At 70.8% G+C, this 54,606-nt stretch carries 59 protein-coding genes and 1 riboswitch; of the genes, 26 read left to right on the top strand and 33 right to left on the bottom strand.

Annotation, left to right across the window (positions count from 1 at the left end):
• Positions 1-235: 235 nt before the first annotated feature.
• Genes ACH4OW_RS14265 through ACH4OW_RS14280 form a run of 4 tightly spaced genes read left to right on the top strand, consistent with a single transcriptional unit; the run spans position 236 to position 3,704 of the window.
• Entirely contained in the window at positions 236-1,219 is a 984-nt protein-coding gene (locus ACH4OW_RS14265; RefSeq protein WP_398027677.1) for a hypothetical protein, read from the top strand.
• A 26-nt stretch (positions 1,220-1,245) separates the two neighbouring features.
• Complete coding sequence (locus ACH4OW_RS14270; RefSeq protein ID WP_398027679.1) at positions 1,246-1,677, top strand: hypothetical protein; 432 nt, start codon at positions 1,246-1,248, stop codon at positions 1,675-1,677.
• Positions 1,674-2,726: an ATP-binding protein gene (locus ACH4OW_RS14275; protein ID WP_398027681.1), complete on the top strand. Its 1,053-nt coding sequence runs from the start codon at positions 1,674-1,676 to the stop codon at positions 2,724-2,726. Before ACH4OW_RS14270 ends, ACH4OW_RS14275 begins: the two co-directional genes overlap by 4 nt.
• 3 nt (positions 2,727-2,729) lie before the next feature.
• Positions 2,730-3,704: a hypothetical protein gene (locus tag ACH4OW_RS14280; protein ID WP_398027683.1), complete on the top strand. Its 975-nt coding sequence runs from the start codon at positions 2,730-2,732 to the stop codon at positions 3,702-3,704.
• A gap of 170 nt (positions 3,705-3,874) precedes the next feature.
• Here ACH4OW_RS14280 and ACH4OW_RS14285 read toward each other — a convergent pair whose 3' ends face one another.
• The 4 genes from ACH4OW_RS14285 to ACH4OW_RS14300 form a co-directional block, all read right to left on the bottom strand.
• A complete protein-coding gene (locus ACH4OW_RS14285) occupies positions 3,875-4,807 on the bottom strand; it encodes an NADP-dependent oxidoreductase (RefSeq protein ID WP_398027685.1) in 933 nt (310 codons plus the stop codon).
• Between the two features lie 143 nt (positions 4,808-4,950).
• Positions 4,951-5,808, bottom strand: coding sequence for an RCC1 domain-containing protein (locus ACH4OW_RS14290; RefSeq protein ID WP_398027687.1), 858 nt, complete (start codon positions 5,806-5,808; stop codon positions 4,951-4,953).
• Positions 5,809-5,821: 13 nt separating this feature from the next.
• Positions 5,822-6,931 carry a hypothetical protein gene (locus ACH4OW_RS14295; protein WP_398027689.1) on the bottom strand — a complete coding sequence of 370 codons (1,110 nt, stop codon included), beginning with the start codon at positions 6,929-6,931 and terminating at the stop codon, positions 5,822-5,824.
• Positions 6,932-7,197: 266 nt separating this feature from the next.
• On the bottom strand, positions 7,198-7,620 hold the full coding sequence (locus ACH4OW_RS14300; RefSeq protein ID WP_360125561.1) for a MarR family transcriptional regulator: 423 nt from the start codon (positions 7,618-7,620) through the stop codon (positions 7,198-7,200).
• A 209-nt stretch (positions 7,621-7,829) separates the two neighbouring features.
• Here ACH4OW_RS14300 and eno point away from each other — a divergent pair, with 209 nt between their 5' ends.
• A complete protein-coding gene (eno, locus tag ACH4OW_RS14305) occupies positions 7,830-9,107 on the top strand; it encodes a phosphopyruvate hydratase (RefSeq protein ID WP_398027691.1) in 1,278 nt (425 codons plus the stop codon).
• A 114-nt stretch (positions 9,108-9,221) separates the two neighbouring features.
• On the top strand, positions 9,222-9,821 hold the full coding sequence (locus ACH4OW_RS14310; RefSeq protein WP_398028204.1) for an AAA family ATPase: 600 nt from the start codon (positions 9,222-9,224) through the stop codon (positions 9,819-9,821).
• A gap of 50 nt (positions 9,822-9,871) precedes the next feature.
• Here ACH4OW_RS14310 and ACH4OW_RS14315 read toward each other — a convergent pair whose 3' ends face one another.
• Positions 9,872-10,789, bottom strand: coding sequence for a putative protein N(5)-glutamine methyltransferase (locus ACH4OW_RS14315; RefSeq protein ID WP_398027693.1), 918 nt, complete (start codon positions 10,787-10,789; stop codon positions 9,872-9,874).
• Between the two features lie 356 nt (positions 10,790-11,145).
• On the opposite strand from ACH4OW_RS14315, the gene ACH4OW_RS14320 reads away from it, so the two are divergent.
• Positions 11,146-12,531, top strand: coding sequence for a carotenoid oxygenase family protein (locus ACH4OW_RS14320; RefSeq protein WP_398027695.1), 1,386 nt, complete (start codon positions 11,146-11,148; stop codon positions 12,529-12,531).
• A gap of 140 nt (positions 12,532-12,671) precedes the next feature.
• On the opposite strand, the gene ACH4OW_RS14325 is transcribed toward ACH4OW_RS14320, so the two are convergent.
• On the bottom strand, positions 12,672-13,031 hold the full coding sequence (locus ACH4OW_RS14325) for a winged helix-turn-helix transcriptional regulator (protein WP_398027697.1): 360 nt from the start codon (positions 13,029-13,031) through the stop codon (positions 12,672-12,674).
• A gap of 193 nt (positions 13,032-13,224) precedes the next feature.
• Between ACH4OW_RS14325 and ACH4OW_RS14330 the strand changes: the two genes are divergently transcribed.
• The gene (locus ACH4OW_RS14330) at positions 13,225-14,115 is read left to right on the top strand and encodes an NAD(P)-dependent oxidoreductase (RefSeq protein WP_398027699.1); all 891 of its coding nucleotides are present in this window, start codon (positions 13,225-13,227) and stop codon (positions 14,113-14,115) included.
• Positions 14,116-14,186: 71 nt separating this feature from the next.
• On the opposite strand, the gene ACH4OW_RS14335 is transcribed toward ACH4OW_RS14330, so the two are convergent.
• The 5 genes from ACH4OW_RS14335 to ACH4OW_RS14355 form a co-directional block, all read right to left on the bottom strand.
• Positions 14,187-14,753 (bottom strand): NAD(P)H-dependent oxidoreductase, encoded by a 567-nt coding sequence (locus ACH4OW_RS14335; RefSeq protein ID WP_360125574.1) that lies wholly within the window; start codon positions 14,751-14,753, stop codon positions 14,187-14,189.
• 196 nt (positions 14,754-14,949) lie between these two features.
• The gene (locus ACH4OW_RS14340; protein WP_360125576.1) at positions 14,950-15,381 is read right to left on the bottom strand and encodes an ankyrin repeat domain-containing protein; all 432 of its coding nucleotides are present in this window, start codon (positions 15,379-15,381) and stop codon (positions 14,950-14,952) included.
• 118 nt (positions 15,382-15,499) lie between these two features.
• Positions 15,500-16,741, bottom strand: a complete 1,242-nt coding sequence (locus ACH4OW_RS14345) for a GNAT family N-acetyltransferase (protein WP_398027702.1) — start codon at positions 16,739-16,741, stop codon at positions 15,500-15,502.
• Between the two features lie 74 nt (positions 16,742-16,815).
• Positions 16,816-17,796, bottom strand: coding sequence for an asparaginase (locus ACH4OW_RS14350; RefSeq protein WP_398027704.1), 981 nt, complete (start codon positions 17,794-17,796; stop codon positions 16,816-16,818).
• A gap of 56 nt (positions 17,797-17,852) precedes the next feature.
• The gene (locus ACH4OW_RS14355) at positions 17,853-18,521 is read right to left on the bottom strand and encodes an ABC transporter substrate-binding protein (RefSeq protein ID WP_398027706.1); all 669 of its coding nucleotides are present in this window, start codon (positions 18,519-18,521) and stop codon (positions 17,853-17,855) included.
• A gap of 183 nt (positions 18,522-18,704) precedes the next feature.
• Between ACH4OW_RS14355 and dtd the strand changes: the two genes are divergently transcribed.
• Entirely contained in the window at positions 18,705-19,130 is a 426-nt protein-coding gene (gene dtd / locus ACH4OW_RS14360; protein WP_398027708.1) for a D-aminoacyl-tRNA deacylase, read from the top strand.
• A 16-nt stretch (positions 19,131-19,146) separates the two neighbouring features.
• Here the strand turns inward: dtd and ACH4OW_RS14365 are convergent, their stop codons facing one another.
• The 6 genes from ACH4OW_RS14365 to ACH4OW_RS14390 form a co-directional block, all read right to left on the bottom strand.
• Entirely contained in the window at positions 19,147-20,127 is a 981-nt protein-coding gene (locus tag ACH4OW_RS14365) for a YgfZ/GcvT domain-containing protein (RefSeq protein WP_398027710.1), read from the bottom strand.
• A gap of 19 nt (positions 20,128-20,146) precedes the next feature.
• Positions 20,147-20,662, bottom strand: coding sequence for a Fur family transcriptional regulator (locus ACH4OW_RS14370; protein WP_398027712.1), 516 nt, complete (start codon positions 20,660-20,662; stop codon positions 20,147-20,149).
• Positions 20,663-20,683: 21 nt separating this feature from the next.
• A complete protein-coding gene (locus ACH4OW_RS14375; RefSeq protein ID WP_398027714.1) occupies positions 20,684-21,730 on the bottom strand; it encodes an ABC transporter substrate-binding protein in 1,047 nt (348 codons plus the stop codon).
• 8 nt (positions 21,731-21,738) lie between these two features.
• Complete coding sequence (locus ACH4OW_RS14380; protein WP_360125592.1) at positions 21,739-22,533, bottom strand: ABC transporter ATP-binding protein; 795 nt, start codon at positions 22,531-22,533, stop codon at positions 21,739-21,741.
• Complete coding sequence (locus tag ACH4OW_RS14385) at positions 22,533-23,630, bottom strand: FecCD family ABC transporter permease (protein ID WP_398027716.1); 1,098 nt, start codon at positions 23,628-23,630, stop codon at positions 22,533-22,535. Before ACH4OW_RS14385 ends, ACH4OW_RS14380 begins: the two co-directional genes overlap by 1 nt.
• Before the next feature lie 99 nt (positions 23,631-23,729).
• Positions 23,730-23,870: riboswitch (cobalamin riboswitch) on the bottom strand.
• Positions 23,866-24,429: an FABP family protein gene (locus tag ACH4OW_RS14390; RefSeq protein WP_360125594.1), complete on the bottom strand. Its 564-nt coding sequence runs from the start codon at positions 24,427-24,429 to the stop codon at positions 23,866-23,868. Its footprint overlaps the riboswitch before it by 5 nt.
• A gap of 297 nt (positions 24,430-24,726) precedes the next feature.
• Between ACH4OW_RS14390 and ACH4OW_RS14395 the strand changes: the two genes are divergently transcribed.
• Positions 24,727-25,092 (top strand): DsrE family protein, encoded by a 366-nt coding sequence (locus tag ACH4OW_RS14395; RefSeq protein ID WP_360125596.1) that lies wholly within the window; start codon positions 24,727-24,729, stop codon positions 25,090-25,092.
• 39 nt (positions 25,093-25,131) lie between these two features.
• Here the strand turns inward: ACH4OW_RS14395 and ACH4OW_RS14400 are convergent, their stop codons facing one another.
• The 7 genes from ACH4OW_RS14400 to ACH4OW_RS14430 all read right to left on the bottom strand — a co-directional run bounded on the left by ACH4OW_RS14400 (position 25,132) and on the right by ACH4OW_RS14430 (position 29,874).
• Complete coding sequence (locus tag ACH4OW_RS14400; protein ID WP_360125598.1) at positions 25,132-25,419, bottom strand: DUF3099 domain-containing protein; 288 nt, start codon at positions 25,417-25,419, stop codon at positions 25,132-25,134.
• Positions 25,420-25,541: 122 nt separating this feature from the next.
• Positions 25,542-25,832 (bottom strand): DUF1416 domain-containing protein, encoded by a 291-nt coding sequence (locus ACH4OW_RS14405; RefSeq protein ID WP_360125600.1) that lies wholly within the window; start codon positions 25,830-25,832, stop codon positions 25,542-25,544.
• A 46-nt stretch (positions 25,833-25,878) separates the two neighbouring features.
• Positions 25,879-26,724, bottom strand: a complete 846-nt coding sequence (locus tag ACH4OW_RS14410; protein WP_398027719.1) for a sulfurtransferase — start codon at positions 26,722-26,724, stop codon at positions 25,879-25,881.
• Between the two features lie 134 nt (positions 26,725-26,858).
• Positions 26,859-26,966, bottom strand: a complete 108-nt coding sequence (locus tag ACH4OW_RS14415; RefSeq protein ID WP_360125604.1) for a putative leader peptide — start codon at positions 26,964-26,966, stop codon at positions 26,859-26,861.
• Between the two features lie 247 nt (positions 26,967-27,213).
• A complete protein-coding gene (locus ACH4OW_RS14420) occupies positions 27,214-27,924 on the bottom strand; it encodes a DUF2993 domain-containing protein (protein ID WP_398027722.1) in 711 nt (236 codons plus the stop codon).
• A 223-nt stretch (positions 27,925-28,147) separates the two neighbouring features.
• The gene (locus ACH4OW_RS14425) at positions 28,148-29,602 is read right to left on the bottom strand and encodes a hypothetical protein (RefSeq protein ID WP_398027723.1); all 1,455 of its coding nucleotides are present in this window, start codon (positions 29,600-29,602) and stop codon (positions 28,148-28,150) included.
• Between the two features lie 8 nt (positions 29,603-29,610).
• Entirely contained in the window at positions 29,611-29,874 is a 264-nt protein-coding gene (locus tag ACH4OW_RS14430) for a MoaD/ThiS family protein (protein WP_360125610.1), read from the bottom strand.
• 186 nt (positions 29,875-30,060) lie between these two features.
• On the opposite strand from ACH4OW_RS14430, the gene ACH4OW_RS14435 reads away from it, so the two are divergent.
• On the top strand, positions 30,061-31,794 hold the full coding sequence (locus ACH4OW_RS14435; RefSeq protein ID WP_398027724.1) for an ABC transporter ATP-binding protein: 1,734 nt from the start codon (positions 30,061-30,063) through the stop codon (positions 31,792-31,794).
• 59 nt (positions 31,795-31,853) lie between these two features.
• A complete protein-coding gene (locus tag ACH4OW_RS14440) occupies positions 31,854-33,755 on the top strand; it encodes an ABC transporter ATP-binding protein (RefSeq protein ID WP_398028206.1) in 1,902 nt (633 codons plus the stop codon).
• Positions 33,756-33,819: 64 nt separating this feature from the next.
• Here ACH4OW_RS14440 and ACH4OW_RS14445 read toward each other — a convergent pair whose 3' ends face one another.
• A complete protein-coding gene (locus ACH4OW_RS14445; protein ID WP_398027726.1) occupies positions 33,820-34,650 on the bottom strand; it encodes an alpha/beta hydrolase in 831 nt (276 codons plus the stop codon).
• Positions 34,651-34,909: 259 nt separating this feature from the next.
• On the opposite strand from ACH4OW_RS14445, the gene ACH4OW_RS14450 reads away from it, so the two are divergent.
• From ACH4OW_RS14450 to ACH4OW_RS14475, 6 genes are all read left to right on the top strand, one after another.
• Positions 34,910-35,755, top strand: coding sequence for a response regulator transcription factor (locus ACH4OW_RS14450; RefSeq protein WP_360125613.1), 846 nt, complete (start codon positions 34,910-34,912; stop codon positions 35,753-35,755).
• Between the two features lie 24 nt (positions 35,756-35,779).
• Positions 35,780-36,850 (top strand): LacI family DNA-binding transcriptional regulator, encoded by a 1,071-nt coding sequence (locus tag ACH4OW_RS14455; RefSeq protein ID WP_360125615.1) that lies wholly within the window; start codon positions 35,780-35,782, stop codon positions 36,848-36,850.
• Between the two features lie 88 nt (positions 36,851-36,938).
• Positions 36,939-38,066 (top strand): S1C family serine protease, encoded by a 1,128-nt coding sequence (locus tag ACH4OW_RS14460; RefSeq protein WP_398027729.1) that lies wholly within the window; start codon positions 36,939-36,941, stop codon positions 38,064-38,066.
• Positions 38,067-38,346: 280 nt separating this feature from the next.
• Positions 38,347-38,649: a hypothetical protein gene (locus ACH4OW_RS14465; RefSeq protein WP_360125619.1), complete on the top strand. Its 303-nt coding sequence runs from the start codon at positions 38,347-38,349 to the stop codon at positions 38,647-38,649.
• A 171-nt stretch (positions 38,650-38,820) separates the two neighbouring features.
• The gene (locus tag ACH4OW_RS14470; protein ID WP_360125620.1) at positions 38,821-39,558 is read left to right on the top strand and encodes a response regulator transcription factor; all 738 of its coding nucleotides are present in this window, start codon (positions 38,821-38,823) and stop codon (positions 39,556-39,558) included.
• Positions 39,555-41,072 (top strand): sensor histidine kinase, encoded by a 1,518-nt coding sequence (locus ACH4OW_RS14475; RefSeq protein ID WP_398027731.1) that lies wholly within the window; start codon positions 39,555-39,557, stop codon positions 41,070-41,072. Before ACH4OW_RS14470 ends, ACH4OW_RS14475 begins: the two co-directional genes overlap by 4 nt.
• Positions 41,073-41,125: 53 nt before the next feature.
• Here ACH4OW_RS14475 and ACH4OW_RS14480 read toward each other — a convergent pair whose 3' ends face one another.
• A complete protein-coding gene (locus ACH4OW_RS14480; RefSeq protein WP_398027733.1) occupies positions 41,126-42,499 on the bottom strand; it encodes a DUF2993 domain-containing protein in 1,374 nt (457 codons plus the stop codon).
• 342 nt (positions 42,500-42,841) lie between these two features.
• On the opposite strand from ACH4OW_RS14480, the gene ACH4OW_RS14485 reads away from it, so the two are divergent.
• Positions 42,842-43,696: an SDR family oxidoreductase gene (locus ACH4OW_RS14485; RefSeq protein WP_398027735.1), complete on the top strand. Its 855-nt coding sequence runs from the start codon at positions 42,842-42,844 to the stop codon at positions 43,694-43,696.
• Positions 43,697-44,259: 563 nt separating this feature from the next.
• Here ACH4OW_RS14485 and ACH4OW_RS14490 read toward each other — a convergent pair.
• Complete coding sequence (locus ACH4OW_RS14490; RefSeq protein WP_398027737.1) at positions 44,260-44,730, bottom strand: ATP-binding protein; 471 nt, start codon at positions 44,728-44,730, stop codon at positions 44,260-44,262.
• Positions 44,731-44,868: 138 nt separating this feature from the next.
• Here ACH4OW_RS14490 and ACH4OW_RS14495 point away from each other — a divergent pair, with 138 nt between their 5' ends.
• From ACH4OW_RS14495 to ACH4OW_RS14515, 5 genes are read left to right on the top strand one after another with little or no spacing between them, the layout of a single operon-like run.
• Entirely contained in the window at positions 44,869-45,720 is an 852-nt protein-coding gene (locus ACH4OW_RS14495; RefSeq protein WP_398027739.1) for a helix-turn-helix domain-containing protein, read from the top strand.
• Between the two features lie 9 nt (positions 45,721-45,729).
• Positions 45,730-45,945 (top strand): DUF397 domain-containing protein, encoded by a 216-nt coding sequence (locus ACH4OW_RS14500; protein WP_398027741.1) that lies wholly within the window; start codon positions 45,730-45,732, stop codon positions 45,943-45,945.
• A 52-nt stretch (positions 45,946-45,997) separates the two neighbouring features.
• Positions 45,998-46,315: a Scr1 family TA system antitoxin-like transcriptional regulator gene (locus tag ACH4OW_RS14505; RefSeq protein WP_398027743.1), complete on the top strand. Its 318-nt coding sequence runs from the start codon at positions 45,998-46,000 to the stop codon at positions 46,313-46,315.
• Positions 46,316-46,327: 12 nt separating this feature from the next.
• Positions 46,328-46,525 (top strand): DUF397 domain-containing protein, encoded by a 198-nt coding sequence (locus ACH4OW_RS14510; protein ID WP_398027745.1) that lies wholly within the window; start codon positions 46,328-46,330, stop codon positions 46,523-46,525.
• A 54-nt stretch (positions 46,526-46,579) separates the two neighbouring features.
• The gene (locus ACH4OW_RS14515) at positions 46,580-46,801 is read left to right on the top strand and encodes a DUF4287 domain-containing protein (RefSeq protein ID WP_360125634.1); all 222 of its coding nucleotides are present in this window, start codon (positions 46,580-46,582) and stop codon (positions 46,799-46,801) included.
• A gap of 17 nt (positions 46,802-46,818) precedes the next feature.
• Here the strand turns inward: ACH4OW_RS14515 and ACH4OW_RS14520 are convergent, their stop codons facing one another.
• From ACH4OW_RS14520 to ACH4OW_RS14540, 5 genes are all read right to left on the bottom strand, one after another.
• Positions 46,819-47,535: an NADPH-dependent F420 reductase gene (locus ACH4OW_RS14520; RefSeq protein WP_398027747.1), complete on the bottom strand. Its 717-nt coding sequence runs from the start codon at positions 47,533-47,535 to the stop codon at positions 46,819-46,821.
• 115 nt (positions 47,536-47,650) lie between these two features.
• Positions 47,651-48,082, bottom strand: coding sequence for a hypothetical protein (locus tag ACH4OW_RS14525; protein WP_398027749.1), 432 nt, complete (start codon positions 48,080-48,082; stop codon positions 47,651-47,653).
• 192 nt (positions 48,083-48,274) lie between these two features.
• The gene (locus ACH4OW_RS14530) at positions 48,275-49,384 is read right to left on the bottom strand and encodes a WXG100 family type VII secretion target (protein ID WP_398027751.1); all 1,110 of its coding nucleotides are present in this window, start codon (positions 49,382-49,384) and stop codon (positions 48,275-48,277) included.
• A 2-nt stretch (positions 49,385-49,386) separates the two neighbouring features.
• Positions 49,387-49,701: a WXG100 family type VII secretion target gene (locus tag ACH4OW_RS14535; RefSeq protein WP_398027753.1), complete on the bottom strand. Its 315-nt coding sequence runs from the start codon at positions 49,699-49,701 to the stop codon at positions 49,387-49,389.
• 203 nt (positions 49,702-49,904) lie between these two features.
• Positions 49,905-50,399 carry a DUF3574 domain-containing protein gene (locus ACH4OW_RS14540; RefSeq protein WP_398027755.1) on the bottom strand — a complete coding sequence of 165 codons (495 nt, stop codon included), beginning with the start codon at positions 50,397-50,399 and terminating at the stop codon, positions 49,905-49,907.
• Between the two features lie 266 nt (positions 50,400-50,665).
• Between ACH4OW_RS14540 and ACH4OW_RS14545 the strand changes: the two genes are divergently transcribed.
• A complete protein-coding gene (locus tag ACH4OW_RS14545; RefSeq protein WP_398027757.1) occupies positions 50,666-51,592 on the top strand; it encodes an META domain-containing protein in 927 nt (308 codons plus the stop codon).
• 275 nt (positions 51,593-51,867) lie between these two features.
• Positions 51,868-52,557: an META domain-containing protein gene (locus ACH4OW_RS14550; protein ID WP_398027759.1), complete on the top strand. Its 690-nt coding sequence runs from the start codon at positions 51,868-51,870 to the stop codon at positions 52,555-52,557.
• 48 nt (positions 52,558-52,605) lie between these two features.
• Here ACH4OW_RS14550 and ACH4OW_RS14555 read toward each other — a convergent pair whose 3' ends face one another.
• On the bottom strand, positions 52,606-54,492 hold the full coding sequence (locus ACH4OW_RS14555) for a bifunctional metallophosphatase/5'-nucleotidase (RefSeq protein ID WP_398027761.1): 1,887 nt from the start codon (positions 54,490-54,492) through the stop codon (positions 52,606-52,608).
• Positions 54,493-54,606 lie beyond the last annotated feature (114 nt).

Consider the following 54,606-nt stretch of genomic DNA (forward strand, 5'->3'; position numbering starts at 1 on the left):
AGGAGCCCAAGCCCTTCACCTGGACCAAGACCGCCGACGAGATCCTCGAACGCCTCGCCAGATATCTGAATCGAATTCCCGACTCAGGACACTAGGGGGCCTGGTCGATCACCGTGCGACTCGTCTCTCCTCACCGACGGGACGAGCCGATGACCGGGGGGTTTCCGCCATCACGGAGATCCTGGCCACGACGACGAACGAGTCCACTGGCACCCGCGGCCGGCTGCGCCGGCGGGTGGAGGCGCTGCTGACGGAACGGCACAGGCCGGGCGCAGTGGCGATGCCGTCGAAGTCGGCGTTCTACCGGCTCGTCGAGGTGATGAGTGAAGGCACGCACGCCTTCGGCGAGGCCACATCCCGCAGATCAGCGGCTCGCCGCCCGCTAGGAGCGTTCACGCCTTCCTCAGCCTGCCGCACCGGCGAGATGGTGCAGATCGACACGACACCGCTGGACGTGCTGGTGGTCCTGGAAGACAGGGTGAGCGGACGCCCGGAGTTCACGATCGCCGTCGACGTGGCAACGAGGTCAATCTGCGCCGCGGTACTGCGACCGGCAGGCACCAAAGCCGTGGACGCCGCCCTTCTGCTGGCCAAGATGTTGGTCCCTGAGCCGCTACGGCCCGGCTGGTCGGACGCGCTGGCGATGTCGGCGACGCTGTTTTCGCACCGAAGGCTGCTGAACATCGACGCCCGCCTGGAGCAGGCGGCCGCCAAACCGGTGATCGTGCCGGAAACGATCGGCATCGATCACGGCAAAGTGTTCGTCTCCGACACCTTCCTGACCGCCTGCCGATCGCTGGGCATCTCCGTCCAGCCGTCCCGCCCGGCAACACCGACCGACAAGGGCATCGTCGAGCGGACGTTCTCCTCGATCAACACGCTGTTCTGCCAGCACATCCCTGGATACACCGGTTCGAACACGACCCGCCGTGGCGCCGGGGTCGAGGCCGTCTGGACACTCGCGGAACTCGACGACCTGCTGCAGGAGTGGATCGTGGCCTGCTGGCAGCAGCGGTCACATGAAGGACTGCGCAGCCCGTTCCTACCGGGCCAGCCCATGTCTCCCAACGACGCATATGCCCTGCTGGTGTCCCGCACCGGCTACCTGCCGATGCCGCTGAGCGGCCTTGACTACTTGGAGCTGCTGCCGGCACTTTGGCGTTCGGTCAACGACTACGGCATCCGCATCGACCACCGCACCTACAACTGCCCCGACTGAGCCCGCTACGGCGCCGCTCCTCGGGAGTGACCGACAAAGGCGGGCTCTGGGAAGTCCACTACGACCCCTACGACCTGTCCCGGGTCTGGGTACGCGACGCGCGCACCGGAGAGTGGATCACTGTTCCGTGGACACACCGGCACCTGGTCTCTGCGCCGTTCGCGGACTTCACATGGCGCCGGGCCCGGGACGTGCTCGCGGTGCGAGGGCGGGACGACACCGACCAGGCCTCCGTGGCCGCCGCAGTGGAGCAGTTGCAGACCCGGGCTGAAAGCGGGCCGGACCGCCGTATCGCGGCCCGTACCCGCGCCGCCCTGGAGCCCGCCCGGTCCGTCCCTGCTCTGCCGCAGGCTTCAGCTCCGGACGACTCCGAGGACGAGACCACCGTCCTGGAGCAGCCGTCGAACGTCATCCCCTTCGGCATCTTCGACGCTTTCACTGACGGGAGCCGCCTGTGAGCCAGGCCCCGCCACAGGACATCGCCAATCCGCAGGCGTCGCTGACCACGAAGGAAGGATGGCGGGCTTTCGTCGACGAGAACCCGGAGCCCCCGCCGTCCCTCCCGTCCGGCACTGTCCCGGACAAGGGTGAGCTGGAGTCCTACAGGGAAGTGCGAATCGATTACCACACACGGTCCGTCATCGTGAACACCCCCACAATCCGCAGCGTCGTCGCTACCGGCCGCAAACGCATCGTGCCCAACCGGCACCAGGTCTCCGCTCGGCGCGGCCTGATCGTGTCCGGATCGGCCGGAATCGGCAAGACAGCAGCGATCACCCAGCTGGGCAAGAACGTCGAACAGACCACCAGGCGCCGCAACCCCGCTGCTGTCGGCGGACTGCCGGTCGTCTTCGTCACTGTTCCCCCGGCGGCCACCCCGAAGATGCTCGCAGGCGAGTTCGCCCGGTTCCTCGGCATCCCGCTGGAACACCGCATGAGCCAGGTCCAGATCACCAACGCCGTCTGTGACCTACTCGGCAAGCTCGGCACCACGCTCGTGCTGGTCGACGAGATCCACAGCCTCGACCTGACGACCCGCAACGGAGCCGAGGCGTCCGACCAGCTGAAGTACCTCTCGGAACGGATCGCTGCCACCTTCGTGCTCGCGGGCCTCGACGTCGAAACCAGCAGCCTGTTCCAGGGCACCCGCGGGCAGCAGATCGCCGGCCGCTACACGGTCACCCCCTCCCGGCCCTTCAGCCACAAGTACCGCGCGGACAACAAGCACTGGCAGGCCCTGGTTGTGACCATGGAAGACTCCCTGCGGCTGCGCGCACATCGTCCCGGCACCTTGGTCGCTATGACCGATTACCTCCACGGTCGCACCGGCGGACTGATCGGCAGCCTCTCCCAGCTCATCCGAGAAGCCGCAGTCGGCGCCATCGACACCGGCGCAGAAAAGATCACCAAGCGCATGCTCGACGCGATCGAGCTCGATCACGCCGTCCAACAGCCTCAACCTGATCACCGCCGCGCCAAGGGCGCCGGCAAACCGAAGGCGGCCTGAGCGATGGAGCCCTGTGAAGCCCCGGTCCGGCTCCTGCCACTTCCTCTGCCACCGGTCCACGGAGAAGTCTTCGGCTGGTATCTGCACCGCCTCGCCGCCGCCGACCAAGTGACGGCGAGCCAACTGGCGAAATCTCTGACACCGTTCAAAAACGCGCAGGTCGGCAAGCGGACGGACACACTGTGGCGCTGGACTCCGATGGTTCTGCCACGGCTGGCCATCCTGACGGGGCTTACGCCCGAGACCCTCCGGATGCTGCTACCGGCGATCGCCCGGGTTGAGGCGCGCACCGCAGGTGACGTAGTCCGCTACCGTCGGCGTCTCTACGTCGCCTGCTCACACTGGATGCATCGCCGCGGGATCATCAGGCCCGTTCTCGCCCATCGCCCCGCAGATCTCCAGCTCTACCACCGACACGGCATCTGGCTAGACGGTAACCGCCACTACCGCGTCGGCCACCTCCCAGAGCTCGTTACCGCTGAGCACCGACACCGACGGATCGCTCGCCGTTTGCCCGACACCTTGGAAGCAGCGACGAAGGAGGCGCAGCACCTGGTCCGCCCCTGGCTCCTGAACAAGAACCAGCCTCATCTGCTCTCGCGCTGGAATGACCGCCTCGCCCAGATCCCTCCCAAGGAAGCCATCTACGGGCACATCATCAGGCGACGCGTCGACGAGCGGGAGTACATCGCCACCTACCCAGAGTTAGTCGCGCTGCTGGGCATGGTGGCCGATCTTGCTTGGCGGGCCCTACGTGCGCCTCGCCGATGGGCGAACCTCAGCCGGCACCGGCGCAGCATCACCGCCGTCTACACAGAGGCCGAGCAGCGGCTGAACGTCCCCACGCTTCGCGAGAAGCTCCGATCCCACGCCTTCTCCAACGACGCCTTCTTTCGCTGGACCGACTCCCTGGGACGATCGCTGATGCTGGTGACGACGCCGGACGACTACGACGCTCTACAGGATGAGTCCCAATAAACTTGAAGACTCCAGGTCACAGCCCCACCGTCCGACAGAGCGAACGGGACCACCCCAGCTGTTCCCACAAGCAGGCTCACCACCGTTCAGATCCACTGGGCCGCGCGGCATCGTAACCGTCCCAGCAGAACTGAAAAGACGCAGCTCAGAGACACCTCATCCATTCAGATCTACTGGGAGCGGACAACGAGCTTGCCCCGGAGGTGGCCGCTGTCGAGTTGCCGGTGCGCGTCGGCGATGCGCTCGAACGGGAACGTCTCCTGCACGTGGACCCGGAGCCTGCCCTGTTCGACGAGTTCGACGAGACCTCGCAGGGCGACCGGATCGGGGTCGACCGCGATGCCGCTGAAGCGCAGGCCGGCCGCCTCGTACCGGGCGATGAGCGCCGGATCGTCCTCGGCGACCGCCGTCACCAGGTGGCCGCCGGGGCGGAGTACGCCGAGCGACCGCTCGACGGTGTCGCCGCCGATCGTGTCGAGCACGACGTCGACGTCGCGCACCGCCTCGGCGAAGTCGACCGCCGTGTAGTCGATCACCTCGTCGGCGCCGAACCCCTCGACGAACGCCCGCTTGCTCCCGCCGGCCGTCGTGATCACGTACGCACCGAGCGCCTTCGCTATCTGGATCGCGACGTGGCCGACCCCGCCACCACCGCCGTGGACCAGGACCCGGTCGCCCTCGGACACCCCGGCGAGGTCGACGAGGCCCTGCCACGCCGTCAGCCCGACGACCGGCAGCGCCGCCGCCTCGACGTGCGAGAGCGCCGCCGGCTTGCGTGCCAGGTGCAACGCCGGCGCCGACACGACCTCGGCGTACGCGTTCGCCGCCCGAGGGAACAGCGGCATCCCGAACACCTCGTCGCCGGGCCTGAACCGCCACGTCTGCGGCGTCTGTTCGACCACGCCGCTGATGTCCCAGCCGAGGACGAACGGGGGCCGGCCGATCAGCGGGAACTCGCCGGCGCGCAGGCGCGCCTCCAGAGGGTTCAGCCCGATCGCCTTGACGCGGACGAGAACCTCGGTCGGCAGGGGCCGGGGCTCGGGCGCGTCCACGATGGTGAGCACCTCGGGACCGCCGAACACCTGCTGGGTGACAACTCGCATGACTCTCCTGGCTTCGAAAGGTGGGGAGGAGTGAATCCAGGCTAGGTTTCCGGCAGGAACCCGCAGGTACCCGATCCGCATGCGGACCGAGGGGGCGATGGGGAACAGAGGTTTCCCAGGCGGAGTTGGTGCGGCGCGGAGGGTTAGGCGAGCCCGACTTCGGACCAGGCGTCCACCGCGCACTGTCTGTCGGCGTTGTTGCCCGCGGACACGACTGTGCCATCGGCGCGCAGGCCGAGGGTGTGCGTTGAACCGGCCGTCACGGCGATGATGCCGCGCCAACCGCCGACCTCGCACTGTCCGTGGCTGTTGGCTCCCGTGGCAAGGACCCGTCCGGACGCAGTCACCCCGACGGTGTGATAGCTGCCCGCGTCGAGTGCCACCACTTCTTCCCACGCGTCGACCTCGCACGCCCCGGTCGTCCGGTCTCCGGTCGCCACTGCCCGCCCGTCGGCCCTGAGGCCGACGGTGTGGACGTATCCGGCCGCAATGGAGACGAGGTCACGCCAGCCTTCAACGGCGCACTGACGTCGCCGGTTGTTGCCCGCGGCCAGTGCACCACCGTCCGACCGGACGCCGACCGAGTGCCAGTCACCGCACGAGAGGGCGACCACCTCGCGCCAGGACTGTACGTCGCACTGCCCTTCCGCACTCCGGCCAACTGCCAGTACGCGGCCGTTCTTGAGCAGCCCGAGCGTGCGGCGCCAGCCCGCGGCCACGGCCGTGACCCCACGCCATCCGGCGACGTCACCTTGCCCGTCGCCATTCCACCCCGTTGCCAGCACCGTGCCGTCCGACCGGAGCCCCACGGTATGAGACTTGCCCGTGTTCGTCGCGGTATGGACGTTGCCGGCCGCCACCGCGACGACGTTCGCCCACTCCTCGACGCGACATTCACCGGCTGCGGTGTGGCCCACGGCGAGCACCGTTCCATCCCGGCGGCGCCCGACCGAATGGCGCCTTCCGGCCGCCAGCGCCGACGGATGGGCGAGAGTCCTCATGCTGTTTCCAGTCCTAGAAGAAGAGGTCGGCTGTGGTGCCTTGCGTGAGGTTGTCGAGGATCGCGCGCAGCCACGGGCTGCGCACGGCCGGCAGCCGGACCAAGGTGTGCTGGAACGTTCCCCGGTCGGCCCGGAACAGGTGGTTGGGGCGTATCGGGAGCGGGTCGTCGCGCAGGACGTCTTGGGGCAAGCGGCCCGACGCGGGAACCGGCAGGTGGGGCCGGGGAGAGACCAGCCACAGCCACACCCCCAACGGCAGGGGTACCGGGTACGCCGACGCAGCCGGGCCGGCGGGGGACCATGCCTGTCCCGTCTGGGGATGGACCGGTACGAGGAGGATGTCGACGCCCGCGTCCGGGGAGGGCTGTCCGGGCCCGGCCAGGACGGCGCGCCGCTCCGGGGGGCCTGCGGGCAACAGGACGTCGAGCGCGCGTTGGAAGACGTCAGCGGTCAGACCGCCCGGTACCTTCACCGGCTGCCCTTGGGAGGCGACCAGCAGGTGGGCGAGCGCCTGGCCGGCTGCCGCCTCCCACCGCGGGCTCCAGGACCAGTAGTGATCCGTCCCCAACTGCCCTCCCCACGTGGGAATCGGCTCGAACGGAGGCGTTACCTCCCCCTGCTCTGCCAGCTCCGCCCAGGAGAGGGGCGGAGCGTGGATACCGGCTACGGGGACGCGGTGCACGGCGTCCGGGCTGAGCCGCACTGCCTGCCAGAGCGAGCAGTCGTCGACCCTGGTCGCCACCGGGAGGTCGCACGCCTCGCAGGTCATGTTGGGCCCGTCGGCTCCGTCGAGGCCACAGCAGGCACCGCTGCTTTTCTCGGGAATCAGCCGGGTTCCGCGGCTGTCGCCGGGCGCGATGACACTCGCTCCAGGCGCGCTGTCGGAAAGGGCGTGGACCGGCGCGTAGATGCCGCGTGCCGCCGCCTCGCCCGGATCGATCTCGTCCCACATCCGCCACGGCCCTCCCCAGGGGTCCGGGTCCACGGCAAACGTCCCCGGCTGCATGAGGACCGGAAGCTGGGCCCCGTTCCCGTACTTCTGACGGGCGTGGACCGGGAGTGCGACCTGGGACAGCGGGTTGGTCAATTCGGCGCCGCATCCCGCACAAACGAAAACGAACAAATATCCTCCGTCTGAAAACCAGAGGCATCTTCGCAGCCCGCCCCCGCGCAGCCAACGTATTTCCCGACAGCCTCGCAGTACGTCCCGATCCCCGAAGCCGGAGCCTCACGCAGCCACGACCCGGGCCACCCAGGTTTCGTCCCCGCGCACGGGCCCAGCTGCGCGTCCGCCGAATCGCAGCGGCACGGACGAGCACTCCCCTCGCCGACATGCTGGGACGCGCGGAGCTATAGCGTCCGACTGGTCCGAGGGCACCGGCCGCCCGGCTAGTGGGCCGCCAGTCTCTCCACCAGTTCAACCCCCCGCGCCAGCAATTCCCGCTCCTCGCCCGTGAGTTCCGCTTCGATTGCCCGCGCGAGCCAGTCCGCCCTGCGTCCCCGTTCCTCCTCCAGCAGTGCCTGTCCCGCCGAGGAGAGTTCGACCAGGGTCTTGCGGCCGTCGGTCGGGTGCGCTCGGCGTGTGATCAGCCCCTGCTCCATGAGCAGTCCGACGGCTCGGGCCATGGACTGCGGGCGCACTCGCTGATCGGCCGCCAGTTCGCTGGTCGTCATCGCGCCGCTGCGGTCCAGCGCGCCGAGGACGGCCACCTGGCCGTGCGGCATCTGGTCCTCCAGCTTCACGCGCCGCGTGAGCTTTCCCATCGCGGTGCGCAGTTCGGCGGCGATGGCGGCGGATTCCGGAAGGGGCATACCGAATTTTAACGCGGGGTGACTGGGCGGGGGATGTGAGCAGGGGGCCTGTGCGGCGGGCCTGGGCGGCAAGGCTGCGCAGCATAGCTGTGCAGTACAACTGTGCAGCTAAACTGCACAGCATTGCTGTAGAGTCTCCGGTGTCGGGTCCCGCGTCACCGTCGCCGCAGTCGAGCCCCGGCACGTATGCGACAACGGGAAGGGCTCCCATGACCGCCATCACCTCCGTCACCGGCCGCAGCGTCCTCGACAGCAGGGGCAACCCCACCGTCGAAGTGGACGTGGAACTGGCGGACGGGTCCCTCGGCCGGGCCGCGGTTCCCTCCGGCGCTTCGACCGGTGCCCGCGAGGCCGTCGAACTGCGCGACGGTGATCCGGCCCGCTGGCACGGCAAGGGCGTCGACCAGGCGGTACGCAACGTCAACACCGAACTCGCGGCCGCCGTCACCGGCCGCGAGGCCGAGGACCAGGCGGGCCTGGACGCCGCCCTCGTCGCCGTGGACGGCACCGCCGCCAAGTCCAGGCTCGGCGCCAACGCGATCCTCGGGGTCTCCCTGGCCGCAGCCAAGGCCGCGGCTGCCGCCCACCGCCTGCCGCTCTACCGCTACCTCGGCGGTGCCGGCGCCCGGCTGCTGCCCGTACCGATGATGAACATCGTCAACGGGGGCGCGCACGCCGACAATCCCCTGGACTTCCAGGAGTTCATGATCGCCCCGATCGGCGCGGAGACCTTCGCCGAGGCCGTGCGGATGGGGTCCGAGATCTTCCACACCCTGCGCCGTGACCTCCTCGCCGCCGGGCACTCCACGGGCGTGGGCGACGAGGGCGGCTTCGCGCCGGCGCTGCGTACGGCCGAGGAGGCTCTCGACTTCGTGGTGGCCGCCGTCGAGCGCGCGGGTTACCGGCCGGGCACGGACATCGGCCTGGTCATGGACCCGGCGTCGTCCGAGTTCTTCCGCGACGGCGTCTACGACTACACGGGGGAGGGGGTGCGGCGCACGCCCGCCGAGAACGCCGACTACCTGGTCAAGCTGATCGACGCCTACCCCATCGTGTCGATCGAGGACCCGATGGCCGAGGACGACCTGACGGGCTGGCGGGACCTGACCGCGCGGGTGGGTGCGCGCTGCCAGCTCACCGGCGACGACGTGTTCTGCACGAACGAGGCCATCCTGCGCGAGGGTATAGGCTCCGGCGTCGCCAACTCGATCCTGGTGAAGGTCAACCAGATCGGCACCCTGACGGAAGCCCTGGCCACCGTCGACGCCGCACACCGGGCGGGCTACACCGTCGTCATGTCGCACCGTTCGGGAGAGACGGAGGACACGACGATCGCGGACCTGGCGGTGGCCACGGGCTGCGGGCAGATCAAGACCGGATCGCTGTCCCGCTCCGACCGCACCGCGAAGTACAACCAGCTCATGCGCATCGAGGAGCAGTTGGGGGCCAGCGCCCGGTACGCGGGCGCGGAGGCGCTGCGCCGGTAGGGACCTCGGCCGTGGGGGCGGAGGCGGCGCAGGCCACTCGGCGTGGGTGTTGACGGAATTTATTTTATCCGCCGCTTGGATTGATCTCGGCTCCTTTGGCTACGCTTTTCCGGTATCGCGTGCCGGTCGAGGAGTTCTCAATTGCTGAAGCGAGATGCGGTCAGTGATGCACCATCCGGCGGACTCGTGCTGTTGGGCGGGCCTCCCGGGTCAGGAAAGTCCACCGTTGCCGGGAGGCTGGCCGCGGCGGCTGGACGGCCGACCGTCCATATGCACACCGACACCTTTTACGTCTGGATCCGCTCCGGCTTCCACCCGCCTTACCTTCCGGAAGCCGCGCTCCAGAACGAGGTCGTCCAAAAAGTCATGACCGATGCCGCCTGCGCCTATGCGGGCGGCGGTTACGACGTCATCCTCGACGGCATCCTGGGGCCGTGGATGCTCGACGCGTTCGGCGCTGCCTGCGAGAGGCGTGGCCTTGGCCTGTCGTATGTGATCCTGCGGCCGAGCCTGGAGGTGGTGCTCGCGCGGGCCCGGCAACGCGAGGGGCGGGAATTGAAGGAAGTCGAGCCGATTACCGGTCTGTACGGGGCATTCCGGGAGGTCGGGGCGCTTGAAGGGCATGTGATCAATTCGAGTTTCCAGTCGGTGCAGCAGACCGCGGACGAAATTGCCGCCGGGCTGCGTGCCGGTCGGTTCGCCATCGCGCCGTAGCGTGCCGGCGATCACGATTTCGCCGGTGCCGAGGGTGGAGGTGCACAAGGTCAACACGGCCGGCGCCCGGCGGGGCCGGCCGCGTTCGGCCTGGTGCCTATGGCGACCGTCGCGCAGAGGTCGTCGTCCGTGGCGAGGCGGGGGGCGAGGCCGTGGTGGCGGAAGGCGGCGAGGGTCTGCGGGGCCTGGCGTTCGCTGGTTTCGATGAGGAGGTGGCCGCCGGGGGCGAGCCACTGGTACGCGTCGGCCGCGACCCGGCGCTGCACGTCGAGGCCGTCCGTGCCGCCGTCGAGCGCCACGCGCGGTTCGTGGTCGCGGGCTTCCGAGGGCAGCAGGCCGATCGCGTCGGTCGGTACGTAGGGGGCGTTGACGACGAGGATGTCGACGCGGCCGCGCAGGGCGGTCGGGAGCGGAGCGTAGAGGTCGCCCTCGTAGACCTGGCCGGTGGCGGGCGGGATGTTGCGGCGGGCGCAGCGCACGGCGGCGGGTTCGATGTCGGCCGCGTGGAGTTCGATGCCGTGGCCGGCCTGTGGGGAGTCGGGTTCGCAGGTGGCCGGGTCGCCCGGTTCCGGTGCGAGTGCCGCTGCCAGTGCCGCGCCCACGGCGCCCGTGCCGCAGCACAGGTCGACGACGACCGGGCGCCTGCGGGGTACGGCGCGGGCGAGCGCGGCGGCCTGGTGGACGAGGAATTCGGTGCGGCGGCGGGGTACGAAGACGCCGGGGTCCACGGCCACCCGCCGCCCGCAGAACTCGGCCCACCCCAGGACGTGTTCGAGGGGCTGGCCGGCGACGCGCCGGTCCGCCATGGCGGTGAGGTCGGACGGTGTGCGGGCCGTGGTGAGGAGCAGTTCCGCCTCGTCCTCCGCGAAGACGCAACCCGCGGCGCGGAGCCGGGCGACGAGGGAGGAGACGGCGGGCGCGGGAAGCGCGAAAGGGGCGGAGGAGGGAAGAGAAGAAGGGAGTGACATCGCGGTGGGGCCTTTCGGGGTGTGCCGAAGGGCGCTCTCGCGGTCTTCCTACCTCTGAGGGACCGTGCAGCCGTGGGGTGAGAGCACCCAGCCTGGTACAGCGGTAATGGGTCTCACCTCCTTGGTCGTCCACTGCTTGAGCTGGTCACCCTACCCGAATGCGGGTGCGGGCCGCAGGTGCCGGAGGGCTGGTCGGGTACGCCGGAAGGGGCGCGCACGAAGCCCGCGTACGTCCGCCCGTGCGGCACCGGGTCTCGACGTGGCGGGGTCCCGGCTGGAGGGTGGAAGCGGGGTGCCGCAGCGGGAGGTGGTGGCCGGGGGGTCACCGCGGGCGGCAGCCGGGAAGGTGGGCGGCGATGGCGGGTGCCGTGAATCCGTACATGCGGGGACTGTTCGCTCCGGTGCGGGAGGAGGTCACCGCGTACGACATGGCAGTGACCGGCCGCATTCCGGAGGAGTTGGACGGGCGCTACGTGCGCAACGGGCCGAACCCGCTGGGCGTGGAGGACCCGGCGGCGTACCACTGGTTCAGCGGTGACGGGATGCTGCACGGTGTGCGGCTGCGGGGCGGGCGGGCCGAGTGGTACCGCAACCGCTGGGTGCGGTCCGACGCGATGGCGCTGCGGCTGGGCGAGAAGATCCTGCACGGGCCGCGTCATCTGGACATGGATTTCGCGCCGAACACCCACGTCACCCGTTTCGCCGGGCGCTGTCTGGCGCTGGTCGAGGGCGGGGCGCTGCCGTACGAGCTGGACGGCGAGCTGGACACGGTGGGCCCTTTCGATTTCGCCGGCACGCTGCCGGGCGGGCTGGCCGCGCACACCACGATCGATCCGGACACCGACGAGCTGCACTGCGTCGCGTACTGCTGGGCGTGGCCGTACGTGCAGTACCTGGTTGCCGGGACGGACGGCCGGATACGGCGGCGCGTGAACGTACCCGTGGACGGGCGGCCGATGATGCACGACTTCTCGCTGACCGAACGGCATGTGTTGCTGTACGACCTGCCGGTGGTTTTCAACCCGGGTGCCGTCGGCGTCGGGCCGTCGTTCCCGTACGTGTGGGACGCGCACCGCCCGGCCCGGCTGGGGGTGCTGCCGCGGGAGGGCGGCGCGGCGGACGTGCGGTGGCTGGATGTGGAGCCGTGCTTCGTCTTCCACCCGATGAACGCGTATGAGAGGGAAGACGACGCGGGGCGGATCGTCGTTCATCTCGCGCGCTATGAGCGGCTGTTCGCGAAGGGGCGTACGGGCCGTGACGGGTCGCCGCCCGTGCTGGAGCGCTGGACCGTCGACCTGCGGGCGGGCCGGGTGCGGCGCGAGCAGGTGGACGACCGCCCCGTGGAGTTGCCGCGGGTGGATCCGCGGCGGCTGACGCTGCGGCACCGGTACGGCTACGCGGTGCTGGAGTCGGACCGCGCGGACGAGGGGGCCGTGCGGCTTCCGGGGATCGAGCGGACGGGGGTGGGGCTGGTCAAGTACGACCTGGAGCGGGGGAGCAGCGAGCTGCGCCGGTTCGCGCCGCAGGGCGGTGTCGGCGAGGCGGTGTTCGTGCCGGCGGGGCCGGATGCCGAGGAGGACGAGGGCTGGCTGATGGCGTACGTGTTCAACCCGGACCGCGGCGCCACGGACCTCGTCATCCTCGCGGCCCAGGACTTCACGGGCGAGCCGGTCGCGCGCGTGCACCTGCCGGTCCGGGTGCCGGTCGGGTTCCACGGGAACTGGATACCCGACCGGGAGTGAGCGGAGTCGGAGGCGTGGATTCCGGTTGCCGCGACTTTTCCGATGCGGTCGCATTGGTGCGGTGAGTGCGACGGAAGGGGACGGCATGGCTGCGAACGACGAGCGGGGCAGGCGGGGCTGCGGGCGGCCGTTCCGCCTGGTCAGCCGGCCTGCGGGTGGCGGGCTTCGTACGTCTCCTCGATCTCCCGCATATGTACGAGGCCCCAGGCGCCGAGCGGCTCCAGTGCGGTGTTGAGCGAGGTGCCGAGCGCGGTGAGGGAGTACTCCACCTTGGGCGGGACCTGGTGGTAGACCTCGCGGTGCACGATGCGGTCGGTCTCCATCTCGCGCAGCTGCTGGATCAGCACCTTCTCGCTGATGTCCGGCAGCGACCGCTTCAGCTCGCCGAAGCGCTGCGGCCCCTGGGCCAGCGCCCACAGCAGCAGGACCTTCCACTTCCCGCCGATGACGTCCACGGCGGCGTCCAGGCCGCAGTCGTACGGGCCGTTGCGCCTGCTCATGAACCGCGTCCCCCTCGTCCGGCTTACCAAAAGGTAGGTACCTGACTAAATAGTCGGTACTTGAGGGATCGTATGCCACCGGCAAACATCGGGAGGGCGCGCGCCACAGAGGGATTCGGCAGGTTCGACGGGCCAACGCGGCGGACGGGCAGAGGAGTTCGTCGGTCGTGGCGGCCGGAGGAGATTTGTGATCATGGGTGACAACCGCACTCCGGTGACGGTCATCGGGCTGGGCGACATGGGCGCCGCGCTGGCCGGGGCGTTTCTCGCGGCGGGCCGTCGGGTGACGGTGTGGAACCGTACGGCCGCCAAGGCGGACGGCCTGGTGGCGGCGGGGGCGGTGCGGGCCCGCAGCGTCGCCGAGGCGGTGGCGGCGAGCCCGCTCGTGGTCGTCTGCCTGCTGGACTACGGGGTGCTGGCGGACGTGCTCGGGCCGGTGGGCGGGGCGCTGGGCGGCCGTACGGTCGTCAACCTCACCAACGGCACGCCCGAGCAGGCCCGCAAGGCCGCTGTCTGGGCGGACGAGCACGGGATCGGCTACCTGGACGGCGGGATCATGGCGGTGCCGCCGGCCATCGGCACGCCGGGCGCGTTCGTCCTCTACAGCGGGCCGCGCGAGGTGTTCGACGAGCGGCGGGAGGAGCTGGCGGTGCTCGGCCGGCCCGAGTACGCCGGCGCGGAGCCTGGGGCGGCCGCCCTCCAGGACCTGGCGCTGCTGACCGGCATGTACGGGATGCTGGCGGGCGTCGTGGAGGCGCTGGCCCTGGTCCGCTCGGCGGGGTTCGGGCCGGTGGGCTTCGCTACGGAGAAGCTGGTGCCGTGGCTGGGCGCGATGGCGGCGGCAGTGCCGCACTACGCGGAGCAGATCGAGAGCGGCGACTACGCGCACGGCGTGGTCTCCAACCTCGGTATGCAGGCGGTGGGGCTCGACAACATCTTCCAGGCGTACGAGGACCAGGGCATCAGCGCCGAACTGCTGGCGCCGCTGCGGGCGCTGGTGCGGCGGCGGGTGGCCGAGGGGCACGGCGCGGAGGACTTCCCCGGCGTGACCGAGCTGCTCGGCGGCCCGGTGCCCGCCCGGTAGGTGCCGGGCCGCCCGCCGCGCGGAGCACGGGCCCGACCCCCGTACGGGACCGTGCTCGCGCGGGGCGGGCGTCAGCCCGCGTACGGGCGGGCCTCGCGCGCCTCGCGCAACGCCTGGGCCCACCAGGCCAGCTGGTCCAGCAGTACGGTCGCGGCCCGGTCGGCGTCCGCGGGCTCGCGCAGCCGTCCTTCGCCGTCGAAGAGCCCGCCGGCCATCGCGAAGCTGACTGTTTCGCGCACCGTGGTGGCGTGCAACTCGGCGAACACCAGCCGCAGTTGCTCGACGGCGCGCAGGCCGCCGGAGACCCCGCCGTACGACACGAAGCCGACCGGCTTGGCCTGCCACTGCTCGCGCAGCAGGTCCACGGCGTGCTTGAGGGGGGCGGGGAAGGAGTGGTTGTACTCGGGGGTGATGACGACGAAGGCGTCCGCCGCGCCGACGCGCTTGGCGTAGGAGGCCATCTCCTCGCTGCCGTACCGCAGTTCGTAGGGTCGGATCTCGTCGAGGTCGATGACGTCGACGACGAGGTCGTCGCGCCGGCCCGCGTGCTCGGTGAACCAGTTCGTGACGACGGGCGCGAACCGGCCCTCGCGGGTGCTGCCGACGATGACGGCGAGGGTGAAGGGGCGCTCGGACATGGCGGGGCCTCCTGAAGGCGGTGGGGCGGAGCCGGTGGTCGGCTTCAGGACGAGACGCTAAAACCTCAACCAAAGTTCATGTCAATGCGTGGCCCTGGGCTCACCCCGGCCCGCCGCTCCGGTACGGGTGCGGGCCGCCCTCCCGGACGGCCCGCACCGCGTTCACCGGACCCGCCGCGAGCCCGGTCTCAGCGCGTCACTGGGCCCCGAAGAGCGTGAGGAGATCCGTCTTCTGGAACATCCGGGCCGTGTCGATCGCCGACGGGGTGCCGGCGGCCGGGTCGGCGCCGTGCGCCGTCAGGACCCGTACCACCTCGTCCTCGCCCTTGAAGACGGCGCCGGCCAGGGGCGTCTGGCCCCGGTCGTTCGCCCGGTCCGCGTCGGCGCCGCGCGCCAGCAGGGCCGAGACGGCGGCGGCGTGGCCGTGGTAGGCGGCCAGCATCACCAGGGAGTCGCCCTTGTCGTTGGTGAGGTTGGCGGGCACGCCGGCGTCGACGTACGCGGCGAGCGTGTCCGTGTCGCCGTGCCGGGCCAGGTCGAAGACCTTGGCCGCGAGTTGCAGCACCTCGGGGTCGTGCGCGTGCTCGGTCGTCTCGGGACCCTGCGTCTCGGGGTTCGCGTCACTCATGGTCGCCGGCCTCCTGCTCTGCTGGTGGGGCGGTGTCCTGCAACGCCCGCCTGGACCTTTGCTGTCCCCGCCACCTTATGCAGCACACCACCGGCGGGCCCCCGGCGCGCGGTGCCGGTCAGAAGACGTCGGGGCACCAGGGACGGCGGGCGGTGTGCAGCAGGAGGTCGGAGGTCGTCAGGGCGCCTGGGCGTTCTTCGGTGACGCGGCCCAGGGCGCGCAGTCGTACCGCGGACTCGTCGCCCAGGTAGAGCGCCGCGAAGTCGGCCACGTCGAGGGTGAGTTCGGCGGCTTGGTTCGTGCGGGTGCAGGTGGCGCCCGTCGGGGTGGCTTGCAGGAGGAAGCGGCCGTCGGCCAGGCCCGTCTTGTCCCGGATGTCCAGGACGAGGGAGCCTTCGGTGGGGTAGGTACGGGCCTCCAGCAGGCGGGGAACGTCCAGCGGCCGTATCCACAGGTAGTCGGCGTGCTGTTCGATCCGCGCCGCGCGCGGGTCGCCGAGGTGGTACGGCAGGAGGTCGTCGGGGCCGCGGAAGCCGGTCTTGATGTGCATGACCCAGTCGATCGAGCACAGGAACCGCCACAGAGCCCGTTCGGCGGCCGGAGTGAGCGCGGTCAGGCGGTCGACGGTGACCGTGTTCTGCGGCAGCTTGCGCTCCCACGTGTCGTCCGCCCGGTACGAGACCAGGCCCTCGACCTCGCCGGACGCGTTGCGGTAGAGGGCGTGAAAGCGGTCCTTGGCGGGGTTGTACGGGCGCGGGACGGCGCCGGTCAGCTCGCGCCACCAGTCGTGGGAGAGGTCGATCGCGCCGGGCTGCCGGGCCCGGAACCGGTCGTGGAGGGCGGGTCCTGCCTCGTGGATCTCGGCGGCGTCGGCGAAGTCGATCCGGCCGCCGCAGTCCGGGCCCGCGTGGCGCGGGTCCAGTCCGGCGCGCGCGACGTCGATGTGCCACTCGGTGGCCCAGGTGGCCGGGCCGAAGCCGTACCGCCCGTAGATCGGGAACTCCGCGGCGATCAGCGTGGCGAGGGCGTCCCCGCGCTCCTTGGCGGCCCGCAGGTCGTTCGCCATCATCCGGCTGAGCAGGCCGCGCCGCCGGTGGGTGGGGGAGACCGTCACGTTCGAGACGGCGTCGGCGGGCACCGGCGCCCCGCCGACGACGGTCAGCTCCTGCGCGAAGCTGCGGAACGTGGCGACACAGCGGCCGTCGTCGTACGCACCCTGCGTGCGGGCCGGGTCGTAGCGGGCGCGGCGGTACTCGACCCTCTCCTCGGAGATCTGGGGCGGCTGCAGGAAGCCCACCCCCAGGGCCCGCATCCACTCGGACAGGTCGTCGTCGCCGACCGTACGCACGTCGATGTCCATGCGCGTACGGTAGCCACGGCCCAATACCGCCGTCGCGGCAATTTCGGGTGGACGGGGGCCCGGGGCCCGGCGTCTCAGAACGCCGCGCGTATCGCTCCCACGCGCTCCGCCCCGCCCAGCAGCGGCGCCTCCTCGATGCGCGCCAGCACCGGCGACTCGACGCCCATCCGGCGCAGCGCCCGCCCGAGTATCGGGCCGAGCGTGCGGGTCGCGCCGTCCTCCACCTTGAACGCCAGCGCCCGCCCGTCCGGCAGCGCCACCGCCTGCACCGCCTCGGCGCCCATCTTCGACAGCACGCCGGGCAGCGCCTGCATCAGCCAGGTGTCCGGGCGGCGGGTGCCGGCCACGTACTCCGGGTACGCGCGCATCGCGTCGGCCACGCGCCGCTCCGGCGTGCCCTCGCCGGCCAGCACGAAGTGCCGGAAGGAGCGGGCCAGGCCGGTCAGGGAGATCGCCATCAGCGGCGCTCCGCAGCCGTCCGTGCCGATGTGCTCGACGCGCTCGCCGCTCGCGGAGCGCACCTCTTCCAGGGCCAGCTGCTGGAGCGGGTGGTCAGGGTGGAGGTAGGAGTCCAGCGGCCAGCCGTTGGCGGCGCAGGCGGCGAGCATCGCGGTGTGCTTGCCGGAGCAGTTCATCGTCAGCCGGTCGCGCACCCGCCCGGAGGCCAGGTACGTCTCCGCCTCGGCCGGGTCCAGCGGCAGGTCCGGCGGGGTGCGCACCAGCTCGGCGGAGAGGTGGTGCTCGCTGAGCATCTTCTGCACCAGGTCGAGGTGAAAGCTTTCGCCGGAGTGGCTGGCCGCGGCCAGCGCCAGCCGCTCGCCCGACAGGTCGAGGCCGGCCCGCAGAATGGCGGCGGCCTGCATCGGCTTGTTGGCGGAGCGCGGGAAGACCGGGGAGGTCACATCGCCCAGCGCGGTCTGCACGCTGCCGTCCGCCGCCAGCACCACCAGCGAGCCGCGGTGCCGGCCCTCGACGAACCCCGAACGTACGACCTCGGCGAGGACGGGGGCGGTACCGGCGGGGGCGGACCCGTCGGTAAGGGTGGTGGAGCTCATCGGCGGCCTTCCGGGGAGTGACCCGCGCCCCTCCCCGGAGCCGTGCGGCCGGTGGGTCAGGAGAGCAGGTCGTCTACTTGTGCTTCGCCTTCACGGTACCTGCGGGCGATCTCGGCACTGCAATCGTCGGCCGTCCGCTGGAGGGACTGGCGCGCCCTGGACACCTGCTGCTCGTACCGGACCAGCCGCCCCATCGCGTCGTGCAGCTCCTCGTCCGTACGGGCGGTGAGGTCGGACAGCTCCACCTCGCCGAGCATCTGCTCCGCCAGCTGGCGGTACTCCTCGCCGTGCGGCATGCCGAGCGTCACATGGCGGGCCGAGGAGCGGTGCCGCGACGGCCCGTCCGTCAGGATCTCCGGGAGGCGGTCCAGCAGCGGGGAGTGCGGGGCCGTACGGCGGCTGCTCTCGGCACGCAGGATGTCGATCCGGCCCTGGAGCAGGCGCCGCACATAGCTCAGGTCGGCTTCCTCCTGATGCGCGGAGCGGCGCAGTACGCGCAGGTCGGGCAGGCTCAGCCGGTGCAGGTCGGGCGGCGGGCCGGGGCGGAAGCGGTCGCGTTGCAGCGGGGCCCGGTGCGGTGCCGTGCCGGCCTGGAACATGGGGCCGTCCTCCGTGCGGGCGGGCCCGGGGTGCGCCTGGGCCTGCGTGGTCGTACGGGCCGCCGTCGGCGCCGTACGGGCGGTCGGTACGGGACCGGGTGTCTGCCCGGAACCGGCAGTGCTCATGAGTCGTTCCGTCCCCTCGTCCGGTGCGGTCGCACGGGCAGGTTGTCCGTGAAACGCACCGCGTGCACGCATCGTGCCACTCTGCGCGTGCCGCCCGCAGGGCCAGCCATGGCCATGGCACCCGAACGGCCCCGGCGAGGTACGGCTGTCAGGGTCCCGGGCGCGCCGTGCATCATGGCCTGTATGCGAGCTGTGGTGCAGAGGGTCGACGGCGCACGCGTCGAGGTGGACGGCGAGACGGTCGGTGAGATCGTCGGTGAGGGGCTGTGCGTGCTGGTCGGGGTCACGCACGACGACACCCAGGCGAAGGCGGCGCAGCTCGCCAGGAAGCTGTGGTCGGTGCGCATCCTGGACGGCGAGAAGTCCTGCTCGGACACCGGAGCGGGGCTGCTGGTGATCAGTCAGTTCACTCTCTACGGTGACGCCCGCAAGGGCCGCAGGCCCACCTGGAACGCGGCGGCGCCCGGGCCGGTGGCCGAACCCCTCGTCGACGAGGTCGTCGACCGGCTCCGCGAGCTGGGTGCCGAGGTGCAGACGGGCCGCTTCGGCGCGGACATGAAGGTGTCCCTGACGAACGACGGCCCGTTCACGGTGCTCCTGGAGGTCTGAGCCCCCCAAACAGGCCCTACGGCTCGACCACGACCTCCTGGGCCGCCGCCGTGGTCTCCGCCAGCAGCTCCGCGTCGACGGGCACGTTGCGCTTGACGAGGGCCAGGGCGATGGGGCCGAGTTCGTGGTGGCGGGCCGAGGTGGTCACGAAGCCGAGCTGGCGGCCTTCCGCGCCGTCGGCGGCGAGGCGTACGGGGGCGCCGTGCGGCGGCAGGTGCACCTCGCTGCCGTCCAGGTGCAGGAAGACCAGGCGGCGCGGCGGCTTCCCCAGGTTGTGGACGCGGGCCACGGTCTCCTGGCCGCGGTAGCAGCCCTTCTGGAGGTGCACGGCGGTGCCGAGCCAGCCCAGCTCGTGGGGGATGGTGCGGTGGTCGGTCTCCATGCCCAGCCGCGGCCGGTGCGCCTCGACGCGCAGCGCCTCCAGGGCCAGGGTGCCGGCCGCCGGCCCGTTGGCCGCCGCGAAGGTTTCCAGTTCGCCGCGGGGCAGGAACAGGTCCCGGCCGTGCGGGGTCTCCCGTACGACCGCGTCCTTCGGGGCCTCGGCGATGGAGCCGGCCGGCAGGTGGACGACCGCGTAGTCGTCCGTACGGTCGGCGACCTCGACCCGGTAGAAGAACTTCATGCTCTCCAGGTAGGCGATCAGCGCCTCCTCGGTGCCCGGCTCGGTGTGCAGCCAGGTCGTCTCCCCGTCGTCGACGAGGTAGAGGGCGTGCTCGATGTGGCCGTTGGCGGAGAGGATCAGGGCCTCGGTGGCGTGTCCCGGCGCGAGGTCGCTGACGTGCTGAGTCAGCAGCAGGTGCAGCCAGCTGAGCCGCTCGGGGCCGCTGACGGTGACCACGCCGCGGTGCGAGAGGTCGACCAGGCCGCGGCCGTCCGCGAGGGCGCGTTGCTCGCGGAACAGGTCGCCGTAGTGGGCGGCGACACCTTCGTCGGGGGCCTCGGCCGGAACGGCACCGGGCAGCGACAGCAGCGGACTGGCTTCACGTTGGCGCGGCATACCCCAAGCGTACGACCGGCTAGGAAGCGGGCACCGACCCGCCCTCCGCGTCCGGGCCGCCGTCCGTGCCCGACCCGCCGTCCGTGTCCGACCCGCCGTCCGGCGCCGGCGCGGTGTCCTTCTCGCCGCACGCCGCGCAGCGCCCGAAGATCGCGAAGTGCTTGAGGTCCGTGTCGAAGCCGAACGTTTCCCTGAGCGTCGTCGTGAACGGTTCGGCGATCGACAGGTCGGCCTCGATCACTTCCGTGCAGTCCCGGCACACCAGGTGGATGTGGTGGTGCCGGTCGGCGAGGTGGTACGTGGGGGCACCGTGCCCGAGGTGGGCGTGGCTGACCAGTTTCAGTTCCTCCAGCAGTTCCAGGGTCCGGTAGACCGTGGAGATGTTCACGCCGCCCGCCGTCCTGCGCACCTCGGTGAGGATGTCGTCGGGGGTGGCGTGCTCCAGCTTGTCCACGGCCTCCAGGACGAGCTGGCGCTGCGGGGTCAGCCGGTAGCCGCGCTTGCGGAGGTCACTCTGCCAGTCGGTGGTCACCACGCTCCCAGTGTAGGAGGGCGGTCAGCCGGTGCGTACGCCGCGCAGGTAGCCGGAGAGCGCGGTGACGGCCGCGGGATTGCGCGGGCTCTCCACCAGATCGGCGTAATCCATGACGTAGATGCGGTCGTTTTTGATCGCCGAGACGTTCTTCAATGGCGCGTACGACTTGAGGAACGACTTCTTCTGCTCGGCGGTCGGCGTGCCGTAGTCGTTGATCACGATCACGTCGGGGTTGCGCTCGACCACCGACTCCCACCCGACCGTGACCCAGGAGTCCTTGAGGTCCTTCATGACGTGGTCGCCGCCGGCCTTGGTGATGATGTCGTGCGGCCCGGCGAAGCGGCCCGAGGTCAGCGGCTTGTCCTGGCCGCCGTCGTAGAGGAAGACGGAGGGCCGTTCGCCCTCCTTCGGCGCCTTGGCCTGCGCGTCGGCGACCTGCTTGCGGTACTTGGTGACCAGCGCCTCGGCCCGGTCCTCGACGTCGAAGATCTTCCCGAGGGTCCGCAGGTCGGTGTAGAGCGCGTCCAGCGGCGGCATCACGCCGCGGGCGCGGTCCCGGCCGCCGTCGGTCCCGTTGCGGCAGGACTCGGTGAGCACGTAGCTGCCGATGCCGAGCTTCTTGAGGGAAGCGGGCGTGACGCCGCTGTCCTCGCCGAAGCCGTAGTTCCAGCCCGCGAAGACCAGGTCGGCCCTGGCGTCCAGGGCGATCTCCTTCGTGATCGCCTTCTTGGACAGCCACGGCACCTTGGCGTACGCGTCCTTCCAGGCCACGGCGTCGATGTCGCCCCGGTACTCCGGCGTGACGTACCCGGCCATGTGGTCCTCCAGGCCGAGCGCGAACATGATGTCGGCGATGCCGATGTCGTTGGTGACCACGCGCCGCGGCGCCTTGTCGTACGTCGTCTTCGTACCGCAGTTCTCGACCGTGACCGGGTAGTGCCCTGACCCGGCGCCCGACGCCTTGGCCGAGCCGTCCTTGCCGTCCTCGGCGACCTGCGCGCCGCAGCCGGTGAGCGCGGCGAGCGCGAGGGCGGTGAGCAGGGCGGCGGAGCGGTGGCGGGTGCGCATGGGGGTCCTCACAGGGTGGCCGGCGGGTCGGTACGGGCGGGCAGGCGGTCGAACAGCAGCTGTACGGCGCCGGTCTCGGGGTGCGGCACGCGGTGCGCGCGCACCCCGAACACCTCGGCCAGCAGCTCGGTGCCCAGCACGTCGTGCGGCGCGCCGGAGGCGACGATGCGGCCGCCGGAGATGACGTACAGCTCGTCGCAGTGCCCGGCGGCCAGGTTCAGGTCGTGCAGCGCGGTCAGCACCGTCAGCCCGCTGTCCCGCACCAGCGCCAGCAGCTCCAACTGCTGCGCGATGTCCAGGTGGTTGGTCGGCTCGTCCAGCACCAGCACCTTCGGGTCCTGGGCCAGCGCGCGGGCGATCAGCACCCGCTGCTTCTCGCCGCCGGACAGGCTCAGGAACGAGCGTTCGGCCAGGTGGGCGGCGCCGGACCGCGCGAGGGCCGCCTCGCACACCCGGAGGTCGGCGGCGCTCGGCCGCCCCGAGCCGCGCTGGTGCGGCAGCCGCCCCATCGCGACGACCTCGGCGGCCGTGAAGCCGAACTCGGTCGCCGACTCCTGCGGCAGCGCGGCCAGGTGCCGCGCCCCCTCGCGTACGCCCATGGCGTGCAGGTCGGCGCCGTCCAGCCGCACGGCGCCGGCGGCCGGGCGCAGCGCCCGGTAGGCGCAGCGCAGCAGGGTGGACTTGCCGCTGCCGTTGGGCCCGACCAGCCCGACGACCCGGCCGCTGCCGGCGTGCAGGGTGATGTCGTGCACGAGCCGGGCGCCGGCCACGTCCACGGACACCGCGTCGATGTCGATCCGCATCACGCACCGCCTCCGAAGGAGTAGCCGCGGCGCCGCATCAGCAGGACGAAGCAGGGCACGCCGATGACGGCGGTGAGCACCCCGACGGGCAGTTCCACGGGCGCCAGCAGCACCCGGCTCAGGATGTCCACCCACACCAGCAGCACCGCGCCCAGCAGCGGCGCCACGGCCAGCACCCGCCGGTGCCCGGCGCCCACCAGCATCCGCGTCACGTGCGGCACCATCAGCCCGACGAACCCGATCGCCCCGCTGACCGCGACCACCGCGCCGGTGACACCCGCCGTCACCACGAACAGTTCCCGGCGCAGCCGCCCCGGGTCCACGCCGAGCGCGGCGGCCGACTCGTCGCCCATGGCCAGCGCGTTCAGGCGGCCCGCCGAGGCCATCAGGTACACCAGCGCGGCGGCCACCGCGGCCGCGGCGATCGGCACCGAGCCCCAGCCCGCTCCGCTGAGGCTGCCGAGCAGCCACATCATCGCGGACCGCGCGGCCTCGCCGCGGTCGGCGGCGAACACCATCAGGGTGGCGAGGGCGGAGAAGCCGTAGTACATCGCGGAGCCGGTCAGGACCAGCCGCAGCGGCGTCAGCCCGTGCGCGCTGCGGGCCGCCAGGTACACCAGCGCCATCGCCAGCAGCGCCGAGCCGAAGGCGGCGGTGGACAGCGCCCAGACGCCGAGCGCGGCCAGTGAACCGAAGAGCAGGACGGCGTTGGCGCCGACCGCGGCGCCGGAGGAGACGCCGAGCACGAAGGGGTCGGCGAGCGCGTTGCGGACCAGCGCCTGGACGGCGACGCCGATCGCGGAGAGCCCGGCGCCCACGACGGCGGCCAGCACGGCGCGGGGGAAGCGCAGCTCCCAGACGATGGTGTAGGCGGAGACCTCGCCGGCGGAGATGGTGCCGCCGCTCAGGCCGGCGCCGAGGTAGCGCAGCACGTCGCCCCAGCCGACGCCGGAGGCGCCGAGGCCGACGCCGCACAGCAGCGAGCCGAGCAGGGCGGCGGTGAGCCCGGCGACCAGCGGGCCGGTACGCAGCGGCGCTGCGCGGCGCGGCGCCGTCGCGGGGGCCGGGGGTGCGGCGGTACGGGCGGGGGCGGCCAAGGGACCAGCGCCTTCGGCTCGGGCCGTGTCCGTACGGGAAGGGGCCGTGGTCCGAGGCGCGAGGCCGGCGGCGGCGTCCCCTCGCAGTCCACGGCGAGTTGTCGGAACGGGCGCCCCCGCGGGCGATCGGGCTGGCGGAAACAGGGTTCCGCTCACCGTTGCGGGTCAGCGCCGGACTCTCACCGGACTTTCCCCGCGGGGCGCTCTGCGTCTGTCGTTATGGAGAAGACGGCTGTTACTTGAAGAAGGCGATGCCGTCGTCCGGCAGGTCCTTGAGGTCCTTGGCCCACTCACTGGGGTCGACGACCTTCTTGAGGTGCGCGGACATGTACGGGCGCAGCGGCACCTCGGGGGTGGTCTTCTCGCCGACCCACATCAGGTCGCTGTTCACGTACCCGTACAGGCGCTTGCCGCCGCTGTACGGGCCCGAGGCGGCGGTGCGCGCGACGGCGTCGGTGGCCAGGTCGATCTGCGGCTTCTGGTCGGCCAGCTCGCCGTACCAGACCTCCGCGACGCCACCGTCGCGGATCATCACGACCTCGACCTTGCGGTCCTTGTCGATGCGCCAGTAGCCGGCCTCGGTCTCCAGCGGCGCGACCTTCTTGCCCTCGCCGTCCAGCACCCAGCTGTGCGAGGTGTATTCGAGGAAGTCGCGGCCGTCGTGCGTGAAGGTGACCTCCTGGCCGAAGTTGCACTTCTCGGTACCGGGGAAGTCCGCGACGCCCGCGCCCTCCCAGTTGCCGAGCAGGAAGGCGAGGGGCACGAGGGCCGGGTTCAGGTCGGACGGGATCTCGATCATGAGCTCAGGCGATCTGTATTAGGGGGAAAAGGCAGGGGCGCGCGAAGCGCTCGTATGAAGGGCGGTGGTGGTGACGGGCGGGCGGGTCTCTAGCGCTGGCCCTGGTACAGCTTCTTCCAGGTCAGCCCGGCGAAAGCGACGACGCCGACGGCTACCAGGACGAGCAGGGTGGTGAAGACTGCCTCAAGCACGAGCGCGCTCCTCGGACGGAGTGAGGTATTACGGACCGGGAGCGAGTCTAGTCGGCGTGGCCGAGGGCAGCGCTGTGAGGTCCGCCGCGCGCCCTAGAGTGGCCGTATGGCGAAGAAGCTGGTGATCAAGGTGACAGCGGGGGCCGACGCTCCCGAGCGCTGTTCGCAGGCGTTCACGGTGGCGGCGGTCGCCGTGGCGAGCGGGGTGCAGGTCTCGCTGTGGCTGACCGGGGAGTCGGCGTGGTTCGCGCTGCCGGGCCGGGCCGCGGAGTTCGAGCTGCCGCACGCGGCGCCGCTGCCGGACCTGATCGACTCCATCACGGCGGGCGGCGGCACCATCACCGTGTGCACGCAGTGCGCGGCGCGCCGCGACATCGAGGAGAAGGACCTCATCGAGGGCGCCCGGATCGCCGGGGCGCAGGTGTTCGTCAGCGAGGTCATGCCGGACGGCGTGCAGGCGCTGGTGTACTGACGCAGGTGTACTGACGCTGGTGTACTGACCCGCGGCGGTTCAGCGGCGGCCGGTGCCGGGGCCGTGGTCGTCGATCTCGCGCCACCAGCGGTCGGACTCCGGGTCGCCGGACTCGTCCCACCAGCGTTCGCCCGGCTCCCTGCGGTTGCCGACGATCGCCGCGAACGGCGGGATGACCATGGCGACCACGCACATCGCCACGGCCGCCGGCACGGACCACAGCCGGACCACGCCCCACGCCAGCACGAACAGGGCGATGCAGACGCCCATCAGGGCGAAGTACCGGCGGTGCCGGCGCTGCGCGGGCGGGCGCTGGTGCGCGTACATGACTCCACCGTAGGTCGGGCCGCGGCCGCTGGGAAGCGCGGCGGGCCGCACCCCCAGCCAAGGCGTCCAAACCCCTGGGGTGCGGCCCGGCGGCCGTACGTGCGTACGTATGGGTGTCGCCGTCAGACGGCGATGGCGACCTCCGCGAGACCGCCGTGCTGCGCGACGACGGTGCGGTCCTTCGCGGTCGCGCCCGGAACCAGGGCGCGCAGCGTCCAGGTGCCCTCGGCCGCGTAGAAGCGGAACTGCCCGGTCGCCGAGGTGGGGACCTCGGCGGTGAACTCGCCGGTGCTGTCCAGCAGCCGCACGTAACCGGTGACGGGCTGGCCGTCGCGGGTCACGCTGCCCTGGATGGTGGTCTCGCCCGGCTTGATCGTCGAAGCGTCCGGGCCGCCGGCCTGTGCTCCACACATATGGGTACTTCCTTGGTGGGTTGAGGGGTACGGGGAGGCGGTGCGCTTACTTCGCGGCGCCGAGCTCGATCGGCACGCCGACCAGCGAGCCGTACTCGGTCCAGGAGCCGTCGTAGTTCTTGACGTTGCTCTGGCCGAGCAGCTCGTGCAGCACGAACCAGGTGAGCGCGGAACGCTCGCCGATGCGGCAGTAGGCGATGGTGTCCTTCGCCAGGTCGACTTTCTCGGTCTCGTAGAGGGCCTTGAGCTCGTCGTCCGACTTGAAGGTGCCGTCGTCGTTGGCGTTCTTCGACCACGGGATGTTGCGGGCGCTGGGCACGTGGCCGGGGCGCTGCGACTGCTCCTGCGGGAGGTGTGCGGGGGCGAGCAGCTTGCCGCTGAACTCGTCGGGGGAGCGCACGTCGACCAGGTTCAGGTTGCCGATCGCGGCGACGACGTCGTCACGGAAGGCGCGGATGGAGGTGTCCTGTGCCTTCGCCTTGTACTGGGTCTGCGGGCGGTTCGGCACCTGCGAGCCGTCGACCAGGTCGCGCGAGTCCAGCTCCCACTTCTTGCGGCCGCCGTCGAGCAGCTTGACGCTGCCGTGGCCGTACAGCTTGAAGTACCAGTACGCGTACGAGGCGAACCAGTTGTTGTTGCCGCCGTAGAGGACGACCGTGTCGTCGTTGGCGATGCCCTTCTCGGACAGCAGCTTCTCGAAGCCCGCCTGGTCGACGAAGTCGCGGCGCACCGGGTCCTGGAGGTCCTTCTGCCAGTCGATGCGGACGGCGTTCTTGATGTGGTTCTTGTCGTAGGCCGAGGTGTCCTCGTCGACCTCGACGATGACCACCTTGGGGTCGTCGATGTGGGCCTCGACCCAGTCGGCGTCCACCAGGACGTCGCTACGGCTCATGTTGTTCTCCTCCGGGGCAGTTACGGGGCACGCGTACGCCGGTGCGCGCTGCGGGCGGGGGACGCGGCGCTGCGTGGGGAAGGGCAGGGTGGCCTCAGCGGGCCGGGCGGGGGCGGGGGGGAAGAGGCCGCCCGTCAGGCAGTGCGACAGAGCATGGCGGCGACGCGGCACAGATCGACTGCCCGCCGCTTCGTGAGATTCGCCTGTCCCCGCGAACGGGAACCGCTCAGAGAGCTCTGCATGCGACCGATCGTAGGGAGAGGCGGCGGGACGTGTCACCGGTGTGTCGGATGCTGAGACGCGTTGGTCCGCATCGCGATATGAGGACGGGGCGCGAGAGGCGTGCGGGCCGTGCCGCGGCGGCCCGCACGCCGGTGGGGGACTGGCGTGCGGGACAGGATGTCTCACTGTATGGACGCCCGGGTGGTTTGCGGTGATTCACTCCGATACCGCCGACCGGGGGTGGGGGTGCCCCGGCCGGGCGGCGGATCAGCCGGAAATCTTGACGTCCGTGCCGCTGGCCGAGATCGAGATGCCGTCCCGCGTCGAGACGACCTTGTCCAGCTTCAGGCTGCCGGGCAGCCGGTTCAGCTTCCACTGGTGGTCGGTCTGGCCGCGGACCTGGTTCCGGCAGGCGGACAGCTGCGAGCACAGGTCGGGCAGCTTGTCGGCGCGCAGCTGGACGGTGTCGCCGTTCACTATGCTGACGGTGCCGGTGATCTCCAGCGCGTTGAGCATCGGCAGGTTCGGCAGATTCGGGGAGATCTTCACCTGGCTCTTGCCGTTCTTCTCGCCGCCGTAGCTCACCTTCACGTTCTTGCCCGAGGCGGCGGTCAGGTCCGCGTACGAGATACGCGCCTCGCCGGTGGCGCTGGCCGCACTCTCGATCGAGGTGTAGTCGCTGGTCAGCTTCACGTCGTGGAACTGCGCCGACATCTGCTGGATACGCAGCGTGTGGCCCTCGGCGGTCGCGTTCAAGCCGTCGATCTTGGCATCCACCTGGTCCAGGCTGCGGTTCGCGACCTGGGTCAGGAACGGGAAGCCGGTGATGGACACCTCCGGCGTCCGGTCCAGGTTCTGGCTGCTGCGGATCTTGTCCGCGGCCTTGTCCTCGGCGATGTTCACGGCCACCCGGTCGGCGGCCACGAACAGGCCGCCGAGTATCACGATGATCACCAACAGCACTCGCAGTGCGCGCATCGAACCACTACCCCCAGGCGTGGGGCCGAATTCGGCCCGGTTTTTCCGGTTCAGTCCTTGATGTTGCGCCTGCGAGCCTAACCGGCCCGGAGGGGCCGGTGTTGTTTCGCGGCCTGCGGCCGAGTGTCCTCAAACTCCCCCAGCTACCGCTGGGAGGTGCCCCCAGACGGGCTTGATTTTGGCGGGCCCGGTCTTGCGCCGGGCCCGGGCCCGGCTCTCGCGGTCAGGCCAGGGCGCGCCCCAGTACGTAGACGGCGGGGGAGGCGAGGGCCAGGGGGAGGGCTACGCCTGCGGTCATGTGGACGAAGCGGGAGGGGTAGTCGTAGCTGGCGACGCGGAGGCCGATCAGGGCGCAGCCGGCGGCCACCAGGCCCAGCAGGGCGCCGCCCGCGCCGAGGCCGGTGAGCTGGCCGGCCGCGATGCCCGCGCCGGCGCCGCCGAGCAGTGCGACGACGAGGGAGGCGGCCGGGGGCAGCGGCAGGGCGCGGGCGAGGGTCGCCACGGCCACCGCGATGGCGCCGACCGTGACCGCGTCGGCCGCGGCCGCCAGCTGGCCCGATGCCATGACCGCGAGCGCGGTCGAGGTGAGGCCGGCGGTCAGCGCGTACATGCGTTCGTCGGCGCTGCTGCGGTTGCGCAGTTGCAGGACGAGGACGAACAGGCACCAGACCCCGAGCGTGCCGATGGCGACCATGGGCGCCTGGTCGCGGTCCGTGGCCAGCAGCGCGATGTCGGTGGTCACGCCCGCCAGGAAGGCGAGCGCGATGCCCTGCCGGGCCGGCCACATGCCGTTGAGGCGGAACCAGCCGGCGGCGGTGACGGCCTGGAGGAGTACCACCGGCACCATCAGGCCCACGCGGGGCAGCGGGGCGGCGAGTGCGAGGAGCAGGGCCAGCGCGGCGGTGACCGCGGCGGGCTTGAGGCCGGGCGGGATGATCGGCGAGCGGCCCTCGGCGCGGGCGCGCTGGTTGGGCGCGAGCCGCGACAGGTCGGGGGCTGGCTCGGGTTCCTGCGCGGGCTGGGGTACGGGCTGGGCGCCGGTGTGCGGCTGCGGCTGCGGGTTCCGGGCGGCGGCCGGTGCGGGGCTCTGCTTCGGCAGGTACGAGGTCTCGGCGGCGGACGGGTCGGGCGTTGCCGCGTCCGACGCGTTCACGACGGGGAGCTGGACGCTGGTGTCCCAGGTCGGCGCGGTCCAGATCTGCGTCTGCGGATCGTCCTGGCCGCCGTTGGCCGGGGCGTAGGCGTCGGCTCCGTACGAGCCCTGCCCGTACTGCCCCGACTGCTGCTGTTGTTGTCCGGCTGCGGAGGGCCAGGAGGTCTGCTGCGGCTGCCCGTAGGTGTCGTAGCTCTGCTGCTGGTGGCCGTATGCCTGCTGCCCGTACGACTGCTGTCCGTACGTCTGCTGCCCGTATGCCTGCTGGCCGTAGGACTGCTGCTGCGGCTGCTGCACGGGTGGTTGCTGCTGCTGTTGTCCGTACGCGCCCTCGTAACTGCCGTACGACTGCGTGGGCTGCGCCCCGTACGCGCCGCCGGTCTCGTACGACCCGGGGGCCTCGTAGGGGTCGGCGGACCGGTACGGATCGTGGGCGTCCTGGGGGGCCCGCTGCTGCCGGTGCGGGTCCTGCGGGTCGTACGGTCCGTAGGAGCCGTACGGATTCTGCGGCTGGTTCTCGCTCATGTTCTCGCTCATCCTCCCGCGAACGGCGGCAGGACCTCGACGGTGCCGCCCTCGGCCAGCCGTACCGCCGCGTGGTCGCGGCTGCCGACCGGATCGCCGTCGACCAGGAACGAACTGCGCGTCAGGACACGGGCGAACTCCGGGTTCGCGGCGTGCCGCTCGCGCGCCGCGGCCAGTGCCTCGGCGAGCGTCGCCGCCGCGTACGGCTCCTCGGCGGTGCCGGCGGCGGCCTTCGCCGCGGCCCAGTAACGCACGGTGCCAGTTGTTGTCACGGCGGCCTCTTCATCGTGAATCGTCGTGAGTCGTCAGGTGCCTCCATGATGGCGCACGCGAAGGCCGGCCCCGTTCGGGGCAAGTCGGACACCAGTCCGGACAAGTTCTGGCAAAACCTCCAGGTCCGTTCGAGTGACGTGGAGAAATTCGATTGCCGCGCGAAACGGCTCGCATAGGCTCGAAAGGTGTTGGTCCGATTGGCGCGGGCGCATCTGCGGCCCCATATGCGCCCGATATCCCTGATCGTGCTGCTCCAGCTCGTCCAGACGCTGGCCACCCTCTACCTGCCCACCCTCAACGCCGACATCATCGACAACGGTGTCGTCAAGGGGGACATGGGCTACATCCTGAGCCTCGGCGGCGTCATGACCGCCGTGACCCTGCTGCAGATCGTCTGCTCGATAGGCGCCGTCTACTTCGGAGCCCGCACGGCCATGGCACTGGGCCGTGACATCCGGGCGGCCGTCTTCGACCGGGTGCAGTCCTTCTCCGCCCGCGAGGTGGGCAGGTTCGGCGCGCCGTCCCTGATCACCCGCACCACCAACGACGTACAGCAGGTCCAGATGCTGGTCCTGATGACGTTCACGATGATGGTCGCGGCGCCCATCATGTGCGTCGGCGGCGTCGTGATGGCCCTGAACCAGGACGTGCCGCTGTCCGGCCTGATCCTGGTCATCGTGCCGGTCCTGGCGGTCCTCGTGTCGCTGGTCGTCCGGCGCATGCGCCCGCTGTTCCGCGGGGTGCAGGAGCGCATCGACACCGTCAACCGGGTGCTGCGCGAGCAGATCACCGGCATACGGGTCATCCGTGCCTTCGTCAGGGACGGGTACGAGCGCGAGCGCTTCGCCGGCGCCAACCGCGACCTGTATGACGTGTCGCTGCGCGCCGGCCGGCTGATGTCGCTGATGTTCCCGCTGGTCATGCTGGTGGTGAACGTCTCCAGCGTGGCCGTCGTGTGGTTCGGCGGGTACCGTATCGACAGCGGCGGCATGCAGATCGGCGCGCTGACGGCCTTCCTCAGCTATCTGATGTACATCCTCATGTCGATCATGATGGCGACGTTCATGGTGATGATGCTGCCGCGCGCCGAGGTCTGCGCCGAGCGCATCCAGGAGGTGCTGGCCACCGACACGAGCGTCGTCCCGCCGAAGGTGCCGGTCACCGAGCTGCGCCGGCGCGGCGAACTGGAACTGCGGAGTGTGGAGTTCCGCTTCCCGGGCGCCGAGGAGCCGGTCCTCAAGGACATCTCGCTGACCGCGCGCCCCGGCGAGACCACCGCCGTCATCGGCTCGACGGGCAGCGGCAAGTCCACCCTCCTCGGCCTGGTGCCGCGGCTGTTCGACGCCACGGGCGGCGCGGTGCTGGTGGACGGCGTGGACGTGCGCACCCTCGCCCCCGAGACGCTGGCCACGGCCATCGGCCTGGTACCCCAGAAGCCGTACCTCTTCTCCGGGACCGTGGCCACCAACCTGCGCTACGGCAACCCCGACGCGACCGACGAGGAACTGTGGCACGCGCTGGAGACCGCGCAGGCCCGCGACTTCGTCGAGCGGATGGAAGGCGGCCTGGACGCGCCGATCGCCCAGGGCGGCGGCAACGTCTCCGGCGGGCAGCGGCAGCGCCTGGCCATCGCGCGGGCCCTGGTGCGCAAGCCCGAGATCTACCTCTTCGACGACTCCTTCTCCGCCCTGGACTACGCCACGGACGCCGCGCTGCGGGCCGCGCTGGCCCGGGAGACGGACCGGGCCACGGTCGTGATCGTCGCCCAGCGCGTCTCCACCATCCGCGGCGCCGACCGGATCGTCGTCCTGGACGAGGGCCGGGTGGTCGGCACCGGCACGCACGCCGAACTGATGGCGGACAACGAGACCTACCGGGAGATCGTGCTCTCCCAGCTCACCGAGCAGGAGGCGGCGTGAGTAGCCAACAGGCCCCGCAGCGGCGCGGGCCTGCGCCGGCCGCCGGGCCCGCGCGCATGATGGGCGGCCAGCCCACCGAGAAGGTCATGAACTTCAAGGGGTCGAGTCTGCGGCTGCTGCGGCAGATGAAGCCCGACCGTGCGGTCATGTGGGTGGCGCTGACGCTCGGCGTGCTGAGCGTCGCGCTGTCCGTACTGGCCCCGAAGGTCCTCGGCCACGCCACCGACCTGATCATGGCGGGCATCGTCGGCAGACAGCTGCCCGGCGGCATCAGCAAGGCGGAGGCCGTCGCGCACCTGCGCGCGCAGGGCGAGAACGGGCTGGCCGACATGCTCGGCACGATGCCGGTCGTGCCGGGCCAGGGCATCGACTTCGACGCCGTCGGCGTGGTCCTGCTGTGGGTCTTCCTGATCTACGTGGGCGCCTCCCTCTTCGGTTTCGTGCAGGCCAGGATCGCCACCCGCGTCGTCCAGCGGACCGTCTTCCGGATGCGCGAACAGGTGGAGGAGAAGCTCGCGCGGCTGCCGCTGCGCTACTTCGACAAGCAGCCGCGCGGCGAGGTCCTCTCCCGCGCCACCAACGACATCGACAACATCGCCCAGACGCTCCAGCAGACCCTGAGCCAGATCGTGGCCTCGCTGCTGACCATCGTCGGCGTGCTGGCGATGATGTTCTGGATCTCGCCGCTGCTGGCCCTGGTCGCGCTGATCACGGTGCCGGTCTCGGTCGTCGTCGCGACCAAGGTCGGCAAGCGGGCGCAGCCCCAGTTCGTCCAGCAGTGGAAGACCACCGGCAAGCTCAACGCGCACATCGAGGAGATGTACACCGGCCACTCCCTGGTCAAGGTCTTCGGCCGCCAGAAGGAGTCCGCCGAGCTGTTCCGCAAGCAGAACGACGCGCTGTACGAGGCGGGCTTCAAGGCCCAGTTCATCTCCGGGATCATCCAGCCCGCGATGATGTTCATCGGCAACCTGAACTATGTGCTGGTGGCGGTGGTCGGCGGCCTGCGCGTCGCGTCCGGCGCGCTGTCCATCGGCGACGTGCAGGCGTTCATCCAGTACTCCCGCCAGTTCAGCCAGCCGCTGACCCAGGTCGCCTCGATGGCCAACCTGGTGCAGTCCGGCGTCGCCTCGGCGGAGCGCGTCTTCGAACTGCTGGACGCCGACGAGCAGGAGCCGGACGGCGCCAGGCCGCAGCGCCCCGAGCACGTCAGCGGCCACGTCGTCTTCGAGGACGTCGCCTTCCGCTACGAGGACGACAAGCCGCTCATCGACGACCTGTCGCTGGCCGTCCACCCGGGCCAGACGGTCGCGATCGTCGGCCCGACGGGCGCCGGCAAGACCACCCTGGTCAACCTGCTGATGCGCTTCTACGAGGTGCGCGGCGGCCGGATCACCCTGGACGGCGTGGACATCAAGGCGATGAGCCGCGAGGAGCTGCGCTCCAACATCGGCATGGTCCTCCAGGACACCTGGCTCTTCGGCGGCACCATAGCCGAGAACATCGCGTACGGCGCCCCCGAGGGCACCTCGATGGACAAGATCATCGAGGCGGCGAAGGCCACCCACGTGGACCGCTTCGTACGCACCCTCCCCGACGGGTACGACACCGTCATCGACGACGAGGGCGCCAACGTCTCGGTGGGCGAGAAGCAGCTGATCACCATCGCCAGGGCCTTCCTCGCCGAGCCGGCGATCCTGGTCCTGGACGAGGCCACCAGCTCGGTCGACACCCGTACCGAGGTGCTCATCCAGCACGCCATGGCCCAGCTGCGCACCGGCCGCACCAGCTTCGTGATCGCGCACCGGCTGTCCACCATCCGCGACGCGGACCTGATCCTGGTCATGGAGTCCGGCGCCATCGTGGAGCAGGGCACGCACGACGCGCTGCTGGCGGCGGACGGCGCCTACGCGAGGCTGTACGCGGCCCAGTTCGCGGAGCCTGTGGCGGAGGCGGAGTGACCGGGGGCCGGTAGGAGTCCGGTTCCCGGGCGGCGGCCCGCACCCACCCGGGTGCGGGCCGCTCTCATGCCCGCTCCGCCAGCCAGTCACCGATGCGGGTGAGCAGAGCCTCGGGGGCCGCGTTCTCCGCGTGGCCGAAGCCGCGCTCCAGCCACAGATCGCTGGTGTCCGGGTCGGCGGCGGCAGCGAGCATCCGCGGATGGTCCAGCGGGAAGTACGGGTCGCGGTCGCCGTGCACGAGGAGCAGCGGGGTGGGAGCGATGCGCGGGACGGCGGCGACGGGGGACAGCGGTACGGGGTCCCAGTCCTCGGGGTGGATGCGGGTCTTGAGCCCCAGCCGGGACACCAGGCGTCCCGTGGGGCGCGTCACCACCCAGTGCAGCCTGCGCATCGAGGCCGTACCCCGGTAGAACCACCGCGCGGGAGCACTCACCGACACCACCATGTCGGTACGCGCATCCGTGCGCCCCCCGCGCGCCCCTCCGAACAGCGCAGCGTGCCGCAGCACGACCGAGCCGCCCATGGAGAATCCGACGGTCGCGACCCTGCGGTGGCCCAGCGCCCGCGCCCAGCCGACCGCCGCGGCCAGGTCCAGCACCTCGCGGTCGCCGACCGTGGACCGCCCGCCGGACCTGCCGTGCCCCCGGAACGAGAACGTGATCACGGCCGCACGCTGGGCGAACACCCCGGCGGCCCGGCGCAGCGCGGGCCGTTCCAGGGCACCGGTGAAGCCGTGCGCGAGGACGATGGCCAGGTCGCCCGAGGGGGCGCGCGGAGGTGTGTACGCGGCGTCGATGCGGACCCCGTCCTCCGTCAACAAGGACGTGCGCCGGCCACTCGTTGTGATCGACGGAACACAAGATCGCGCAAAATCGGCCTCGGGTCCGGAAGTCATGTGGGCTATTCTGCTGGGCAAGAAGGATCCGGGCAGCGTTGCCCCCGGGTCCTTTTGTGCTTTGGACCGCGTTCACGCGCGGATGAGCACACCGGCGCTCCACAGGGCCCCTCGGTGGCCACGGATCCGCCCCCGTACGAAGCAGTGCCGCAATGCGTCCTCGCAGGGACCGAGGAGGAACCGACGTAATGGGCGAGCGAAGCGTGCAGGACACAAAGGGCAGCAAACGGCTGGCCGGGACCCGGGCGGGTGGTCGGCGATGAGCTCGCTGCTGCTCCTGACCAACGCACTCCAGCCCTCGACGGAGGTGCTTCCGGCGCTCGGCCTGCTGCTGCACAGCGTCCGGGTCGCCCCCGCCGAGGGGCCGGCCCTGGTGGACACCCCCGGGGCCGACGTCATACTGATCGACGGGCGGCGCGACCTGCCGCACGTACGGTCGCTGTGCCAGCTGCTGCGGTCCACCGGGCCCGGCTGTCCCCTCGTCCTGGTGGTGACCGAGGGCGGCCTGGCCGCCGTCACGGCGGACTGGGGCATCGACGACGTCCTGCTGGACACCGCGGGCCCGGCCGAGGTCGAGGCCCGGCTGCGGCTGGCCATGGGCCGCCAGCAGATCGGCGTCGACGACAGCCCGATGGAGATCCGCAACGGCGATCTGTCGGTGGACGAGGCGACCTACAGCGCCAAGCTCAAGGGCCGGGTCCTGGACCTGACCTTCAAGGAGTTCGAGCTGCTCAAGTACCTGGCGCAGCACCCGGGCCGGGTCTTCACCCGCGCCCAGCTGCTGCAAGAGGTCTGGGGTTACGACTACTTCGGCGGTACGCGCACGGTCGACGTACACGTGCGGCGGCTTCGCGCGAAGCTGGGCCCCGAGCACGAGTCGCTGATCGGCACCGTACGCAACGTCGGCTACCGCTTCGTCACGCCGGAGAAGCCGGAGAAGTCCGAGCGCGCCGCGGAGGGCAAGGAAGCGCCGGGCAAGAGCGGCGGGCGGGCCGGGAGCGGCGACGGTACGGAGGACGGCGCGGGCCCCGGCGCACGCCGGGACGCGCCCTCGCGCGCCGGTACCGGGATGGAAGCCGCCGTGGCTCGGCCTGCCAAGAGGTAGAACCACCCGCGTAGACTGCCGCGCGTGGCCAAGGTGACGCGGGATGATGTGGCAAAACTGGCGGGTACCTCGACCGCCGTGGTGAGTTACGTCATCAACAACGGACCGAGGCCGGTCGCCCCGGCCACGCGCGAGCGGGTACTCGCCGCGATCAAGGAGCTGGGGTACCGCCCGGACCGGGTCGCGCAGGCGATGGCGTCCCGGCGCACGGACCTCATAGGCTTGATCGTGCCGGACACCCGGCAGCCGTTCTTCGCCGAGATGGCACACGCCGTCGAGCAGGCTGCCGCCGAGCGCGGAAAGATGGTCCTGGTCGGCAACGCCGACTACCTCGACGAGCGCGAAGTCCACTACCTGCGGGCTTTCTTGGGCATGCGGGTGGCCGGGCTGATCCTGATCAGCCAGGGGCCCAGCGAGCACGCCGCCGCGGAGATCGACGCCTGGGACGCCCGGGTCGTCCTGCTGCACCGGCGCCCCGACGCGATCGACGACGTGGCCGTGATGACGGACGACGTCGGCGGCGCGCAGCTGGCGACCCGGCACCTGCTGGAGCACGGCCACCCGTACGTCGCCTTCCTCGGCGGTACGGAGGAGACGCCGAAGTCCGGCGACCCGGTCACCGACCACCTGGAGGGCTGGCGGCGGGCCATGGAAGAGTCCGGCAAATCCCTCGAAGGGCGTTATTTCCAGGCGCCGTACAACCGTTACGACGCCTACAAGGTCGCCCTGGACCTGCTCGCCGGGCCCGACCGGCCGCCGGCCATCATGTGCGCGACCGACGACCAGGCGATCGGCGTCCTGCGGGCCGCCCGCGAGCTGCGCATCGACGTACCGGGCGAACTGGCCGTGGCCGGTTTCGACGACGTCAAGGAAGCGGCGCTGACCGACCCGCCGCTGACCACGGTCGCCTCCGACCGCGAGGCCATGGCGCGGGCCGCGGTCGACCTGGTGCTGGACGACGGCCTGCGGGTGGTCGGGTCGCGGCGCGAGCGGCTGCGGCTGTTCCCGGCGCGGCTGGTGGTCCGGGGGTCGTGCGGCTGCGGCCCGGCCTCCGTCGGCCCGGTCGCCGGCCCCACCCGCCAGACCCGTACCTGATCTTCCTTACACCGGGCATACCTACTTCTGTCGGGCCTCTCAGGGCGTTCTCAGACGGTTCTCATGGTGGGCTCGCACAGTCGGGTACATGACCGAAAGCTACCGCCGAAGCGGCGACGAAACACCTCAGAACCAGGGTTACGTCCAGGGGCAGCAGGCGCAGTCCGGGACGAGTGGCGCGGGCTACCCGCCGCCTCCGCCGCACCCGCCGCACGGCGCGCAGCAGCCGGCAGCCGGCCCCACAGGCCCCGGCACCGCGGGCTTCGGCGGCTCCGACGGCACCGACGGCACCGACGGCACCGGCAGCCCCGAGAGCGCCGGCGGGCCCGCGCCCCGGCGCCGGGCCCGCCGCCCCGTCGCGCTCCTCGCGGCCGTGGCCCTCGCCTCCGGCCTCATCGGCGGCGGCAGCGCCGCGCTCATCGCCGGCGCCACCGACCAGCCGCAGGCCAACACCACCACACCGGTCGTGAACGCGGGCGCCGCCAAGGGCGGCAGCGTCGCCGCGGTGGCCAAGGCCGTCAGCCCCGCCATAGTCGAGATCTCGGCGCAGACGACGAGCGGCAAATCCACCGGCTCCGGCGTGGTCATCACCCCCGACGGCGAGATCATCACCAACAACCACGTGGTGGCCGGCGCGTCCTCGGTGGACGTCACCTTCAGCGACGGCACCAAGAAGAAAGCCGACGTCGTGGGCACCGACCCGGACAAGGACCTGGCGCTGCTCAAGGTCAGGGGCGCCAAGAACCTGCCCACCGCCTCGCTCGGCAACTCCGACAAGCTCGCGGTCGGCGACGAGGTCGTCGCCATCGGCTCTCCCGAAGGGCTCACCGGCTCCGTCACCAGCGGCATCGTCTCCGCCCTCAAGCGCAGCGTGACGGTTCCCAAGGACGACGGCAAGGAGCGGCAGCGGGACCCGCGGGGCGGGCCGCAGTGGCCGTTCGAGTTCGGCGGGGAGCAGTACAACGGCGACACCGGCCAGTCGAAGACCACGTACAAGGCCATCCAGACCGACGCGGCGCTCAACCCCGGCAACTCCGGCGGCGCGCTGATCGACATGAACGGCCAGGTCGTCGGCATCAACTCCGCGATGTACTCGCCGAGTACCGGTCAGGGCAGCAGCTCGGCCGGGAGCGTCGGCCTCGGCTTCGCCATCCCGATCAACACCGTCAAGGCCGACCTCGCCAACCTGCGGGCCGGCGGCAGCAGCAACACCTGAGACGAACGCCCAGCCCGGACACCCAGCCCGGACGCTCATCTCGGACACCCGGCTCGGACGCCCGGCTCGAAGGGCCCCGCACCCGAGGCACGCCTGAGTGGCCGCCGCCTCGGAGCCCCACGCTCGGAGCCCCACGCTCAACAACCGCACAATCCGCCGAAGCCCCTTTCCCGATTCCCCCGATTCCCCCGGTTCCCCCCTTCCCGGAACCACCACCCCCGCCCACCCCCGCCCACCCCTGCCTCCCCTCCCGCCCGAACCTCACGCCGAGGAGGCCCCCATGGCCAGCAAGATCACCGTCCCGGCCCACCGCGCCCGCCGCGCCCTCGCGGCCGCCGTCGCCTGGAGCGCGGGCGGCGAACGGCGCAGCACGGCAGTCGGTACCGTCGACCACGGTGCCGCCATCCGTACCGGCCCCGCCGACCTGGACCTGGCCCTCGCCCTGGCACGGGCCTGCGCCAAGGTGGAGCACGCCCGCGCCGAACGGCCCACGGAGGTCGCGGCGGCCACCCGCCCCCGCCCCAAGCGGGCCGCCGCGACCGGCCAGGCCCGGCCGCCCAGGTCCCCGGCCACCCGTAGGTGACCGGCGGCGACCGCCCACCCCGGCTCCACGGCGCGCGTGCCGGACACCGCGCGGAGCAGCACCACGACCGTGCCGAGCGGCGTGCCCCGGCCGCGGACGTGCGAGGCTGACGGGCAGGACCGCGGAATCCCCGGCCCGCCACCCCCCTTCACACCCGAGGTAGTCACATCCATGAGCCCCGCCGAGCACGGTGATCAGCCCGCCCGCATCCTGATCGTCGACGACGAGCCGGCCGTACGCGAGGCGCTGCAACGCTCCCTCGCCTTCGAGGGGTACGGAACCGAGCAGGCCGTCGACGGCCTGGACGCGGTCGAGAAGGTCGCCGCCTACGATCCGGAACTGATCGTCCTGGACGTGCTGATGCCCCGCATGGACGGGCTGACGGCCGCCCGGCGGCTGCGGGCGAGCGGCGTGACCGTACCGATCCTGATGCTGACCGCCCGCGACACGGTCGGCGACCGGGTCACCGGGCTGGACGCGGGCGCCGACGACTACCTCGTCAAACCCTTCGAGCTGGACGAACTGCTGGCCCGTATCCGCGCGCTGCTGCGCCGCAGCTCGTACGCGGCGGCAGCCGGCGCGCAGCCGGCCGAGGGTGACGCGCTGACCTTCGCCGACCTGCGGATGGACCTGGCGACGCGGGAGGTGACCCGCGGGGCCCGGCAGGTCGAGCTGACCCGTACCGAGTTCACGCTGCTGGAGATGTTCCTCGCGCACCCGCGCCAGGTGCTCACCCGCGAGCAGATCCTCAAGGCCGTCTGGGGCTTCGACTTCGAGCCGACGTCCAACTCCCTGGACGTATACGTGATGTACCTGCGCCGCAAGACGGAGGCCGGCGGCGAACCGCGGCTCGTGCACACGGTGCGCGGCGTCGGCTACGTCCTGCGGGCCGAGGGCGGCGCGGAATGACCGACGCCCACGCTCCGGGCACCGGTGGCACTACTCCCGACGACGGTACGGCGCCGCGCCCCGGCCTCAAGGAACGCGTCGTGCACCGTTACCGGCAGCTCCCGCTGCGCTCCCGGCTGGCCATGCTCACGGCGGTCGCCGTCGCGATCGCCGTGGCGGCCTCGGCCGCCGCCTGCTGGCTGGTCACCCGGGACCGGCTCACCGAGCAGCTCGACGAGACGCTGAGCCAGCAGGCGAAGGACATCCCCGCCCAGTACGTGGAGGCCCTGCGCACCAAGTGCAACAACTCCCTGCCGGGTGACGCGCGGCTGCAACTGCCCACCCCGTACACGATTCAGATCGTGACGGCCGACGGCATCGTCTGCACCTCGTGGGAGAAGACCCGCATCCCGGCGCAGGAATCGGACCTGGCGGTCGCCAAGGGGCAGATCGAGGAGGCCACCCACACCACCCGGGCCAACGACGGCAAGGAGATGCGGGTCACCACCCGCGCGTACCGGGGGCCGATCACCGACGCGCAGGGCAACCAGGTCGCGATCTCCGTCGCATCGCCCATGGCGCAGGTCACCGACCCCCTCAACCAGCTCGCGCTGATCTTGCTGATCGTCACCGGAATCGGCGTGCTGGGCGCCGCGACCGCGGGCCTGTGGGTCGCCCGCGCCGCCCTCAAGCCCGTGGACCGGCTCACCGAGGCCGTGGAACACGTAGCCCGTACGGAGGACTTGACGATCCGCATCCCCACCGAGGGGGAGGACGAGATCGCCCGCCTCTCACGGTCCTTCAACTCCATGACCGCGGCGCTCGCCTCCTCCCGCGACCTCCAGCAGCAGCTGATCGCCGACGCGGGGCACGAGCTGCGGACGCCGCTGACCTCGCTGCGCACCAACATCGACTTGCTGGTGCGCAGCGAGCAGTCCGGCCGGCAGATCCCGGCCGCCGACAAGGAGGCGCTGCTGACGTCGGTGAAGGCGCAGATGGGGGAGCTGGCGGCGCTCATCGGCGACCTCCAGGAACTGTCCAGGACGCCCGACACGGGACCCGGCGGCCCGGCCGGCGTCCAGGTGGTCCCGCTGCACGAGATCGTGGACTCCGCCCTGCGCAGAGCCCGGCTGCGAGGTCCGTCGCTGGACATCACCGCCGCGCTGGAACCCTGGTACGTACGGGGCGAACCCGCCGCGCTGGAACGCGCCGTGGTCAACCTGCTGGACAACGCGGTCAAGTTCAGCCCGGAGGACGGTGCGGTCGAGGTCGCCCTGAGCAAGGGCGAACTGCGGGTACGCGATCACGGCCCTGGCATCCCCGAGGAGGACCTCCCGCACGTCTTCGAACGCTTCTGGCGGTCGCCGTCCGCACGCAGCCTGCCGGGCAGCGGGCTCGGGCTGTCGATCGTGGCGCGTACGGCGTACCAGGCGGGCGGCACCGTGGAGCTGCGCGCCGCGGCGGGCGGCGGCGCGGAGGCCGTGCTGAGCCTGCCGGGGGCGGCCGTACCGCCGCCCGAGCTGCCGGTGGGCTAACGGCCGCCTTAGGGGCCCTCGGGGGCCCCTAATACCGGGGCTAAACCGGGGCCCTACTTCCCCTTCGCGGTGCTGCCGATCGGCAGCTGGGTCCCCGAAAGCTCCGCCCGTATCCCGTCCTCCTTGACGGAGATGTGCCGCAGCCGTACGTCACCGGGCGTCTTCGGCAGCCGGAAGGACAGCGACAGCTGGTCGGCCAGCTGCGGCTTGGTCAGCCCGGTCAACGCGCCCAGGATGTTCGGGTCGATGCCGACCTTCTGGAGCAGCCACGGGTGGTCCGCCACCACATCGACGAGATTGACCTTCATCAGCTGCTCGATGAAGCGCGGCGCCCCGGTCAGCTCGTGCAGCTTCTTCTCGTTGCGCAGGGCTTCGTCGATGGTCTGCTGCGGGATGCCGATGCGCTCCGCGATGGCCGGCACGCTCAGCAGCGACTTCACCTTGGCGGCCTGCCGGCTCACCTCGGCCGCGGCCTTGCGGGTCAGCCGCAGGCCCTCTTCCGCGCCGGTTCCCGGGCGGTAGACGGCCACGTCCGCGATGTCCAGGCGCATCTTGCTGATGTCGGTGGAGATCCCGCGGTCGCCGGCCTGCCGGATGTGCGCCTCGGCCTGTACGCGCAGCTCGTGCCCGGCGATGGGCAGCCGGCCCACGGCCTGCACCGAGTCGGGGCCCAGCTCGCTGAACTTGACCTGCGAGGCGCCCAGTTCCCGGTTCATGTCGTCGAACGACAGCAGTACGGTGCCCCGCATCGAGCCGACCGTGGCGCCCTTGATGGAGTCGGGCAGGTCGCCGTCGAGCCGGATGTCCTTCGCGCTCGCCTCGACCTTGGCCAGCGAGACCCGGTCGGCCGCCAGGTCCGGAACGGTGACGTCCACCTGTTCCAGCCGCTTGCCGAGCACCTGCGTCAGGAAGGGGAAACCCTTGATGTCGACTTCCGGGTTGGCGTTCAGGTGCAGCGATTCCTTGAGCTTCTCCTCGGCCTTGTTCTGCGCGTACAGCACCGCGAACCGGTCGGACAGCGCCAGGAACGCCACCAGGACCACCACCGCGACCAGCAGCTTCACCGTCTTCGACACCGCCGCGAACCGGCTGATCCCGCGCTTGCGGCGGCGGTGGTCGGGCGGCGTCCAGGCGCCGTCGGCGTCGTCCTCGTCGGAGCGCAGTCCCAGGCCCAGCGGGTCGTCGCTGTCGTCGCGCTCGTTGAGGTACGTACGCCGGGTCAGCGGGGCCGAGCCGGTCGGGGTGTCCGCTCCGGGCTCCGGTTCGGGGTCGGCCAGCGCGGCCAGGTCCGCGTACGGGTTGATCTTCTCGAACCGCCGGGTATCGGGCCCGTCGCCGCCACGGCTTTCGCTGTTCCCGCCGTTGCCGCCGATGCCGCTGTTGCCGCCGTTGCCGCTGTTTCCGTCGATGCCGCCGATGCCGCCCATATCGCCCGTGCTGCCCTGTTCGTCATGTGCGGCTGCGGTGGAGGATCGCCGATCCGCTGCTGCTGGTGGTGCTGGTGCTGCTGGTGTCCGAGTTCCTGGTGGGGGGACGGATTTCGAGGGTGAGGGTATGCGTGTGGGGAGGCGCATCAGGACATCCCACCATGCTTACGACCCTCGAACGCAAGTCCTACCGGCGGTAAGTGAGGTATACGCGGGCTTGTCCCGCCCGCCCGGAACCACTCGCCCCCTCTCGCTCCCCGCCCGGCCCGCGCTTGGGAATTCCCTACGCCCCCAGGCGTTGACCAAGACCAACCAACCTACGACGTACTGAGAGGCGCAGCGATGATCGTAGTAACCGGAGCCACCGGCAACATCGGCCGCGGCCTGGTCGGGCAACTGCTCGCGGAAGGCGCCCCGGTACGCGCGCTGACCCGCGACCCCGACCGCGCCGCGCTGCCGGCCGGCGCCGAGGTGATACGCGCCGACCTGACCGACCCGGCCTCACTGGAGCCGGCGCTGCGCGGTGCCGACGCGCTCTTCCTCAACCTGGCGGCGGGCGGAGGCGGCGCGGCCGCCTCCGTCGTCGAGGCCGCGGTGAAGGCCGGGATACGTCGGATCGTCCTCAACTCCTCGATAGCCGTCACCGACGACCCGGAGGGCGACGACAACTTCCTCGCCCGCATGCACGGCGCCGTGGAGAGCGCGGTACGCGCCTCCGGCCTGGAGTGGACCTTCGTGCGGGGCGGCGCGTACGCCGCCAACGCGCTCCAGTGGGCCCAGGAGATCCGGGAGACCGGTGTGGTCCGCGACCCGCACCCGGGGGCCACCACGTCCGCCGTCCATGAGGACGACCTCGCCGCCGTCGCCACCGTGGCCCTCCTGGACGGCACCGGCGCGCACACCGGCAAGGCGTACGTGGTCACCGGCCCGGAGTCCCTCACGAGGGAGGAGCAGGTCGCCGTCATCGGCCGGGTCATCGGCCGCCCGACGCGCGTGGAGGCCATATCCGAGGAGCAGGCGGCCGAAGAGCGCGCGACGCCGTCCCTCCCGAAGGAGACCCTGCTCGAACTCTTCCGCCTCTTCGCCACCACCGTCGGCACGGCGGCCCCCGTCACGGACACCGTCCGGAGCATCACCGGCCACCCGGCCCGCACCTTCGAACAGTGGGTCCAGGACCACGCCGCGGACTTCCGCTGACCCGCCCGGCGGCAACACCCCGCTCGAACGCGACGGCCACCGGCACCAGCACCACCGCCCCCGCGAAGAAGTACGTATTAATGGCCATACCGGCCCAAAAAGCACCCGACCCGATATCGGCCAACTCCGCCGCCTGACCGAGCAAGCCGCGCGGAGTGAGCCCGGTCGCCGTCGTCACGTTCTCGACGAGGCCGGGCACACCCCGTACGACGAGCAGCCCCACCCCAAACCACAAGGGCAGCCGAACCACCCACACCGGAAACCACCCACCCCACGGCCGCACCGTCGCCAAAACGACCACGGCCCCCACGGCCGACACCCCAGTGATCACCCCGTCATAAACAAGAAACACCCACACAGGAGCCCCTACCCCTTCCCCCATGGCCCGCCGATAATCCACCCCCATCCACAGGTGCCACACAAAACTGACCACCAACCACCCGAACGCCGCCCAGACCCAGACCTTTTGAGATCGCATGCCCCGAAGCTACGAGCGCCCCCACACCACCGACATCCCCCCGCAGTAGCACCCACCTCCCCCGCCCGGGGGAAGCCCCCACGCCTCACGCCGCGACGCCAAACGCCTCCCACCCCGTCACAAGCTCGAACCAGAGCAACTTGCCCTCCACCCCGAACAGCTCCGCCCCGATCGGGTACCCACCCCAGTTGGCCGCACAGAGCCGAACGAGCAGCAGCCCGCGCCCGCTCTCCGCGTCCCACGCGGCACCGAGCCCGTCGAACAGATCGACAGGCCGGTCGAAGGGCGGCGGGATGGTAAGGCCGGTATCCCACACACTGACGCGAAGCCGGTCACCACACACGTGCCGCACCCGCAGGGAGGACGGCCCATCGGTGTGCAGATAGGAGTTCGTGACCAGCTCACTGGTCAACAGCTCGGCCGTCTCACCGAGTTCCCCGAACCCGTGATGATCGAGCGCGGCACGCAACATGGCCCGCGCGATACGGGGAGCTCCGGGTGAACGGGGCAGTTGCAGGGTGTACGCCCAGTGTTGGGGCGAAGATACGGTGGGCATGGCAGTCTCCCGTCAGGAGAAGATGGTGGTGACGTGGTTCACACGCTAGTGTCGGCGGTGGCCTATATTCCGCCGTGTTGGCGAAATGAAGGCCAATTTCCCCTGTGTGGGTGACTCGCGTTGCGGAAAGGGGAGCCGGTGCCGTCAAGTACTGCGCCGACGCTGCGGCAGCGGCGTCTCGGGGCCGAACTGCGCAAGCTGCGGGAGAGGTCCGGGTTGTCCACAACGGCAGCCGCCGCGATGCTCGGCGTCAACCAGTCACGCATCAGCAACATCGAGTCGGGCAGGTACGCCGTGGGGCCCGAGCGCGTGCGCGTCATGGCCCACAACTACGCGTGTACGGACGAGTGCCTCATCGCCTCGATGGCCGCCATGACGGGAGGCCGTACTCGTGGTTGGTGGGAGGAGTACCGCGACCTGTTGCCCGTTAGCCTGCTGGATTTGGCGGAACTCGAACATCACGCCATGGGGTTGCGGGTGGCTTCCGTCGTCCACATGCCCGGCCTTCTCCAGACCACGGCTCATGCCCGCGCGATCTTCAGCGAGGTCGTACCGAAACTGGCGGCGTACGAGGTCGAACACCGCGTTTCACACCGGATCAAGCGACAGGCCATTCTTTACGGCGACCGGCCCACGCCGGTGACGGTGATTCTGCACGAGGCGGCCCTGCGTATGGCGTTCGGGGGCCGGGACACAGCTCGCGCGCAGCTGGAGCACCTGAATGAGATGGGGGCGAGTGGCCACGTCACCATCGTGGTCATCCCGTTCGGAGGGGGGTCGTTCCCTGGCTCGGGCCAGCCCATCGTGTACGTATCCGCTTCGGTACCGCAGCTCGACACGGTCCAGCTAGACGCGGACCACGGGCAGGAGTTCCTGGACGCAGCGGCCCAGTTGGACAAGTACCGGTCGGTGCTCGACCGAATGGAAGGGTGCGCCCTCACACCGGACAAGTCCAGGGACTTGATCCACGGCGTCGCCCGCGAACTGTGAGAGGGGCTCATGGAAAAGGGCGTCTGGCAGAAGTCGTCGTTCAGCGGTGAGGGGGCGAACTGCCTGTTCGTGGCTGCGGACGAGCGCAGCGGTGGCGTCAGCCTGGTGGAGAGTGAGGCGCCGGACACGGTTCTCAGGGCCACGCCTCAGGGGCTGCGGCACCTCATATGCCAGGTGAAGACGGGACGCTTCGGCGTTAGCGCGGAATGCGTCCGGGTCATGTAGTGCAACTGCGACGGCGTCGAGGATTTCCTGCGCACCATACGACGCCCCGCGGATGAAGTTCGGCGGCCCCGCGACTGCCCGGTCACAGCTGGAGTACCTACTGGCGATGAGCGAACGGGACCACATCACGGTCCTGGTCATCCCCTTCGATGCAGGGGCGTTTCCCGGATCGGGGCAGTCGGTCTGCTACGCACACGGGCCGGTGCCGCATCTGGACACCGTGCAACTCGACCAGTCGCACGGTTCCGTCATGCTGGACGCCGAAGCCCAGCTGGCCAAGTACCGCGGGCTCTTGGAGCGTATGGAGGCTGTGGCTCTCAAGGTGTCGGAGTCACGGGACTTCATCCGGGCAGTGGCACGCAGCTTGTGAAAGGCGGAGGACATGTCTCGGTTGAACTGGACGCGCTCGTCGTATTGCAGCGAGGGGAACGCCTGCCTGTACGTCGCGTCGAAGGAGCACGACGACGTCGTCTTGCTGACGGAGAGCGCCGTGCCCGGCGCCGTCCTCAGGGCCACGCCCCGAGGGCTGCGTCGTCTCATATGCCAGGTGAAGGCGGGACGCCTCGACTCGCGGGGGTAGGGGCGGGCCCGAGGTACGAGGGCGTTGTCAGTGGTGGGTGTCAGACTCGGCGGCATGACAGAAACCGTGAAGGGCCCGGCCAGTTACTTCCCGTCGATCGAGAAGAAGTACGGGCGGCCGATAGCCGAATGGCAGAGGCTCGTTCGGGCTTCGCCGTTGAGCAAGCACATGGAGCTGGTCGGCTGGCTCAAGGCCGAGCATGGGATGGGGCACGGGCATGCCAACGCGTTGGTGGCGCACACGCTCGCGGAGGACAAAGGGGGCAAGGTGAAGTAGCGCCGAGGCGCCGCGCGTCAGAACGTGCGGTCGGCTACGCGTACGCGGTGGGTGCGGTTGAGGGCCGTGCGGAGGCCCTCGGCCGGTACGGGCACGGCGGGGGATTCGGGCAGGCGGGCGTGCGGCAGGTCGGGGTCGGCGGCGTACAGCCGGGTGTACGCGGCGGATTCCGGCTCGAACCGCCAGCTCTCGGTCAGTGGGCCGGCATCGACCGTGTCGAACCCGAGTCGGTCGATCAGGCCCGCCGCCAGCCTTTTCGCGTGCGCGTCGTCACCGGCAAGGGGTAGCGCGGAGCGGTCGGGCGCACCGGTGGGCAGGGCGAGTTGGGGGATGTGGTGGGCCAGGATGTTGTTGAACGCCTTGACCAGGTGCGCTCCGGGCAGGTGCTGCTGGACGAGTTCGCTGGTGGTCAGTTCTTCGGAGTCGAGGGGGGCGATCCGGCCGTCCCGCTGCGGGTAGTAGTTGCTGGTGTCCAGCACGGTGCGCCCCCGTAGGGCGGCAGCGGGCAGGGTGGGGACGGCGGTCAGCGGTACGGACGTGACGATCAGGTCGCCGGCTTGGGCGGCCTCCTCGACGGTGCCTGCCGCGGATAGCGGCCCCAACTCGAAGGTGAGTCGGCTAAGGCTCTCCGGGCCGCGGGAGTTGGCCACCAGGACCGGGATGCCGGCCGCCACCGCCAGCCGGGCGACCGTCGCGCCGATGTTTCCGCTCCCGATGATTCCCAGAGTCGGCATTGCCCCTCAATCCCACTGCTGTCGCGGCTGGTCGGCGGTCCGGCCGGCCGAGCTGGTCGGGCACGAGGGTGCGCGCTCGCGCGCCCGGCGGGACTGCTGCCACCTTAGCCCATGTTCACCCTAGGGTGAACATGCGTGGCGGTGTGGGGAACTCTCCGAGGATCGCGGTCATGGTCTCCGCCAGGCGGACGATCTCCTCGTACGGCCGCCGCTCCCCGATCCAGCCGATCATGTGGTGCCCGTGCAGGCGCCACCCCGCTTTGGCTTCCGCCGTCATCCGGACGACCTTGTCGGTGACGGCCGCTTCGGCGAAGGCCGGGTCGACGGAGCACTGGCTCATGCGGGGCCTGCGGCCGGACGGCAGGTAAATGGGCTTTCCGGCGCCTGGCGGGAGGGGGTCCGCACGAAGCCGGTATACGAGTTTTCCGACGGAAACGGAGGTGTCCGGGAGGGCCGCGGGCAGCGTCAGCACGGCCACCGAGTACATGTTGACGGCGGTGCCGTATCGCCCGCCCTTCCGCACTCCGGCCAAGTGGAAGAGCGTCACGGGATATCCCCGGACCTGCCCTTCCAGTACGTTCCGGGCGTGATTGCGGTATGTGCCGAAGGGGTGGCCGGGAACGCCGAACTGGTTCACCCATTCAGGAGGGGCATTTTTCCGGTAGTGGTGCCACGCGGAATCCTCACGGTAGGTGCGAATGCTCTTCTTTACCCGCCACCACATGTTTACGCTCCGCCCTCAGCCGCCATACGCACCGCCCGGGTCGGTCAATGCGGAATGCGGTGCGTCAAACGGGCTCTGCTGGTGTTCTGCGGTCGCGTCGGTCTCGTTGGCATTGGCGTCTCCGTAGACCACGCCATTGGCCGCGGCCTGCCGCCCCGGGCCGAAAACCGGACCGGTGTCGGGGTCCCGGTGCTGTCCGCCTCCGCCGTGTTCGTAGCGGCTGGTGCCGCCGTGCACGGCCGCGCCGCCCGCCGCCCCGCCCACGCCACTGGTAATCAGGTCGGGGACCAGGTTGTCGCTCGTCTTGCTCCCCTGGTGGATGTCGACGCCGTCGGCGGCCAGCTGGCCGCCCGCGCTGGAGACCGCGCCCGTGACCGTCTTCCCCCAGAACCCGTCGCCTTCGAAGGCCCTGCCGAGCCCGCCGGACATCCGCCCGCCGATCGCCCGGCCGCCCGCCCCGAGCGCGGTGCCCACGCCGCCTGCCACCGCGGCGTCCTGGAAGTCCTGGCCCCAGGTGATCTCCTGGCCGGTGAACGCCTGGCCCAGTACGTTCCCGGCGAAGTTGCCGGCCACATTCGTGCCGAATTCCACGCCGAGTTTCATGAGCTTGCTGCTTTCCATGAGGCCGCGGATGGTCTCCAGCGCCGACTCGACCTCCTTGAGGAGCTTGGCGAGCCGCGCGACGACCGCGCCGGCCTCGGCGACTTCCGCCGCTGCTGCGCCCGCCGCCACCGCGTCGGAAAAGCCCGCGGTGACGACGGTCAGGCCGATACCCACGGCGGCGGTCATCGCCAGTTCCTCCAGGACGTGCTGGACCTGGGTGTTGGTGTCCTCGATGTGGCCGGCTGCCTGCTCCAGCTCCTTGGCCACCCGTTCGAAGCGGGGCAGCGCCTGGTCGATCTGCTGCTTGGTGTGCGTCCAGTGCGCGCGGAAACCGGTGGCGGCCCGGCCGTCCCAGTCCGCCTCGCCGAGGTCGTCGACCTGCCGGTCGAGGTCGCGTCCCGCCGTCCGCAGATCGTTGGCCATCTCCCGCCACGCGTCGGCGCACTTACGTAACACTTCCGGGTTGCCGCCGGGTTTGAGGATGTTGAAGCTCTTCTCGATTTCCTGCTGCTGCTCGGGCATGCTCATTTCCCCCTGAGCCCGGCAACGTGCTGCGCGTCGGTCTGCTCGTAGCTCGCGGCGCTGTGATCCAGCCCGGCCGCGTAACCGGCCAACTGCTCGCGCAGGTGCTGGAGGCTTTTGACGGTGGCCTGCGTCATCTCCACGTATTTGGTCAGGGCTTCGGTGGATTCGCTGAGGACCCCGAACGCGCCGTCGACATTTACCGCCGCGCTCGCGAATGTGCCGACCTTTCCTGCCAGCCTCCGTTCGACCTGTTTGAAGTCGCGGGACAACTCGCGGAGTTTGTCCGGGTGGACCGTGAAGTGGTTGTGCGCCATGCCTCGCTCCCCGTCGCCGTCGCACTGGTTCCGCCGAACACGCTAACGATGGAGAGGGGTGGTCGGCGGGCCGGGCCCATCAAGGAGCCGATAAGGAGATCCAAAACTGGGAAGGCAAACGGCAACGGGAAAGCAAAGCCGACGGATTTACGGGGCCCCGCACGGCGGCCCGAGGCTGAGACCGCCTAGAAGTCCACGGCCGCCTAGAAGTCCACCCGTGCGCGGTCGTCGATGCGGGCCACCGATTCCTGGCCGAAGCGCTTCATGTAGGCGGCGCGGATCTGCTCGATCTTGGGGTTGTTGGGGCCGGCCTCGGAGGTGGGGTAGAGCAGGATCAGTTCGTACGAGCGCTCGCGTTCGATCGTGCCGTGGGAGTCGCGGTACTGGCCGTAGCCGTCCTGGACGGTGAGGCCGTCGGGGAAGCGCGGGGTGACGAACTCGTCCACGAAAGCATGGAATTCCTTGTCGGTGACCGGGGGACCGCCGTTGGGGCGGGCGGTGCCGAACAGGAGGCTGGTCTCGATGTAGGGGCGGCCCTCGGCGGCCTTCGGCGATGAGGCGGTCGCCGTGGAGGGGCGCGATTCGTCGGTGAGCGCCGCGTACGCGGTGGGCGTGCCGGCGCCGAGGAGCGCGGCGGTCAGTGCGAGGGCGGCCAGGCGCAGTCGGGGGCGGCGGAGGGGGGTGGTGGTCGGTGTCATCGGCCGTGCCTTTCGGGAGAAAACGCAGGGCGGTCGGGGGAGCGAAGGTAGCGGGTGGGGGCGGGGTGGCGCTCTGTACGTTCCGGACATCCCCCGGGGCCCCGGTTTCGTGTGTGTGACACGGATTGAGAGGCTGAGGGTGAGGCGGGTGTGTCGACCGGGGTGGGGAAGCGGGGCTAGTGATGTTGCGGGGGAGAAGACCAGGCGGTGTTCCGACCTGCGCCGGAACCGGAGCCGGAGTCGGAGCCGGAGTCGGAGCCGTTGCCGTGGCACTGGTCGCCGCGCTGTCGGCTTGCGGGGCGAAGACGGGGCCGGATGGGGTTGCTGAGCCGGATGGGGAGAGCCCTGCCCGCAGCCGGATCGCCGGGACGCACTGGAACGTCGAGCGGCTGACCCTCGATGACGGGACGACGACCGCTCCGCACGGCTCCGCCTGGATCGAATTCGACGGGCGGGGGCACGCCGCGGGCAGCTTCGGGTGTCACCGGTTCCGGGCCGGTGCCGAGGTGAATGCCGCAGGTGATCGGGTGCGGGTCGGTGACATCGAGGCGTACGGGAGCGGGGAGTCCGAGCAATCTGAGGAAGCCGGGCAATCTGAGGAGTCCGGGCAATCCGGGGATGGGAAGCCGGAGTGCAGCCGCGAACGGCTCGCCTTCGAGTCGTACATGAAGAAGATTTTCCGGGGCGACCTGCGGATCATCGGTGGCGCGTCACAAGAGATGGTTCTGGTGGCGCTCGGCAATGAACGTAAGGACCGGTTGCAGTTGCAGCGCGGGCGCTCCGCGCCGCTCCTCGGTACGAAATGGACCGTGAACAGCCTGATCGACGGTGACACCCAGGTCGGGCCGGCCGAGCTGGCACCCGGCGTCGGCGAGGTGTCCGTCGTTTTCGAGGGGGACGGCACCGTGCACGGTTTTCTGGGCTGCAACTCCTTCAAGGCGAAGGCCGAGGTCGGCGAGAAGTCCATGAAGTTCTCGGAGGCGGCCGTCACCACGCACAACTCGTGCGGCCAACGGGCTGATGCGCTGGAAGCGCGGCTCCTGCGGGATTTCCGCAAGGACGCTCTGTTCAGCTTGGGACACGACTACCTGAACGTCACCACTGACGCCGCGACTCCCTCCCAGGCGGGCGGCTTCCATGCGAAAGCAGGAAGTAGGCGATCAGGAGAAGAAAAGGAGGGGGAGCGCAAGTGACAAGAACACGGTGTGGGAAGGGGGAGGCGCGGCGCCGGGTTCTGGCGCCGGCCGTCCTGCTCGCAGGGCTGACCGGACTCGTCGGCTGCGGCACGGACAGTGGAGCACAGGGCCAACCGGGCGGTGCGCGGAACCCGTCGGCGTCGCCCGCTTCCTCTCCCGCTTCTTCGCCCGCCGACAAGAACCCGCTGCCGCTGGCCGGTTCGCACTGGGACATCTGGGAGTTGGCCTACGGGGACAGCGGGCTGATACGGGCGCCGCGCGGTGCGGCGTGGGTGGAGTTCGACGGTGCCGGAAAGGCGTCCGGCAATTTCGGGTGCCATGCGTTCCGGGCGAAGGCCGACATCAAGGGGAACTCGGTGACGGTGAGCGACCGGGAAACCCTGCCGGGCGAGGGCGAGGGCGAGGGCGAGGGCGAGGGTGGTCGTGGTGGCGAAGATGCCGGGGAGAAATGTGACGCGGCGCGCCATGACTACGAGAAGGACGTACAGCGGATCCTCAACGGCCGGCTGAAAGTCACCACGAGCGACTCCTGGGTGAACCTGACCGACGAGCACGGTGCGAAGCTGGTGCTCCGCAAGGGTCGTCCCGTACCGCTCGCCGGCAGCAAATGGGAGATCGCGAAGCTGAATTGGATGGACGAGGAGTGGCCCGTCGACCGCGACGCGCCGGTCCGGGGGAAGGTGTATTTCACCCTCGACGGGGACGGCACCTTTCACGGCAATTTCGGCTGTAACGACTACCGGGGCAAGGCCGACGTCGGCGCCGAGACCATCGAGTTCTCGCAGGCCGAGCCCACGACCGACGCTCGGTGTCCGAAAGATGTCATGGGGGTCGAGGAAGACGTGCGGAAGCGGCTCGACCAGACGGTGAGGTATCAGCTGGGTCCGGACTACCTGACCGCCGACACGTATCCGACGACCAACCTGGGCATCGGTTTCGTGGCGGCGGTCAGGAAGAGCTGACACCACAGAAAACTGACATCACCCCGGTGTGCGTTACACCGACGTGCGTTACTTCACGACCGTGATCCGGTCCGCGTTCGGCGGAGCGAGCGGCGCGGCGGCCGAGGAGTGCGCCGTCAGGTACGCGGTCAGCGCGTCCAGGTCGGACGGCCCGACGTACTTGTTCTTGCCCTCCTTGAGGACGGTGAAGCCGTCACCGCCGCCGGCCAGGAACTCGTTCATGGCGACGCGGTAGGTCTTCGCGGGGTCGAGCGGCGCCCCGTCGAGACGGACCGAGTCCTTGACGACGCGGTCGGCGCCCGCCTTGGTCAGGTCCAGGGTGTACGTCAGCCCCCGCGACACCTGGAGGATCTTCGGCGACGCCGCGTTCGCGCCGCTGACCTGCTGCTGGAGCGCGGTGAGGACCTGCGCGCCGGTGAGGTCCACGACGTTGGTCATGTTGGTGAAGGGCTGCACGGTGAAGGCTTCGCCGTACGTGACGACGCCGTCGCCCTCGCTGCCGGACGCCTTGTACGCCAGGTCGGAGCGGACTCCGCCGGGGTTCATCAGGGCCAGCTGCGCGCCGCCCTTGCCGGCGGCCTTGGTGGCCTCCAGCTGCGCGTCGGAGATCAGGTCGCCGAGGGGCGTCTCCGGGGTCGCGGAGCCGCGGCCCGGAATGTCGGCGGTGATGTAGCCGACGGGCTTGTTGGCGACCGGCGCGGCGAGCTTGTTCCAGCGCTGGATGAGCGCGGTCATGTCCGCGGCCTTGGGTTGTGTGCGGTTGACGACGTGGTTGCGCGCGCTGGGCGACTTCACCGACGTACGGACGATGTCCTTGGTGCGGCGGTCGTACGTGAGCGTCGTGTCCGTGTAGAGCTTGCCGAAGGACGCGGCCGAGGTGACGGTGCGCGGCATGCCGGACGGGTCCGGGATGGTGCACGCGTACGCCTGGTGGGTGTGGCCGGTGACCAGCGCGTCCACCTTCGGAGTGACCTTCTTGGCGATCTCCGCGATCGGCCCGGAGATGCCCGAGCCGGGGCCGGGGCTGTCGCAGTCGTAGTTGTACGCGGTGGAGGCGGGCATACCGCCCTCGTGGATCAGCGCCACGATCGACTTCACGCCCTGCCGGTCCAGCTCTTTGGCGTACTTGTCGATGGTCTCGGCCTCGTCGTGGAATTTCAGGCCCTTGACGCCGTTGGCGCTGACGACGTCGGGGGTGCCCTCCAGCGTGACGCCGATGAATCCGATCTTGACGCCCTTGTGCTTCCAGACGGTGTACGGCTTGAGGATCGGGCGGCCGGTCTTCTCGTCGGTGACGTTCGCGGCGAGGTAGGGGAAGTCCGCGCCCTTGAAGCGCTTGCCCTTCTCGTAGCAGCCGTCCGTGGGGTGGCAGCCGCCCTTCTGGAGGCGGGTCAGTTCGGCGCGGCCCTCGTCGAACTCGTGGTTGCCGACGGAGGTGACGTCCAGGCCGAGCTTGTTCATGGCCTCGATGGTCGGCTCGTCGTGGAAGAGCCCGGACAGCAGCGGGCTGGCGCCGACCATGTCGCCGGCCGCCGCGGTCACCGAGTACGGGTGTCCCTTGCGTGCCGTGCGGAGCGCGTTGGCCAGGTACTCGACACCGCCCGCTTCGACCTTTTTGCGGCTGCCGTCGGACTGGAGTTCCTCGACGGTGCCGGACGAGCCCTGCGGCGGTTCGAGGTTGCCGTGGAGGTCGTTGAAGGAGAGCAGCTGGACGTCCACGGTGCGGGAGGAGTGGCCCCCGCCGTGGCCCCCGCCGTGGCCCTGGCCATGGCCGTGACCGTGTCCGTTGTGGCCGGAGTGACGTGAGTGGGCGGCGGCCGAGGCGGATTCGGCGCCGGCGGGCGCGGCGGCCGTGATGCCGACGGCGGCGGCGAGCACGGCCGCTCCCGCCGTCAGCCGGCGCGTCGCGCGCCGCCGCTGCGGTCTCGGTGACATGAGGAGGGTCTCCCTTGTGGGCTGGTGCCTGGGCATACGGGTTGGTGCTCGGGCATGCGGGCTGGTGTCGAGCGGACGCAGCCTACGGTCAACGCGCGTAGCGGAACAGGGGTA

It is taken from the genome of Streptomyces sp. NPDC017056 (assembly GCF_044332485.1).
GTDB lineage: Bacteria > Actinomycetota > Actinomycetes > Streptomycetales > Streptomycetaceae > Streptomyces.

Bases quoted from the DNA above. Each gene is read 5' to 3' on its own strand.
- ACH4OW_RS14335 (WP_360125574.1), bottom strand. From the start codon at position 14,753: ATGTCCGAGCGCCCCTTCACCCTCGCCGTCATCGTCGGCAGCACCCGC.
- ACH4OW_RS14535 (WP_398027753.1), bottom strand. From the start codon at position 49,701: ATGGCGCACAACCACTTCACGGTCCACCCGGACAAACTCCGCGAGTTG.
- ACH4OW_RS14345 (WP_398027702.1), bottom strand. From the start codon at position 16,741: ATGGACATCGACGTGCGTACGGTCGGCGACGACGACCTGTCCGAGTGG.
- ACH4OW_RS14555 (WP_398027761.1), bottom strand. From the start codon at position 54,492: ATGTCACCGAGACCGCAGCGGCGGCGCGCGACGCGCCGGCTGACGGCG.
- ACH4OW_RS14505 (WP_398027743.1), top strand. From the start codon at position 45,998: ATGAAGTTCGGCGGCCCCGCGACTGCCCGGTCACAGCTGGAGTACCTA.
- dtd (WP_398027708.1), top strand. From the start codon at position 18,705: ATGCGAGCTGTGGTGCAGAGGGTCGACGGCGCACGCGTCGAGGTGGAC.
- ACH4OW_RS14315 (WP_398027693.1), bottom strand. From the start codon at position 10,789: ATGTCACTCCCTTCTTCTCTTCCCTCCTCCGCCCCTTTCGCGCTTCCC.
- ACH4OW_RS14450 (WP_360125613.1), top strand. From the start codon at position 34,910: ATGAGCTCGCTGCTGCTCCTGACCAACGCACTCCAGCCCTCGACGGAG.
- ACH4OW_RS14280 (WP_398027683.1), top strand. From the start codon at position 2,730: ATGGAGCCCTGTGAAGCCCCGGTCCGGCTCCTGCCACTTCCTCTGCCA.
- ACH4OW_RS14490 (WP_398027737.1), bottom strand. From the start codon at position 44,730: ATGCCCACCGTATCTTCGCCCCAACACTGGGCGTACACCCTGCAACTG.
- ACH4OW_RS14410 (WP_398027719.1), bottom strand. From the start codon at position 26,724: ATGAGCCGTAGCGACGTCCTGGTGGACGCCGACTGGGTCGAGGCCCAC.
- ACH4OW_RS14470 (WP_360125620.1), top strand. From the start codon at position 38,821: ATGAGCCCCGCCGAGCACGGTGATCAGCCCGCCCGCATCCTGATCGTC.
- ACH4OW_RS14380 (WP_360125592.1), bottom strand. From the start codon at position 22,533: ATGCGGATCGACATCGACGCGGTGTCCGTGGACGTGGCCGGCGCCCGG.
- ACH4OW_RS14460 (WP_398027729.1), top strand. From the start codon at position 36,939: ATGACCGAAAGCTACCGCCGAAGCGGCGACGAAACACCTCAGAACCAG.
- ACH4OW_RS14520 (WP_398027747.1), bottom strand. From the start codon at position 47,535: ATGCCGACTCTGGGAATCATCGGGAGCGGAAACATCGGCGCGACGGTC.
- ACH4OW_RS14425 (WP_398027723.1), bottom strand. From the start codon at position 29,602: ATGAGCGAGAACCAGCCGCAGAATCCGTACGGCTCCTACGGACCGTAC.
- ACH4OW_RS14355 (WP_398027706.1), bottom strand. From the start codon at position 18,521: ATGAGCACTGCCGGTTCCGGGCAGACACCCGGTCCCGTACCGACCGCC.
- ACH4OW_RS14500 (WP_398027741.1), top strand. From the start codon at position 45,730: ATGGAAAAGGGCGTCTGGCAGAAGTCGTCGTTCAGCGGTGAGGGGGCG.
- ACH4OW_RS14365 (WP_398027710.1), bottom strand. From the start codon at position 20,127: ATGCCGCGCCAACGTGAAGCCAGTCCGCTGCTGTCGCTGCCCGGTGCC.
- ACH4OW_RS14340 (WP_360125576.1), bottom strand. From the start codon at position 15,381: ATGAGTGACGCGAACCCCGAGACGCAGGGTCCCGAGACGACCGAGCAC.
- eno (WP_398027691.1), top strand. From the start codon at position 7,830: ATGACCGCCATCACCTCCGTCACCGGCCGCAGCGTCCTCGACAGCAGG.
- ACH4OW_RS14475 (WP_398027731.1), top strand. From the start codon at position 39,555: ATGACCGACGCCCACGCTCCGGGCACCGGTGGCACTACTCCCGACGAC.
- ACH4OW_RS14415 (WP_360125604.1), bottom strand. From the start codon at position 26,966: ATGCAGAGCTCTCTGAGCGGTTCCCGTTCGCGGGGACAGGCGAATCTC.
- ACH4OW_RS14300 (WP_360125561.1), bottom strand. From the start codon at position 7,620: ATGCCCCTTCCGGAATCCGCCGCCATCGCCGCCGAACTGCGCACCGCG.
- ACH4OW_RS14395 (WP_360125596.1), top strand. From the start codon at position 24,727: ATGGCGAAGAAGCTGGTGATCAAGGTGACAGCGGGGGCCGACGCTCCC.
- ACH4OW_RS14420 (WP_398027722.1), bottom strand. From the start codon at position 27,924: ATGCGCGCACTGCGAGTGCTGTTGGTGATCATCGTGATACTCGGCGGC.
- ACH4OW_RS14485 (WP_398027735.1), top strand. From the start codon at position 42,842: ATGATCGTAGTAACCGGAGCCACCGGCAACATCGGCCGCGGCCTGGTC.
- ACH4OW_RS14480 (WP_398027733.1), bottom strand. From the start codon at position 42,499: ATGGGCGGCATCGGCGGCATCGACGGAAACAGCGGCAACGGCGGCAAC.
- ACH4OW_RS14320 (WP_398027695.1), top strand. From the start codon at position 11,146: ATGGCGGGTGCCGTGAATCCGTACATGCGGGGACTGTTCGCTCCGGTG.
- ACH4OW_RS14375 (WP_398027714.1), bottom strand. From the start codon at position 21,730: ATGCGCACCCGCCACCGCTCCGCCGCCCTGCTCACCGCCCTCGCGCTC.
- ACH4OW_RS14510 (WP_398027745.1), top strand. From the start codon at position 46,328: ATGTCTCGGTTGAACTGGACGCGCTCGTCGTATTGCAGCGAGGGGAAC.
- ACH4OW_RS14330 (WP_398027699.1), top strand. From the start codon at position 13,225: ATGGGTGACAACCGCACTCCGGTGACGGTCATCGGGCTGGGCGACATG.
- ACH4OW_RS14290 (WP_398027687.1), bottom strand. From the start codon at position 5,808: ATGAGGACTCTCGCCCATCCGTCGGCGCTGGCGGCCGGAAGGCGCCAT.
- ACH4OW_RS14285 (WP_398027685.1), bottom strand. From the start codon at position 4,807: ATGCGAGTTGTCACCCAGCAGGTGTTCGGCGGTCCCGAGGTGCTCACC.
- ACH4OW_RS14465 (WP_360125619.1), top strand. From the start codon at position 38,347: ATGGCCAGCAAGATCACCGTCCCGGCCCACCGCGCCCGCCGCGCCCTC.
- ACH4OW_RS14530 (WP_398027751.1), bottom strand. From the start codon at position 49,384: ATGCCCGAGCAGCAGCAGGAAATCGAGAAGAGCTTCAACATCCTCAAA.
- ACH4OW_RS14390 (WP_360125594.1), bottom strand. From the start codon at position 24,429: ATGATCGAGATCCCGTCCGACCTGAACCCGGCCCTCGTGCCCCTCGCC.
- ACH4OW_RS14515 (WP_360125634.1), top strand. From the start codon at position 46,580: ATGACAGAAACCGTGAAGGGCCCGGCCAGTTACTTCCCGTCGATCGAG.
- ACH4OW_RS14350 (WP_398027704.1), bottom strand. From the start codon at position 17,796: ATGAGCTCCACCACCCTTACCGACGGGTCCGCCCCCGCCGGTACCGCC.
- ACH4OW_RS14440 (WP_398028206.1), top strand. From the start codon at position 31,854: ATGGGCGGCCAGCCCACCGAGAAGGTCATGAACTTCAAGGGGTCGAGT.
- ACH4OW_RS14325 (WP_398027697.1), bottom strand. From the start codon at position 13,031: ATGAGCAGGCGCAACGGCCCGTACGACTGCGGCCTGGACGCCGCCGTG.
- ACH4OW_RS14445 (WP_398027726.1), bottom strand. From the start codon at position 34,650: ATGACTTCCGGACCCGAGGCCGATTTTGCGCGATCTTGTGTTCCGTCG.
- ACH4OW_RS14400 (WP_360125598.1), bottom strand. From the start codon at position 25,419: ATGTACGCGCACCAGCGCCCGCCCGCGCAGCGCCGGCACCGCCGGTAC.
- ACH4OW_RS14405 (WP_360125600.1), bottom strand. From the start codon at position 25,832: ATGTGTGGAGCACAGGCCGGCGGCCCGGACGCTTCGACGATCAAGCCG.
- ACH4OW_RS14540 (WP_398027755.1), bottom strand. From the start codon at position 50,399: ATGACACCGACCACCACCCCCCTCCGCCGCCCCCGACTGCGCCTGGCC.